This window comes from Nocardia terrae (genome assembly GCF_009760405.1).
Lineage (GTDB): Bacteria > Actinomycetota > Actinomycetes > Mycobacteriales > Mycobacteriaceae > Nocardia > Nocardia terrae.
In genome coordinates this window covers 170,066-226,572 of record NZ_WRPP01000003.1, presented here as the reverse complement: position 1 = coordinate 226,572, position 56,507 = coordinate 170,066, and the positions used below count along the sequence as shown (strand labels likewise).

Below are 56,507 nucleotides of genomic sequence, written 5' to 3'. Positions count from 1 at the left end.
GCCCCAGAAAGGGGAGCACTTCGGTCTCGAACTCGTGGTAGCGGTCGCGATGGATGCTGTGGCCGGAGCTGAAGGTGCGGACCGTGCAGTCGGCCAGGCTCGCCTGCATTTGCTCGAGCTTCGCCGGATCCACCATGCCGCCCGGACCGCCGCGCAGGAACAGGGTGGGCGCGGTGATGTCGGACAGGCCCTCCCACCATTCGGGGTACGGCTTGCGGAACTGCTCGAGCGCCGTGCCCGTCATGGACCGGTCGAAGGCCAGCACCGCGCGGGGATGGCGGATCAGGCTGGTGGTGGCGTGCCACAGCTCGGGCACCGACGGCAGGCGCCGCGTGAAGGTCATCTGCTCGTCACCCGAGCGCAGGGGTAGTGGTTGCTCTTCGATCACCAAGCGCCGCACCAGTTCCGGGCGCTGCATGGCCAGCCAGGAGATGGCGTATCCGCCCAGCGAGTGTCCGACCAGATCCACGGTCGCGAGTTCGAGCCGCTCGCACAGGCGCAGGATGTCGGCCCCGAATTCCGGGAAGAGGTAGGAGTCGGTGTGTTCGCTGCGGCCGTGGCCGCGCAGGTCCGGGATGATCACCCGCCGCCCGCGTTTCACCAGTTGCGCCGCGAACCGGTCCCAGGTGTGGCCATCCCCGCCCATGCCGTGCACCAGGATCACCGGCGTGTCGCTGTAGAGATGCCCGCCGGTCGCCCCCGAATCCCGGTAGGCGATCGTCACGTCGTCCAGCGAAACCCTGGTGATTGCTGACTCCACGAAGATCCAGGGTACGGATCGACCGTGGCGGGGGCCCGTGGTTTGTGCTCCTCGTCATATAGGAGTGACCGATTCAGTTGCCTATTCATTCATGTAACGAATGACCGCGAAACAAGGGTTGTACTGGGGTGATGCGCAGCAGATCGGGCTGTGAAATAGATCACTTTCACATTGTGGAGAATCGGTCATAGGTCCCGGTAGCGTCTTCGTCGATTCAACATTGCTTTTTTCTGTCGGGGAAATATGGTTCTCAATGCTGCCGCCCCCGCGGTCGATCTCGAGGAACCGAGCCCGCCGCGGCCACCCTTCGCTACGGTCTGGGTTCTTCTGCTCGCCGCACTCAGCGGGGCATTCCTGGCCATTCCGACGCTGCGCTACAACTACTTCGGGGACGAACTGTACTTCGTCGCGGCCGGCGCGCACCGCAGTCTGACCTACGCCGATCAAGGCGTACTCATCCCGCTCATCGCGCACCTGGCCGATTCCATCGCGCCGGGATCCGCGCCGCTGCTGCGATTACCCGCCGTGCTGATGATGATGGGCGCGGTCGTGATCAGCGCCGCGGTCGCCCACGAGTTGGGTGGCTCCCGCACGGCGCAACTGGTCGCGGCCCTCGCCTACGGGGTCTCCCCGCTGGCCGCCACCCAGGCCGTGCAGCTGAGCACCTTCTCCTTCGACGCCACCCTGCAGGCCGCCATCATCTGGCTGATGATCCGGTGGATCCGCACCCGCGAGGACCGGCTGCTCATCGCGCTCGGCATCGTCGCGGCCATCGATCTGCAGGTCAAATGGTTCATCCCCACGATCCTGCTCTGCCTGGCCGGCGGCGTGCTGGTCGCCGGACCGCGAGAAGTGTTGTGGCGCCGCGCCCTGTGGCAGAGCGTCGCCATCTTCGCGGTCTCGGCCCTGCCCGCCCTGTGGTGGCAGAACGAGCACGGGTGGCCGGCACTGGCCATGAGCAAGGTGATCGGCGCCGAACAGGACGCGGCCGGCGGCGGACCGCTCTGGTGCATGCCGCAGATGATCGGATTGTGCGGCCTGCTCGGCGGATTGCTCGCCGGATGGGCGTTCTGGTGCCTGGCGACGCAGCGCTGGCTGCGGCCCTACCTGTTCATGCTCGTCGCCTCGGCGCTGCTGGTGATCGTCGTGCTCGTCGGGCACGGACGGCCTTACTACACAGCGGGATTCCTGCCGGTGCTGTTCGGCATCGGCGCGGCCTCGCTGCCGTACTCGGTGAACGACCGCGGCGGGCGACTGCTGCGCATGGTCGCTGGTCCGGTCGTGGTGCTGTCACTGGCCATCATCGCCATCCTGCTGGTCACCCTGCCGCAGCCGCCCTCCCGCGCGCACGGCGCCATTCGCGACCAGGCCGGATTCTCCACGCGGACCATGGTTTACGGTTCCTCGGGCTGGTCGGAGCTGACCGCGAAGGTCGCCGACGCCTACCGGGAACTGCCGGAGGCGCAGCGGCCGAAGGTGATCGTCGCCCAGAACTATTGGCAGGCGGCCGCGTTGCAGAACTTCGGGCGCGACTACGACCTGCCGCCGGTGTACAGCCCCAATCGCGGGTTCGGGTACTTCGGGCCGCCGCCGTCGGACAGCGGGCCGGTCCTCTATGTCGGCCTCGACAGCGCCGAGTCCACGCTGCAGCGGCAGTTCGCCTCGGTCACCGTGCTGTCACACCTGAACGTGCCGAACGGGTTTCCCGGCGTGAACAACGATATCTCGATCTCGATCTGCCGCGGGCCCGTGCATCCCTGGGCCGAACTCTGGCCGGACATGATGGATCTGCGTCTGCCGCTGGGTATCTGAGTCACTCGTAGAGGCCCTCCACATGCCAGGCGTCGTTGTAGCCGAGCAGTAGCAGGGCGCGCAGGCGGCGGACGTCCTCGGCGTGGATCTGCACCTGGGCGCGGGCGGCGAAACCCCGTGAGAACCGATGCGCCCACCAGTGGTCGTCCAGCGGCCAGGGCCCGGCCCAGCCGGTGAGCCGCCACGAACTGCTACCCCAGTGCAGCAGTGCCGGATCCGCGGTGAACAGGCCGCGGTCGGTCACCCAGATCGGGGTACCGTCGGCGGCTTCCAGCCGGATCTTCGGATGATGGGTGAGCACCAGCGCGGGCGCGGGCTCGGGCAGTCGGCCCGGCCAGGGCTGCGCCGGATCGGCGGCGGGTACGGGTTCGTCGCCGAGAGTCACCATGGTGATCCGCTCCTCCGGACCGCGGCCGCCGCTGAGCACGCCCACGCGCACGGAATCGCCGCCCAGCAGGCTCTGCACCCGGATCAGGGCGCGGCGGGCCCGCTCCTCGTCCTCGCCGACACCGCCCCACAGGCCGAGCTGTAGCGCGCCGGACGAGACGACCTCGACGGGTTCCAAGCGCAGCAAGGTGATGGCGGCGTTCGGGCCGGAGTCCCAGTCCTCGGCAGTCGGCGAGTCCGTCTCGGGCGCAGTGGTATTCGCGGTCCCGCAGGCCTGCGCGTTCCGGTACGCCCGGCCGCGGTCGAGGGCGCGGCGGGTGAGCCAGCCGTCGAGCTGCCAGCGGATGCGGTCGGCGGTGCTGTCCGGGGTGAGGGGTTCGGCGCAGCGCCAGATGCGGGAAAGCCGGTCGCCCGCTTCGGTTTCGGCGTGGATGACCAGGCGGGTGCAGGCCACGGCGGCGGCGGCGAGCTTGGTGTGCAGTTCGGTGGCGAGCAGGCGGCCGACGAAGGCGGCCATGTCGACCCGCTCGATCGGGGGATCGCAGCGGTGCTCGACGGTCAGGTCGGCGGCGGGCAGGCGGGCCGCGGGCGGGCGCTCCGGGACCGCGCGGGCACAGCGGTGCGCGATGATCGCGTCCGCGCCGAAACGGGAGGACACCTCGGCGGGGGTGAGCGCCGCGAAGTCGCCGATGCGGCGCAGGCCGAGCCGGTGCAGCAGATCCACCAGCTCGGCGCGCTGCGGCGCGGCCAGCACCGGCTCCAGCGCCAGCGCCGAAACCGGCATGGGCGCAAGGAATTCCGCGCCCTTGCCGGGCGGGACCAAGGTGGCGCGCCGCGCCGCGAAGACCGCGGTGGACAGTTCGTCAGCGATCCCGATCTGGCATTCCACGCCCACCGCCGCCACCGCGTCGACCAGCCGCTCGGCGGCCGCCTCCTCGGACCCGAAGAACCGCGCCGCCCCGCGTGCCGACAACGCCAACATCCCCGGACGCAGCACCTCCACCCCCGGCACGGTCGCGTCCACGGCCGTCACCACGGGCTCGAACAAACGCGCGTCGCGATCCGGATCGTCCTGCGCCACCAGCAGATCCGGGCATCGCCCCTGCGCCTCCCGCTTGCGCAGCCCGCGCCGGATGCCCTCGGCCCGCGCCACCGCCGTGCACGCGATCACCCGATTGTTCGCGATGACCGCCACCGCCCGCGTGACTTCGGCCCGCGCTTCGGCGGCGGCCGCGACCGCGGGCCAATCCGGGCACCACACCACCAGCACCCGCCGCGCCTTCACCGCCGAGCACCCCCGTCATCGCGGCGCCACGCACTCTCGTCATCTGAGCGCGGCCACGCACCCCCGTCATCCCGGCATGCTTCAGGCGGGGATTCAAACCAGCTGTGCTCCAACTGGTTCAGGTGGATTCCGGCCAAAGGCGCGCCGGAACAAGGAAAGGGCTCCGCTGCGTCGAGCGCGGTGAGGCTAGCCCGCGACACGATGTCCGCCAGCGTGCTGGGGCACTCTGAGTGCGCGGGAAATCCGTTGCACCGCAGGCGGTATCGCCTGGCCGGACGCGGTCGGGGCGGCCGGCGGGTCAGGACGCGGCATGACGGGCCGGTCGCAAGGGTTGGACGGCGGCGGTGGGCCGGTCGGGGTCGGAGATCCATTCGACGCGGCCGTCGGTGGGGCTGAGGGCCAGGTGGCCGGAGCGGGGTTGGGCGGAGCGGCCGCGGACGGAGACGTCGAGGCGGACGGTGCGCAGGCGGCCGCAGCCGCGGCCGAGGCCGCTGTAGCCCGCGACCCGGGTGTCGATGTGCAGGGCCGAGCCCGACCAGGAGCCGTTGGTGACCATCAGGGTGGAGTTCTTGCCGCGGGCGCGGGCGGCCAGCACGCGGGTGCGGGACATGGGGACCGAGAGTCCGTTGAGGCCGAGGACCACCAGGTCCAAACCATCCAGCAATACCGAGGCAACCTCGAGCGGGTCGGGTCCCGGATCGGAGACCACGGCCAGCCGGTCGAGCCGGGCGCCCATTTCCACGGCGGCCAGCAGACCCAGCCGCGGCAGCCCGACCACGGCGGCATGCCCGCCCGCGCTGGTCACGGCGGCCAGCAATCCGGCGATCAGGGACCCGGCGCCGTTGTAGACCACCACCGACCCCTTGACCAATCCACCGTCGGGCAGCAGGTTTTCGAGCGCGGCCGGGACCGGCAGCGCCTCCCGCCGCGGTCCCCCGGTCACCGGCACCTGCGCCGACGCCTCCGCGCCCCGCGCCGGTACGGCCGCCATCCGCCGCCGCAGCTCCGCCAACTGCTCCCGCTTGGCCTCCGCAGCCGAACCCATCTATCGACCACCTCCTCGAGATCCGGCACCGACTCAGCTACCTGACATAATCGAAAGTATGTTCGATCACTGCACAGTAGAACTCGAGTAGCAGGACGCGTCAAGAGCCGTGTGTCCGCGCCCACCGGTCAGCCGTCGAGGGGGAACACCTCGGTTTCGCCGTCGTGGGTCACCTCGATGCTGCTGCCCGCCGGGATTTCCGCGGTGCGCAGGACCTCGCGGATCACCTCGACCGCCCTGCGCCAATCGTCGATCACGATCAGCGGGAGATCGTCGACCCAGGTGCCGTCCGATCGGCCCAGGCGGGCGGGTCCGTTCTTGGTGGATCCCACCCCGGCGGCCCGCAGGGCGGCATTGAGGTGCGGTTTCAGGTCCGAGGCCGGGCCTTCGCGCGGGGCTTCGGCGGAGGCGACGGGCAGGGACACGTGAGCGTGGAACCGCTGGGGTGGCGGGGGCGCGTCGCCGGAACGATTGTGCGGCAGGGTGTGCGGTTCGAGGCCGAGGAGGAGCTCGGTCATGATCAGGGCACGGAGTTCCCCGGCATCGGGGTCCAGTGCTTCCAGGACCGAATCCGCGTCGCAGCCCGCGGTGTGCAGCGCGGTGTGCAGCGCCGCCCGGTGCGCCGCGGTCGGGTCGGCCGCGAAGGTCTCGGCGGCCGCCTCGACCTCGGGGCGGGTCGACCAGGGCTCCTCGAGCATCGACGCGCAGTAGGACCGCGCCAGATCGAGCGCGGCATCCAATGCGGCGAAAGGGAATTCGTCGTTGTCCGGATACCGCATCGAATACAGTTCGCCGTCCAGGTAGTTCGGGTCACCCCGGTAGGGATTGTCCGCCGGCTCGACGTAATCGGGATACCACCAACCGGTTTCGTCGTCCCGGAACCAGTCCGCGCCCCAGGGCCGGATATCGGCGTGCGAGGAATAGGCGCGGCGTTGATAGGCGTCCAGGCCGGGCACGGCGTCGAAAGCCTCACGCAGCAGCGGGATCGCGATCCGCGCGTCGTCGTCGGTGCAGATCGGCGCGAAGCGGCCGAGCATGATCAGATGCGGACCGGGATAGGGCGCATCGGGATCGGCCAGCGCGGCGGCCCGGCAGATCAGGTCGACCTCGGACCAGCGCAGGGCGTGCGGATGCCAGCACGCCAGATCGTCCCAGCCCAGCTCGACGGGTCGCTCGGCATCCGGGTGGACCAGGCTCAGCGCCGCGCCGTAAGACCCCGCACCGACCCGGAATTCGTAACCCTCGCCCAGGTCGTACTCCGCCTCGAGCTCGTCGTACTCCTCCTCCCGGTCGTCGTCGTTGCCGGGCATCTCCTCGGCGGCCTCGTCGAGAAAGGACGCGGCCCACAACTCGGGTTGTGCGAGCAGGGGATTCGATTGGTCGACCTCGGTCATGCCGTGATCCTGCCAGGTTCGGCGCGCGAAAATCACGGGCGTTGTGCCCGGTGAGCTGGATAGCATCGGGGTGCGGCGCCGACGAGCGTGACGAACTCCGAGCCGCGGCGGTTGGTCACCGTGGAAACGACCGATCTGAGGCGGCCGGGCTTCGGCCGTGAAGGTGTGGTGGCACCGCGACATACCCGATCGCCCACACCTCCCGGGGATGACTACCAGGAGGTGAAATGCGATGGCACGCACCCTTTGTTCGGCTCTGCCCGAGGCCGATCCCGCCGAGCGGGTGACTCTCGAAGGCTGGATACACCGGCGACGCCAATTGGCCACCGTCGTATTCGTCGTGCTGCGGGACCGCTCCGGGCCGGCGCAGATCGTGGTGACGGATCCGGTTGTGCGAGAACAGGTCGCGGGGCTGCCCGAGGAGACGGTGGTGCGGGTGATCGGGAAGCCGATCGCCAATGCGAAGGCCCCGGGCGGGGTGGAGGTGGTCGAGCCGGAATTCCGGGCGTTGAGCGCGCCGGCCCTGCCGCTGCCGGTCGAACTGTGGCGTCCGGCCCTGAACTCCACGCTGCCCACCGTGCTCGACCACGCGGCGCTGACCTGGCGGCATCCCGCCCGGCAGGCGGTATGGAAGATCGCGGCGGCTTCGATGGCGGGGTTCCGGCGGCATCTGGACGCGGCCGGGTTCACCGAGGTGACGACGCCCAAGATCGTCGACGGTTCCACCGAGTCGGGCGCGAACGTGTTCGCGCTGGACTACTTCGGGGACACCGCCTACCTCGCGCAATCACCGCAGCTCTACAAGCAGATGCTCACCGGAGTGTTCGAGCGCGTGTACGAGGTGGGCCCGGTCTTCCGGGCCGAACCGCACGACACCACCCGGCATCTGTCCCAATACGTCTCGCTGGACGTGGAATTCGGATTCATCGACAGCCACCGGGATGTGCTCGCGGTGCTGCGGGACACGCTCGCCGCCATGGTCGACGGGGTTCGCGCCACCGCGGCCGGCGCGGTCGAAGGGCTGGGGCTCGCGTTGCCGACCGTGCCCGAGCGGATTCCGGTGATCCATTTCGCCGAGGCGCTCGAGCTGGCCGGCGCGGCGGCGGACGAACCCGACCTGGCCCCCGAACACGAACGGCTGCTGGGCAAGTGGGCGTTGGAGCGGTACGGGTCCGACTTCCTCGCCGTCGAGGGATATCCCGCCGTCAAGCGGCCCTTCTACACCCATCCGCAGCCCGGCGATCCACGCTGGACCAACTCCTTCGACCTGCTGTTCCGGGGACTGGAACTGGTCACCGGCGGCCAGCGGCTGCACGAGCACGCCGATTATCTGGCCGCCCTCACCGCGCGCGGCGACGACCCGGCTCGATACCCGGCGTATCTGGAGGCCATGAGCCACGGTATGCCGCCGCACGGCGGGTTCGCGATCGGGTTGGAGCGGTGGGTGTCCCGGCTGCTGGAGTCCGACAACATCAGGTGGGCAACCCTTTTCCCGCGCGATACCCGCCGATCGCGGCCGTGAGGGCGATGGTGAACAGGAGGGCGGACAAGGCCGCGAACCAGTCGCCGAAGCGGGCGTAGAGGGTTTCGGCGGTGGGCTGGGGGATGTCGGCGAGGACGGAGCGGGTGACGGTGATGTCGGTGTCGGCGGTGGCGAGGAGGCGGCCGTGGGCGTCGCTGGCTACGAGCTGGCCCAGTTGGGGGGCGCGGGCCACGCCGATACCGGACTCGACGCCGCGCAGGACGGCCATGCGGCTGTGCAGCCAGCGGTCCTCGCGGAAGTCCAGGGCCGGGACCAGGAGCAGGGTCGCGCCGCGGGCGCGGTTGGCGCGGACCAGGGCGGGGCGGTCGAGGTCGAAGCAGACGGCCAGGGACCAGGTGGTGCCGGGGACCTGCGTCCAGGAGGTGCCGGGGCGCAGGTCCGACTCCAGACCCGGGACCAGGTAGTGCTTTTCGTAGACGACGCCGGAGGGGTAGTCGATGGCGGCGTTCACGGTGGCGTCGCCGCGGGTGAGGAGCACGCCCGCGATGATGTGCACATTGCGGCGGGTCGCCAGCTCGGTGAGCGGGGCGGCCAGCGTGGGCAGGCTGGATTCGGTGGCGCGCCAGGACTTCTCGGGTAGCACGACGGCCTTCGCCCCGCGATCGGCGAGCCGATCCACCTCGGCCGCCACCCGGGTGATCATGTCCCGGCCGTCGGGCGAATCTACCGGGACATAGTCCTCGGGCTGCGAGACGGCGACCAGGCCCACCGGCACCGTGGCACCCGGGGAATTCGACAACTGCCAGAAGCCGTACCCGAATGCCGCGATCACCGTTATGAGTCCGGCTGCCGCGCAGCGGATTCGAGTGCGGGTCGGCGTCGCGGTGTCGAACAGCGCCGCGAGGGCCACCGGTATCAGCATGATGAGAAATGAGAGACCCAGCCACCCCGTCAGCGCCGCGACCTGGATCATCGGCAGCACCTCCGACTGGGTGTAGGCCAGGCTCCACCACGCCCCGAACGGACCGCCCACGGAGATCAGATACTCCATGACGACCCAGCCCGAGGGCAGGGTGAGGATCGCCGCGCCGGGGCGGCCGGAGCGGATCAACGCCCGGGTCAACAGGATCAGACCGGCGTAGACCGCCGCGGTTCCCGTCAACAGGATGATCGACGACAGGGGCGGCTGCTCGACGGTGGCGAGGAAGTAGCGCAGGTAGGGGATCGCGCCGACGAACCAGGACACGAAAGCGGCGGCGAAGGCCGTCCGGGCGGAGACCCGGGTGGCGATCAGCAGTACGGGAAGCGGTGCGAGAGCGGCGAGTACGGGCCAGGGATGCATGCCGGTGCCGAACTTCCACAGCAGCGCGGAGACGGCCGTCGCGGCGGCCGCCGGGAGGGCGTTCGCGGGCCGGAAAGTCCGCGGGGGGCTTTCGGCGCGGGTTTTGATTGTCACCCCATCGATGCTGGTCCGGGTGGTCCGCGCGCACATCGCCGACGAGAGCGAAGCGCGCCTCGCTCCCGCGAGCGAGCTCAGCCGTCGCGGCCCGGCACGACCAGCCCGGCCTCGTAGGCGAACACCACGGCCTGCACGCGATCCCGCAGGCTCAGCTTCGAGAGCACGGCGCTCACATGGGTTTTCACCGTGTGCTCGGTGACCGTCAATGCCCGCGCGATCTCGGCGTTGGACTGCCCGCGCGCCAATTCCCGCAGGGTGAGGCGCTCGCGATCGGTCAACTCCGACAGGCGATTCGCCAACTCCGGCCGCACCCACCCATGCCCGGAGAGCTGCTCGATGACCCGCCGGGTGACCGCGGGGGCCAGCAGCGCCTCACCTGCGGCGACCACGCGCACCGCGGCGACGAGCTCCTCACGCCTGGCGTCCTTCAACAGGAATCCACTGGCCCCGGCACGCAAGGCGGCATAGACGTACTCGTCCGCGTCGAACATGGTCAGCACCAGCACCTTCGCATCGGTGCGCGCACAGATGCGCGCGGTGGCCTCTACACCGTCCAGCCGTGGCATCCGGATATCCATCACCACCACATCCGGGGCCAGCTCTTCGGCCTTCGCGACGGCGTCGAGCCCGTCGGCGGCCTCACCCACCACGGTGATGTCGGGCTCCGCCGACAGGATCAGGGCGAACCCGCTCCGGAACAGGTCCTGATCATCGACGACGAGCACGCGCACGGCTCAATCCTCCCGGGTGAGAGGTAGTTCGGCACGAACGGTGAAACCGGATGCGGAGCGACCCGCGAACAGCTGTCCGCCACAGGCTTCCACGCGTGCGCGCAGACCGGTCAGACCCGATCCGGAGCGGGCAGATGCCGCCGAGGAACTCCGGAGTGGACCTATCGCGGCGGTGCGCGGGAAGCTTCCGGCGGTCACGGCCGCGTCGTCGCCCACGGGGATGCCGTCGTCACCGATCCGCACGGTGAGCCGGTCCTGCGCCCAGTCCAGCACCACCTCCACCTGCCCGGCCCGCGCGTGCTCGAGGGTGTTCGCCAGCGCCTGCTGCACCACCCGATACGCGGTCACGTCCACCTCGCCGGGTACCGTTGCGCGCCTGCCACTCTCGACCAACTCCGCACTCAGCCCGCCGAGCCGCACGCCCGCCACCAGATCCGGGATGGCCGCGATGCCCGGCTGATGCCGCGCCTGTGCCGACCCGTCGCGCAATACCGCGAGACTGTGCCGCAGATCGCGCACCGCCACCCGGCCTGTATCCGCGATACCCGCGAAGACCGCGTCCGCGCGACCGGGGGCACTGCGTGTCAGCAGCGGCCCGGTTTCGGCCTGCACGATCATCGAACCCAGTGCGTGCGTGACGATGTCGTGCACGTCCCGCGCGATCCGAACCCGCTCCCGCGCCACCGCCGCCCCGCGTTCCTCCTCCAGCCGCCGCGCCCGCTCCCGCAACAACTCGATCTGCACGTGCCGCGCCCGCACCCCCGTGCCCAGCGTCCAGGCGGTCGAAAACGACAGCGCCGCATAGGCATAGGCCTCGGCCGGTTCATCGGGCAGCGCCAGCGACATCAGGATCCCGGCCACCCCCACCCCGACGGCCACCCACCGCGCCCTCGAATCGCAGTAAGCCGCAATCGTGTACGCGCACACCACGGTTCCATACGGCAACGCGGGCAGCGCGTGCGCGCACGCCAGGACGGTGATCGCGGTACCGACCACCGCCCCGATCACCAACGGCGCCCGCCGCCGCCACAGCAATGGCACCGACGCCACCAACCCCGCGCCGACCACCCACCACGGTCGCCCCTCGCCGACCTCCGGCGCGACCGTCGCGACCGTCACCAGCACCGTGACAACGGCATCGACCACCCACCCGGGCACCGAGCCCACCAACCAGGGCACCCGGCGGCGAAACCCCGTTTCCGCCGGGCCTCCCGCGACGACTTGACTGTCCATGGTCCAACGAGTCTGCCCCGTCCCGACCCCGGTCCGCCTCCCGCGCGAGGATGATCCCCGCCTCATACCCGAGAGCGAGCTCCCGTACCGACGCTCCAGCCCGGCACGCGGAAAGGTACCGCACCACAGCACGATCCGACCGCCACTGGGGCCCCGGCGCGAGGACGGTCCCCGGTCCGCCGTGACCGAGTCGACTGCCGGTCCGCGCAGCACCCCGCCACCTCACCTCATCGGCGACGATCAGGCACCGGGGTACGGGTCTTCTCGGCGTGCTGCGTTCGAAAACGCATGCTCATGGGGTGTTGGTTACCAGTAGGTGCCGGGGACGAGGCGGGCGGCTCGGCGGAGGACGGTGCCGGTGGCGCGGACGGCCGGGGGAACGGGGCGGCGACGGCGGTGGGGGACAGGGACTTCCGCGTCGATGGGTTCCGGCTCGGGGACGGCTTCGCCCTTGGCGGCGGGGGAGTCGGGGAGGGCGCGGTAATAGCGGTGGAGGACTCGTTCCTTGATGGCGGGCGCGAAGAGCTGGCCGTATTCGGCGAGGGTGCCGACGGGGACGTCGATGCGGCGGGGGCGCTCGGTGAGGGCGCGGACGATGAGGGCGGCGGCCCATTCGGGGGATTGGGTGCCGGCGCCCTGGTCGCCGCTGGGGGTGATCATGGGGGTGCGGACCAGCGGCATGTGGATGGTGGTGAAAGTGATGTTGCTGGAGAGCATTTCGGCGGCGGTCACCTCGGCGAACTTGTCGAGGGCGGCCTTGCTGGCCAGGTAGGCGGCGAAGCGCGGGGTGGCGACCTGGACGCCGGCGCTCGAAATGTTCACGATGTGACCGTCTTTGCGCTCGCGCATCTGGGGGAGCAGGCCCAGGGTCATGCGCACCGCGCCGAAGTAGTTGACGGCCATGGTGCGCTCGAAGTCGTGCATGCGGTCGGTGGAGCGGTGCACGGCGCGGCGGATGGAGCGCCCCGCATTGTTGACCAGCATGTCGACGTGGCCGTGGGTGTCGAGAATGGTCTTCAGGGTCTTGTCGACGGAGTCCTGATCGGTGACATCGCACTGGTAGCCGAAGGCGGTGCCGCCCGCGGCATTGATCTCGTCCACCACGGTGGACAACTCGTCGGCGCGGCGGGCCAGCAGGATGACGACCGCACCCTTCTTGGCGACCTCGAACGCGGCCGAGCGGCCGATGCCGGAGGACGCGCCCGTGATGACGACATGCTTGCCGGTCAGATCGCGCCGAGCGCGTCGTCGGGCCAGGTAACCGGTGCTTTTATCGGCCGAGAGATCCGTCATCGCTGCTCCCTTGCATGTGGAATTGCCTCGAACTTACTCCAGAGTCAGTTAGCGCGCCACGACCGTTTGGCGTGCCGCTGTAGAGACCACTCGGTTTCGAATGTATGTTCGATACTCGAGACCGGTCGGATTGGCAGGGAGGTGGGTCGTGGGCTGGCACAACGGCCCGCCGTCGTGGGCGGAAATGGAACGGGTGCTGTCCGGGCGACCCGATCCGGCGCGCAAACAGCTCGACGGTGACGGAGGCGACAGTCCGGCCTGGTCACGCAAGCGGGACAAATACGAGGCGGGAGAGCTCGGGCGGGTCGAGCGGCCCACGGTGCCGTACGCCGAGTTGCACACGCATTCGGCTTACAGCTTCCTCGACGGGGCCAGTCAGCCCGAAGAGCTCGTGGAAGAGGCCGTGCGGCTGGGATTGGAAGCGCTCGCGCTCACCGACCACGACGGCTTCTACGGGGTGGTGCGCTTCTCGGAAGCGGCCAAGGAATGGGGCATGCCGACCATCTTCGGAGCCGAGCTGTCCATCGGCACCAGGGCCCGCGCCGGAGCGCACCTGGTGCCGCGCGGTCGGCGACGCGGCCGTGAAAACGATTCCGCCGCACTGAATTCCGAGCCCCGCACCGGAACCCCCGATCCGGCCGGACCGCATCTGCTGGTGCTGGCGCGCGGGCAGGAGGGCTACCGCCGGCTCTCGCGGGAGATGGCCGCCGCGCACATGGCGGCGGGGGAGAAGGGCATCCTGCGCTACGACCTGGACCGGCTCACCGAGGCCGCGGGCGGGCACTGGCACATTCTCACCGGCTGCCGGAAAGGCGCTGTGCGGCAGGCGCTCCAGCAGGGCGACGCGGCGGCCGAGGCGGCCCTGCGCGACCTGGTGGAACGCTTCGGCCGCGAGCACGTGAGCGTGGAACTCACCCACCACGGGATTCCCGAGGACGACGAGCGCAATGCCCGTCTCATCGAACTCGCCGACAAGGTCGGGTTGCCCGTCCTGGCCACCACCGGAGCGCATTTCGCCGCACCGCCGCAGCGGCGCCGGGCCATGGCGCTGGCCGCCATCCGGGCCAGATCCAGCCTCGACGACATGGCGGGCTGGCTGGCCCCCACCGGCGGCGCGCACCTGCGCTCCGGCGACGAGATGGCCCGGCTGTTCGCGGCCTGCCCGCGGGCGGTGGCGAATGCCGTTGCGCTGGGCCGGGAATGCGCGTTCGACCTGAGCCTGATCGCACCGCAGCTGCCGCCCTTCGACGTGCCGGACGGGCACGACGAGAACTCGTGGCTGCGCGAGCTCACCTTCGCGGGCGCGGCCCGGCGCTACGGCTCCTATGCCGGGAACGAGGCCGCCTACCAGCAGCTGGAACACGAGCTGAAGGTCATCGCCGAACTGAATTTCCCGGGCTACTTCCTGGTCGTGCACGACATCGTCAGCTTCTGCCACGACAACGACATCCTGTGTCAGGGAAGGGGTTCGGCGGCCAATTCGGCGGTCTGCTACGCCATCGGCATCACCAATGTCGACCCGGTCGAGAACCAGCTGCTGTTCGAACGGTTCCTGTCGCCGGAGCGCGACGGGCCGCCCGACATCGACGTGGACATCGAATCGGATCGACGCGAAGAGGCGATCCAGCACGTCTACGCCAAATACGGGCGCGAGTACGCGGCGCAGGTGGCCAATGTGATCACCTATCGCGGCCGGTCCGCGGTCCGGGATGCCGCACGCGCGCTGGGCTTCTCGACCGGGCAGCAGGACGCCTGGAGCAAGCAGGTGAGCCGGTGGACGGGCGTGGCACAGGAACAGCACACCGAGATCCCGGACGATGTGCTCGCGCTCGCCGGCGAATTGGAGGGCCTGCCGAGGCATCTGGGCATCCACTCCGGCGGCATGGTGATCTGCGACCGGCCCATCGCCGACGTGTGCCCGACCGAATGGGCGCGCATGGCCGACCGCAGCGTGCTGCAGTGGGACAAGGACGACTGTGCCGCGGCGGGTCTGGTGAAATTCGACCTGCTCGGGCTCGGCATGCTCTCGGCGCTGCACTACATGATCGACCTGGTGGCCGAGCACAAGGGCCAGACCATCGAACTGCATCAGCTGGACCTGAGCGACCCGGCCGTCTACGACATGCTGTGCCGCGCCGACTCCGTGGGCGTCTTCCAGGTGGAATCCCGTGCGCAGATGGCGACTCTGCCGCGATTGAAGCCGCGTGACTTCTACGACCTGGTGGTCGAGGTCGCGCTCATCCGGCCCGGACCCATTCAGGGCGGATCGGTGCACCCCTATATCCGGCGGCGCAATGGGAAGGAAAAGGTCGTCTACGACCATCCGGCACTGGAGAATTCGCTGAAACGCACCCTCGGCATCCCGCTGTTCCAGGAGCAGCTCATGCAGATGGCCGTGGACATCGCCGGATTCACCGCCGCCGAGTCCGATCAGCTGCGCCGGGCCATGGGATCCAAACGTTCGTCGGAGAAGATGGAGCGGCTGCGGGCCCGCTTCTACCAGGGCATGAAAGACCTGCACGGCATCACCGGCGAGGTGGCCGACCGCATCTACGAGAAGGTGTACGCCTTCGCGAATTTCGGCTTCCCGGAAAGCCATTCGCAGAGCTTCGCCTCGCTGGTGTTCTATTCGGCCTGGTTCAAGCTGTATCACCCGGCGGCCTTCTGCGCGGGCCTGCTGCGCGCCCAGCCGATGGGGTTCTACTCGCCGCAGTCCCTGGTCGCCGACGCGCGCCGGCACGGGGTGGCGGTGCACGGGCCCGACATCAATCACAGCCTGGCCGAGGCGACGCTGGAAGCGAAGGGCATGGACATCCGCATGGGGCTGGCCGCGGTCCGCCACATCGGCACCGACCTGGCCGAACAGATCGTGGCCGCCCGCGAGGCCGGGCCCTACACCTCGTTCCTGGACCTCACCGGACGCGTGGAATTGAGTGTGCCGCAAGCGGAAGCGCTGGCCACCGCCGGTGCGCTGGGCAGCCTCGGCCAGACCCGCCGCGCGGCGCTGTGGGCGGCGGGCGCGGCCGCCGGGGAACGACCCGATCGGCTGCCCGGCACCGGCGCGGCCACCGCCGCACCCGCCCTGCCCGGCATGAGCGCGCTGGAACTGGCCGCCGCCGACGTGTGGGCCACCGGCGTCTCACCCGGCAGCTATCCGACCGAATTCCTGCGCGAACGCCTCGACGCGCTCGGTGTCGTCCCCGCCGCCCGCCTGCTCGACATTCGCGACGGGGCAAGGATTCTCGTCGGCGGCGCGGTCACCCACCGGCAGCGCCCGGCCACCGCGGGCGGGGTCACCTTCCTCAATCTGGAAGACGAGACCGGCATGGTGAACGTGGTCTGCTCGGTCGGCCTGTGGGCCCGCTACCGCCGCCTCGCCACCACCGCGCCCGCCCTGCTCATCCGCGGCCGCGTACAGAACGCCGAGGGGGCGGTGACGATTGTCGCCGAGCATCTGCAGCGCATGGACCTGCGCATCGAGGGCCGCTCCCGCGACTTCCGCTGACCATCGCGCGGACAACGTATTTCGGTTGCCGCCGCCGCCGCCGATACCGGTACAGTTCGGCCCGAGGAACGAACACGGGGGTGGGGATTTGCTGCAGCGGGGCGATGTCGTCGCCGGGTACACCATCGAACGGCTGCTGGGGCGGGGTGGCATGAGCGCTGTCTACCTGGCGCGCCACCCGCGGTTGCCGCGCTGGACGGCGCTGAAGCTGCTCGGCCCGGAGATGTTCGCCGACAGCGAGATTCGCGGTCGCTTCGAACGCGAGGCCGAGGCGGTGTCACGGCTCGAGCATCCGAACATCGTCGCGGTGCACGACCGCGGTCTCGAACGGGGTGCGCCGTGGATCGCCATGCAATACGTCGACGGACCCGATGCCGAATCGGCGACCCTGCCGCCCGCGGTCGCCGTGCAGGTGGTGGCCCAGATCGCCGCCGCGCTCGACCACGCCCACGCTCGCGGTGTGCTGCACCGGGATGTGAAGCCCGCCAACATCCTGCTGGAACGCGGCCCGCGTGTCCGGGCGCTGCTCACCGACTTCGGCATCGCCCAACTCCACGACGCCGCCACCCGCCTCACCCGCACCGGCACCTTCACCGCCACCCTCGCCTATGCCGCCCCCGAACAACTCGTCGGGCACCCCCTCGACCACCGCACCGACCAATACTCCCTGGCCTGTACGCTGTTCCACTTCCTCACCGGCGCGCCCCCCTTCCCCATCGACAACCCGGCCGCCCTCATCCAGGCCACCCTCCGCACCGCCCCGCCGTCACTGCGCATCCGCCGTCCCGGCCTGCCCCCGGCGCTCGATACGGTTTTCGCCACCGCCCTGGCCAAAACCCAGGCCCAGCGCTACCCCTCCTGCGTCGCCTTCGCCCAGGCCGCGCACCGCGCCCTGACCGCCCCGGTCCCCGGCGCCTCGCCCGCCCGCGCGCCGCGCCACCCGGCTCCGGCGCCCTCGAATACGCGTAGTGCGCCACCGGTTTCCGGTGGCCCGGGCGCCCCCGGAGACGTGGTCGCACCGAGTCGGGACTGGACGGCCCGGGGCGCGAAGGGGCGGAGCACGCCGGGCGCGGGACCGCGCCCGCGCTGGTACTGGGCAGCCTGGGGCCGCCGGAGAAGGACCACCCGCAGGTGAGATCCCTGCGAACGTCGAGATCGCGACTCCTCGTCACTTCGGCATGCGCTCGGATCCGCACTGTCGCCGGAGGTTCCGGCCACAACGCGCCGGAACGGCAGGGGATGAGCAGTACAGCAGTGGCGGGTCTCCTTCGAAGCGAACGCGGGCGCGCCCGGTACTTCGGGTGAAGTACCGGGCGCGCCAAGGGTTTCCGTCAGGGCCGCAACCGTGTCGCGGAGCGGTCAGAAGTCGCCGCCGCCCCCGGAGTCGCCACCGCCGCCGAAGTCCCCGCCACCGCCGAAGTCCCCGCCGCCCCCGAAATCGCCTCCGCCGCCGCCGAAGTCGTAATCACCGCCTCCGCCGCCCCACTGCTGCTGGCCGGGGTCGTAGCCGCCACCGGATTCCGGGGGCGGGTTGTAGTCGTTGCGGTCGCGTTCTTCGTCGCGTCCTTCCATGCGGCCGAGTTCGTAGCCGAGCAGGCCGCCGCCGACGGCACCGCCGACCGCGCCGAGACCGGCCGCGGCGCCGGGGCTCATGCCCGGACGGCCGGGCGGCGGGCCGTAGCCCGGACCGCCGAAGCCGGGACCGCCGGGATAGCCGCCACCGAAACCGCCCGCGGGACCGCCGAACTGCGCGGGCGGAGGCGGCGGGTTACGGCGACGGCGCATGAAGGCGACCACGGCCGCGATGATGCCGCCGATGATCACGATCGGGCACAGCAGGCCCAGCCAGCCCCACCCGCTGCTCTTGGACGCCGGCTTGGCCGCCGGGGCGGGGGCCGGGTTGCCGGCCTTGGTCGGCGCGCCCTGCTCACTCGAGACCTTCAGCGCGCCCAGCGCCGCGATCGTCGCACCGGTGTAATCGCCGGTGCCGTAGGCGCTCTTGAACGCCGCACCCGCGGAGCTGGTGTCCTTGATGTGCGAATTCGTGCCGGTGCGGATCGTGAAGAAGTGCGACTTGGTATTGATGGCCAGCACCACGTCGCTCTGACCCGACACCTTGCTCTGGGTCTCCTGATCGAACTTGCCGCGATCGTCGGAGAATTTCTCGGTGGTGAAGATGTGCACCGGATCCGACAGCTGATTGGCGGCATTGGTCACCTTGGCGACATCGAGCACCTTCGAGGCGTCGTCGACGGTGACCGGTCCGGCCGCGGCCGTACCCGTCGCCAGCAGGATCACCCCCGCCACGGCCGCGAGTAGCAATACGAGACGCTTGATCATCTGTCTTTCCTTCCCTGGTGGCCACTCCCCGCCACCGGTGGCATCGCACATCCTCTGCGTTTGCGACACTACGGCTTCAACGCCACGATCGCTTACCCAGTTCCAGCAGAGGAGTTCCGCGTGCCCACAGTGGTCCGGGCGACCATCAAACCCGGCAGCAAGAAAGGCCCTCTGGTCGAGATCCTCGAAGACGGGGCATTGCAGCTGTATGTGCGCGCGCCCGCGGTCGAGGGCAAAGCCAACAAGGCGGCGATCGAACTGCTCGCCTCCCACTTCGGGGTACCCAAATCGTCGGTGCGCCTGACCGGTGGACAGACCTCCCGTTTCAAGCGCTTCGAGATCGACGACTAGACCGCCCCCGGGAAACCCAGCTGCCGCCAGGCCTCGTACACCGCGACGGCGGCGGCATTGGACAGGTTCATGGACCGGCGGTCCGGCAGCATGGGGATGCGCAGCTGCTCGGTGACGCGGGAATCGGTGAGCACCTCATCGGGTAGCCCGGTCGGTTCGGGACCGAAGAGCAGGACATCGCCCTTGCGATAGGCGATATCGGTGTTGTGCCGGGTGGCGGTCGCGCTGAAGGCGAAGACCCGCTCCGGCCGAATGGAATCCCATGCGGCGGCGAGGTTCCGGTGCGCGGTGACAACGGCCAGGTCGTGGTAGTCCAACCCGGCCCGGCGTAGCTTCGGCTCGGATAGGTCGAAGCCGAGCGGTTCGATCAGGTGCAGCTCACAGCCGGTACCGGCCGCCAGCCGAATGGCATTGCCGGTGTTGGGCGGGATCCTGGGTTCGAAGAACACGAGATGGAACACGGGATCCAGCATTGCAGAGGGCCGGTTAAGCTCGTGCGGTGAGTCCAGCCCATGCCGCACCCGAGAGTCGCAGTGCTCGTGCGGGGGAGTTCGTGCGCGAGAATCTGCCCATGCTGCTGGTGGCGGCGGTGCTGGTGGTGGCCGTGGTCTTCCTGGCCTGGGATCGCTGGCGGCGCGGGACGTTCTTCTTCGGCGGGGCGACACTGCTGGCCGCGGCGCTGCGGCTGGTGCTGCCGGCCGATCGAGCGGGGCTGCTCGCGGTGCGCGGCAAGGCTTTCGATGTCGCGTGGCTGACGGTGCTGGGCGGCGCGATCATCGTGCTGGCCGCGACCATCAGCAGCCTCGGTGTCACTTAGACCGCACCGAGGTCGGGGCCGCGACCGGAGTCGCGGCACTGAATCGTGATCAGGTGGCCGTCGGCGAACCGGCGGCCCGGGGTTTGCTAGACCGAGGTGATGCGGCGACCGAGCTCTCGGCGTAGCACTTCCTGGTCCGGGAGTCTGTGTAGGACGCGAAGTATGGCCGGGCGGAGTTCACGCTGCTCGTCCTCGGAGAGCAGATCGACGAGATCGCGGAGATCCATGTCATCGAATGCGGCGGTCATGTCTGACAGATTACGGCCGCCGGGCCCCGCGCACACGTATTCCACGCGACCGGTTACGGAGGCGTCATCCCCGCGAAACCGGAAGCGCGTCAGGACAATTCGCGCGAAACAACCACGATACGCGCGGTAACGAGCCACCGCTGAGGCAGCGGTGGTGCAGCGATTCGGCAGTGTTGATTCAGCGGCCGGTGAGCCGCTGTGCCCGGGCCAGATCCATCGTTTCGAGCACGAGCTTGCCGACCGCGTCGAACTCGGTCAGGAAGCCGTCGTGGCCGTCCTTGGAGTGGATGATCTCGAGCCCCTTGGAACCGGGCAGCAGATCCGCCAGCTCCTGCTGGGTGCGCAACGGGTAGAGCCGGTCCGAGTCCACGCCGCCGACCACACACGGCACCGGCGTCGAGGCCAGCGCCGCCGCCACGCCACCGCGTCCGCGACCCACGTCATAGCGGTTCATGGCCTCGGTGAGCAGCACGTAGGTGGCCGGATCGAAACGCGCGATCAGCTTGTCGGCCTGGTACTCCAGGTAGCTCTGGACCGCGTAGCGCCCGCCCGCCCGCGGATCCTCGTCGCCCTGGGCGTGATTCTCGAAGCGGTGGTCGAGTTCGGCCTCGGTGCGGTAGGTCAGGTGCGCGATGCGCCGGGCGATGCCCATGCCGGCCACGGGCGAGCGTCCGGTGCCGTGGTAGTTGCCGCCCTGCCAGTCCGGGTCGGAGGTGATGGCGGCCTGCTGGGTGGTCTGGGTACCGATCTGGTCGGCGGTGGCGCGCGCGCCGACCGCCAGCACCAGCGCCGCGCCGACCCGTTCGGGCCGGCCGATCATCCACTCCAGCACCCGCATGCCGCCCATGGAACCGCCGACCGCGGCGGCCAGCCGGTCGATGCCGAGCAGGTCGAACAGCTGGGCCTCGGCGGTCACCTGGTCGCGGATGGAGATCTCGGGAAACCGTGCGCCCCAGGGCTTTCCGTCCGGGGCCAGCGAGGCCGGCCCGGTACTGCCCTTGCAGCCGCCCAGCACATTGGTGGCGATGACACACCATTCGCGGGTGTCCATCGGCGCGCCGGGGCCGACGATGCCGTCCCACCAGCCGGGCTGGTTGTGGTGCACGTCGGCGGGGCCCACCACATGCGAGTCACCGGTCAGCGCGTGCTCCACGAGCACCACGTTGTCCGCGTTCGCCGAAAGTTCGCCCCACCGTTGCACGGCCAGCGTCACATCGGGGATGACGGCTCCGGACTCGAGCTCCACATCCCCGATGGCGATGGTCGCGAGCGTCCCGTCCGGCGGCGGCAGCAAGGCCTCGGCCGCATGACGGGACGTTCTCGATTCGATGTTCACGGTCAACTTGCCGCCGCCGTCAGTCCGGCGCGCAGATCCGCCAGGATGTCGCCGATGCCCTCGATACCGACGGCCAAACGCACCAGACCAGGCGTGACACCCGAAGCCAACTGCTCGGCGGGGGTCAGCTGGGAGTGCGTGGTGGAGGCCGGGTGGATGACGAGCGAGCGCACATCCCCGATGTTAGCGACATGGCTGTGCAGCACCAGCGCCTCCACGAACTTCTTGCCGGCGTCCACGCCGCCCGCCAGCTCGAAGGAGACGATGGCCCCGACACCCTTCGGCGCCAATTGTTTGCCACGCTCGAACCACGGCGAGCTGGGAAGCCCTGCGTAGTAGACCTTCTCGACGCCGGGCTGCCCGGCCAGGAACTCCGCGACCGCCTGCGCGTTGGCCACGTGCCGCTCGACCCGCAGGCTCAGCGTCTCGATGCCCTGCGCGATGAGGAACGCGTTGAACGGCGACACCGCCGCACCCAGGTCGCGCAGCAACTGCACGCGGGCCTTGAGCGCGTAGGCGGGCGCGCCGAGATCGGCGAAGACCGCGCCGTGGTAGCTGGGGTCCGGGGTGGTGAAGCCGGGGAAGCGGGAATCGCCCGCGGCGTTCTTCACCGTCCAGTCGAAATTGCCGCCGTCGACGATCACGCCCGCGACCGCGGAACCGTGCCCGCCCAGATACTTGGTGGCCGAGTGCACGACGATGTCCGCGCCCAGCTTCAGCGGCTGGATCAGGTAGGGCGTCGCGACGGTGTTGTCCACGATCAGCGGCACGCCCGCGGCGTGCGCGACCTCGGCGATGCCGGGGATGTCGAGGACCGAGCTGCTCGGATTGGCGACGGTCTCACCGTAGAACGCCTTGGTGTTGGGCCGCACGGCCGCGCGCCACTGCTCGAGATCGTCCGGATCCTCGACGAAGCTGACCTCGATGCCCAGCTTGGGCAGCGAATAGTGCAGCAGGTTGTAGGTGCCGCCGTAGAGGTGCGGGCTGGCCACGATGTGGTCGCCGGCCTCGGCGAGGTTCAGGATCGCGTAGGTCTCCGCCGCCTGCCCGGAGGCCAGCAGCAGCGCGGCCACACCGCCCTCCAGGGCGGCGATGCGCTGTTCCACCGCGTCCTGGGTGGGGTTCATGATGCGGGTGTAGATATTGCCCGGCTCGGCGAGCCCGAACAGCGCGGCGGCGTGATCGGTGTCGCGGAAGGCGTAGGACGTGGTCTGGTAGATGGGCAGTGCGCGGGCTCCGGTGGCCGAATCGGGGGCCTGACCGGCATGAATCTGCTTGGTCTCGAAGGACCAGGCGGCCGGATCGAGGGTGCCGTCAGCCGCAACGGCCGCGGACGCGGTCGAGTCACTCATGTGTTCTGCTCCAAAACAAGGTCGCCGAATGGCGGAAGTTTGACAGTTATCGAGAAGCGAATGGGCTTCGACAACAACACATTTCGGTAGACCTCCTGATTGCGCTTGCGTTCGTCCTTCGAACGCCCGGTCTGCACCCGGAAGCACCCCACCGCAGCTGGAGGGTTGCCGATCAGCAAGCCGGGGCCTTGACGCTGATGCTCTTGACCTGTTGCGCGATTCTAGCGGGCGGATGCGACCGTTTCGGAAGTGGGGCTTGCCACAGTCGGAGCCGCGCAGGTCCGCACGAATTCGTGATAGGCGGCGATCACGGCGTCGGCCATGCCGCGCGCGGACCCGAGGATCTGGTCGGAGACGACACCGGACTCGGTCGACGATTCGGCACCCGCGCGCATGATGGCGTGGAAGGTGCCGAGCAGCAAGCGAACTCGCACGTCATTGGTGGTGGTGCCGAGCCGCTCGGCCAGTACCTGCGCGGTTTGTTCGGTCTTGTTCTCGGCCGCGTCGAAGCTGCAGGCCCGCACCGGGGCCGAGGCGGCGATGATGCGCTGCATTTGCTGGAACCACCGGAAGGGCAGCGGTTCGTCACGTTCGATGACCCGGTCCACGACGGCCAGGAAGCTGTCCAGCAGTGCCTTCAGTTCGTTCCCGGTGTCGGGCTGTTCGCGCAGCGCCTCCGCGTGCGCCCGCGCCCAATCGGTGATCGGGGCGATGACGATGTCTTCCTTGCTGTCGAAATACCGGTTCACCGTGCGCGGCGAGACGTCGGCGGCATCGGCGATCTGCTCCACCGTGGTGCTGTCGAAGCCCTGCTCATCGCACAGTCGCAGGGCGATGTCGATGATGCGCGCGCGGGTCTGTTCCTTCTTGCGTTCGCGCAGCCCGGGGCGGTGACGCGAGATCACACCGGTGTGACTTGACAACTCGGACATGACTCCAGTCTACGGCCTTAACGGTCCGACCTGTCCCATTATGACAACTGTCGCAGTCAGACATTTTTCTCTTGACGCCAATTGTCGGTGTGGGCCAGTATGGTTGAAGCAGTCTTCGAACTCCCTAGGAGAGGCTCATGACCGTAGCGACGGACGCTCTCGGTGCAGACGAAAAAGCAAGTCCCGCAAAAGATTCCAGGCGTTGGTGGGCGCTGGGCGTGATCGCCATGGCGCAGCTGATGGTGGTCCTGGACGCCACGATCGTCACCATTGCCATGCCGTTCGCGCAGCAGGATCTGCACATCAGCGACGGCGACAAGCAGTGGATCTTCACCGCTTACACCCTGATCTTCGGTGGTCTGCTGCTGCTCGGCGGCCGGCTCGCCGACTACCTGGGCCGCCGGCGGATCCTCATGGTCGGCCTGGTCGGCTTCGCCGCGGCCTCCGCGCTCGCCGGTCTCGCGCAGAACGCGACCGAACTGTTCGCGGGCCGCGCGCTGCAGGGCGCGTTCGGCGCGCTGCTGGCACCGGCCGCCCTGTCACTCGTCTCGGTGACCTTCACCGAAGCCAAGGAACGCGCTCGCGCCTTCGGCGTGTTCGCCGGTGTGTCCGCGGCCGGTGCGGCGCTGGGTCTCATCGCCGGTGGCGCGCTGGTCGAATACGCGAACTGGCGCTGGTCGCTGCTGGTCAACACGCCGGTGGCACTACTGGCGCTGGTCGGCGCGTTCGCCTTCGTGATCAAGGACATCCCCGCGCCCCGTACCGGCGGTTACGACCTGCCCGGCGCGGTCACCGTCACCCTCGGCCTGATCTCCATCGTCTACGGCTTCAGCCGCGCGGCCTCCGACGGCTGGACGGCCTCGACCACGCTCGCGTTGTTCGTGGTGGGTGTGGCGCTGCTGGCCGCCTTCGTGGCCATCGAACGCCGGACCGCGAATCCGCTGCTGCCGCTGCGTATTCCGGGTGAGATCAACCGCGGCGGGTCGTATCTGATCGCGCTGCTGGTGCCGATCGCCATGTTCGCCATGTTCTTGAACCTGAGCTTCTACCTGCAGATCGTGGAGCACTACTCGGCGCTGAAGACGGGGGTGGCGTTCCTGCCCTTCCCGGCCGGCATCGTGGTGTCGGCGGGCATCGCCTCGGCGGTGCTGCCCAAGATCGGCCCGCGCCCGCTCATGCTGGCCGGTTCGGTGCTGGGCGCGGCGGGCCTGCTGTGGCTGTCGCGGCTGGAGTTCGGCCAGAGCTACGCCAGTGCGCTGCTGCCGGCCATGATCCTGATCGCGCTCGGCATGGGTTTCCTGTTCGTCTCGATGCAGACCACCGCGCTGCATCAGGTCGAGGCGGAGGACTCGGGCGTGGCCAGCGCCTTGCTGAATGCCGCGCAGCAGGTGGGCGGTTCCATCGGCACCGCATTGCTGACCACCATTTCGGTGCAGGTGGCCGAACGGTATGTGCGCAATAACGGGGCCATCGACCATGTGATGCAGCGGGCCGCGATCCATTCCTACGACATCGCGTTCCTGATCGGCGCGGGCTTCTTCCTGCTCTGCATTCCGATCGCGGCATTCATGGTCCGGGACAAGCCGGAGAACCTGCTCGAGGGCGACGAGCACGCCGTGGCGGTAGCCATCTGATCGGCCCGCCGGTGGCCGTCTGACCGGCGAAAAGAATATATTCGAGGGCCGCGCGACAGGGGTTGCCGCGGCCCTCGAATTTTCGCATGCTGGGAAGTGCGGAAAGTCACCCGTAAAGCTACTTATCGGTAACCGCACTGAATTCCCGCACAGCGGGGGCCGGGCGCGCGGTGAGATCGATAGCAGCAGTACGCTTGTCTTGCTTGACGCCACAGCGTACGTGGACTTGGCACCACAGGTCCCGTGCCGAGCGCCATGCGTATACGTTGTCTGTTGAACAGCTGGGGTCCGCTACAAGCGGTGCTCACCGGCCGTGCAATGGGAGCACCACCTTCCTAGGAGGACACGAAGATCCATGTCCAAGATCAAGGTTGAAGGGACTGTCGTCGAGCTCGATGGCGACGAGATGACTCGGATCATCTGGCAGTTCATCAAGGACAAGCTGATCAACCCGTATCTCGATGTGAACCTCGAGTACTACGACCTCGGCATCGAGTACCGCGACAAGACCGATGATCAGGTGACCATCGACGCCGCCAACGCCATCAAGAAGCACGGCGTGGGCGTGAAGTGCGCGACGATCACCCCCGACGAGGCGCGAGTCGAGGAATTCGGGCTGAAGAAGATGTGGCGGTCGCCGAACGGCACCATCCGCAACATCCTCGGCGGCACGATCTTCCGCGCGCCGATCATCATCTCGAACGTGCCGCGTCTGGTTCCGGGCTGGACCAAGCCGATCATCATCGGCCGCCACGCCTTCGGTGACCAGTACCGTGCCACCGATTTCAAGGTGCACCAGGCGGGCACGGTCACCCTGACCTTCACGCCCGAGGACGGCTCCGAGCCGATCCAGCACGAGGTCGTCCGCATGCCCGAAGAGGGCGGCGTGATCATGGGCATGTACAACTTCCAGGAGTCCATCCGGGACTTCGCGCGGGCCTCGCTGAACTACGGCCTGCAGCAGAACTACCCGGTGTACATGTCGACCAAGAACACCATCCTCAAGGCCTACGACGGCATGTTCAAGGACACCTTCCAGGAGGTGTACGAGACCGAGTTCAAGGACGAGTTCGACGCGGCCGGTCTCACCTATGAGCACCGCCTCATCGACGACATGGTCGCCTCCGCGCTCAAGTGGGAGGGCGGCTACGTCTGGGCCTGCAAGAACTACGACGGCGACGTGCAGTCCGACACCGTGGCGCAGGGCTTCGGCTCGCTGGGTCTGATGACCTCCGTGCTGCTCACCCCGGACGGCCGCACCTGTGAGGCCGAGGCGGCGCACGGCACCGTGACCCGCCACTACCGCCAGCACCAGGCGGGCAAGCCCACCTCCACCAACCCGATCGCCTCGATCTTCGCGTGGACGCGTGGCCTGGCCCACCGCGGCAAGCTGGACAACACGCCCGAGGTGATCGGCTTCGCGCAGACCCTCGAGGACGTGGTCATCAAGACGGTCGAGTCCGGTCAGATGACCAAGGACCTCGCCCTGCTGGTCGGCGGCGACCAGGGCTACCTGACCACCGAGGAGTTCCTCGGCGTGCTGGACGCCAACCTCGCGCGCGAGCTGCGCTAGCGAGGGCGCAAACCCACTCTTGGGATTCTCAGGGGCAAGCCCCTGAAACCCCAGGGCGGAGAGGAACTCCCGGGATTTCGAGGGAGGCTTCAAAGCCCGCAGGAGAAGGGTGCTCTCGGGATTCGAGGGCATGAAGTACTGAACGCGCCGTCAAACGTGAACAGCGCTTTGCGGTGATTGATGGGGGCCGGGACCACAGTCCCGGCCAGAACATCACACCGCGCCACAACGGGCACCTGCCCCCACCGGAACCGGTGGGTGGGCGGGTGCCCGAACTGTTTCCGGGGGGCAACTCGCGGGCCGGGGATGGATGCGGCGAGTCATGAAAATGTCATGGGTCCTCGGGTGGGATGGGTCGGGTGGGTGTGCCACGGTGGTCGGTGGTGCTCGACGCTGAAGGAGGACGGATGTCGGCAATTGGGGATGATCTGCGGCGCGTGGTGCGCGGGCCGGTCGTCGCGGCGGGAGAGGACGGGTTCGACGCGGCTCGGCGGGCCTGGAACCTGGCTGTGGAGCAGCGGGTTTCGGCGGTCGTCGAGGTCGCGGACACCGAGGACGCCGCGGCCGTGGTGCGGTATGCGGGGCGGGCCGGGCTGGCGGTGAGCACGCGGGCCACCGGGCACACGCCGACGGCGGCCGCGGATGGGACCGTGCTGGTGACGACCGGGGCGATGAACGGCGTCGAGATCGATCCCGAGGCCCGGCTCGCACGGGTGCAGGCCGGGGCGCGCTGGGGTGACGTCGTCACCGAATCGGCGCGGCACGGTCTGGTCGGGGCCGTGGGGAGTTCGCCGGTGGTCGGGGTGACCGGGTACACCCTCGGCGGTGGCGTGGGGTGGTTCGCGCGCAGCCACGGGCAGGCGGCCAACCTGGTGCGGGCGCTGGATGTGGTGACCGGGGACGGGAATCGGGTTCGGGTGAACGCGGATTCGGAGCCGGAGCTGTTCTGGGCGTTGCGCGGCGGCGGGGGTGACTATGCGCTGGTGACCGCGCTGGAATTCGAATTGTTCGACGCCGGTGCGCTTTTCGGCGGGCGTGTGCTGTGGCCCGCGGAACGGGCCGAGGCGGTGATGGCCGCGTTCCGCGAGGCGACGGCGGAGGCGGCCGAGGGATTGAGCATCTGGCTGACGCTCATCCAATTCCCGCCGTTCCCCACGGTTCCCGAGTTTCTGCGCGGGCAGTCCATGGTGGCCGTCGACGTTCTCGCCCAGGGCGACGTGACCGGCCCGCTGCGACGGTTCGACGAGATTCCGGGCGCGGTGCTCGATACCCGCCGCGGGCTGGATCCCACCGGGATCGGCGGCATCTGCATGGAGCCGGAGGATCCCAGCCCGGCCCGGGTGCGCGGTGAGCTGCTCACCGAATTCACCACCGCGGTAGGCGATTCCCTGCTCGCGACGGCAGCGCGGAACGGCTCGGTGTACCCGCTGGCCCTGGTGCAGGTGCGGCATCTCGGCGGTGCGCTGACCCGGCCGCCCGCGGATGCCGGTGTGGCGGGCGGCATTTCGGAGCCGTACCTGCTGTCCCTGCTCGGACCCGCGCCGTCGCCCCAGCATGCGGCGGCCGTGCTGGAGCGTCGCGCGGAGATCGCCACGGAGTTGTCCATCTACACGTCGGGCCGTAAGCCGTTCACCTATTTGGACTCCGGCGATACCCCGGCCGATGCCTTCGCACCGGCCACCTTGGATCGGCTGCGGGATATCAAGCGCCGCAACGATCCTCAGGAGATATTCCGAAGCAACTTCCCGGTGGCCGAGCCGCTGACCGAGCTGGATCGCGCTGTGCTCGACGCTCCGGCCTGATCCGCGGGATATTCCGGCCCGCACCGGCGTGAGCAGACTCACGGTCTCCTCGGGATGCGGGAATGCCCGGGGCCGTGTTGGGCTATTGCATGGCGAATTCCGCACCGGGCTTGGACGCGACCCTCGACGACCTCGAGGCGTCGGCGGCCGCCGTGCCGGACCGGCGCTGGCCGGTGGCCGCGATACTGGCCCTCGCCCTCGGCGGGTTCGGCATCGGCACCACCGAGTTCGTGACCATGGGCCTGCTGCCGGATATCGCGACGGCCATGAAGGTCTCCGAACCGACCGCCGGTCACATCGTCTCGGCCTACGCCCTGGGCGTGGTGGTCGGCGCGCCGGTGATCGCCGCGCTGTGCGCGCGAGTGCCGCGCAAGCGACTGCTGATGATCCTGATGGCGGCGTTCGCGCTCGGCAACGCGGCCAGCGTGGTCGCGCCCACGTTCGCGACGCTGACCGTGGCGCGCTTCGTCTCGGGTCTGCCGCACGGCGCGTACTTCGGCGTGGCCTCGCTGGCGGCGGCCTCGCTCGCCCCGGTGGGGCAGCGGGCCAAGGCGGTCGCGGCGGTTATGCTGGGCCTGAGCGCCGCCAATGTTGTCGGCGTTCCCGCAGCTACCTGGCTGGGCCAGAATCTCGGCTGGCGGGACGCCTTCATCGTGGTCGCCGTGATCGGGGCCGCCACCGTCGCGGCGATCGCCCGTTTCGTGCCGGAGCTGCACGGGGTCCGAATGACCGATCCCCGAACCGAATTGACCGCCCTGCGCCGCCCGCAGGTGCTGCTGACGCTGCTGGTCGGCGCGGTCGGCTTCGGCGGCATGTTCGCCGTCTACACCTACATCACCACCACCCTCACCGACGTCGCCGGACTGCAGGTCGGCCTGGTTCCGTTGGTGCTCATGCTCTTCGGCCTGGGCATGATCGCGGGCAATATCATCGGCGGCGTCCTCGCCGATCGCGGCGTCGACCGCGCGGTCTTCGCGTCGATGCTGTCCATGGTGGTGATCCTCGCCGGTTTCGTTGCGGCGGCGCACAACCCGTATACCGCCGCGATCGGCGCGTTCCTGGTGGGCGCGTCGGGCGCATCCCTGGCACCCGCCCTGCAAACCCGCCTGATGGACGTCGCCCACGACGCCCAGACCCTCGCCGCCGCCCTCAACCACGCGGCCCTCAATATCGCCAACGCCTCCGGCGCCTGGCTGGGCGGCCTGGTGATCGCCGCCGGCCTCGGCTACACCGCCCCCGCCGCGGTCGGCGCCGGCCTGGCGGTCCTCGGCGTCGCGCTCTTCGCGGTGACCGTCCTCGCCGCGCGGCACCGGCCGCAGGGCTAGTGGGCGGTACCGGACAGTCGTCGCGCCCGCCGGAGCAGGCCCGGGTCGTGTGCGTTGACCAGGATCAGATCGGGATCGGCGGTGCGCGCCAGTTCGGCGAGCCGGTGATGGTTGGCCTCAACCATTTTCCGGTCCCGCGCGACGAAGCGTTCCATGGCGGTCAGAGCCCTGGGCGTGGCGCCGGGGCCGCCGATCTGAGCGTGGTGGTAGAAGGCATCTCCGGCATGGAGGACCCAGCGGCCACCGGTATCGACGGCTATGGCGGCGTGTCCGCGTGAGTGCCCGGGCAGGTCGATCAGCATGAATCCCGGTGCCACATCGGTGAGTTCGATGGCCGCGGCGAATCCGCGCCAGGCGTCGCCCGCGCCGGGAGTGTGTTCGACGAATATCGGCTCGTGTGCGCGTTGGCCGGACAGGTACCTGCCCCGTTCGGCGAGCCCGTGCGGGTGGCGGGCCGCGGCGTGTTCGGCGGCGGTGAGATGCACTCGGGCCCAGGGGAAATCGGCCAGTCTGCCGGTGTGGTCGGCATCGAGGTGGGTGAGCACGATGTGGCGGACATCGCCGGGGTCGTAGCCGAGTCGCCGGACCTGGGTGATGGCGGCCTCGGCGGGGTCGAAGGCCGGGCGTACGTAGAACCGCGCGGGACCGAATCGGGCGGCGGGGTCCACGGCGTCCCGCAAGCCGAGTCCACTGTCGACCAGGACCAGACAGTCCGGGGTCTCGACCAGCAGGACATGGCAGACGAGCCCGCCGGGAGTGGCCCAGGGACGCATGGTTCCGCAGTTCAGATGGTGGATCTTCACCGGGTGAGCCGCGGATCCGGTCGGCCGCCGGTCATGGCGAGCGCCCCGGCGACGGCCCGTCCGAGGGTGAGCAGGTCGGCGGGGTTCTTCTTGTCCAGTCCGCCCAGGAGCTGGCGGAGGATGGTGAGCTGGTCGAAGTAGATGCGTTCGGTGATCAGGTTCTCGTCGGCGTCGAAGACGAAGTAGGCGGTCATCCGGGTGCGGTGGGCCGAGCCGGTGGGCGGGATCCTGCCGAGGGGTCCGCGGTGGGTTCCGGTCAGCCAGAACTCGACGATCACGGCGTCGTGCGCGTGCCGGATGGCGATGATCTCGTGATCCTGGTCGGGGAACGCGACTCGGGTGTCGTGGTAGTACCCGCGCACCTCGTCGTCTCCGTCGTGAACGGTCATCGAGGCGATGAGCTCGTAGTGCGGGTGCGGGAAGGTCGACAGCGTGGCGTCCCAGTCCTGGCGCACCTCGTCGTGGAAGTGGTCCAGGACAAGCGCTTCCCGGGCGCGGAGAACGTCTTCGGGCGGCAGGGTGAATCGGGACATGGACGGACTCCTTGATCCACGGCGTGGGTTTATTGCTCGAAGTTATACCCACGGTGTGGATTTATACAAGGGTGTCCGGCATGATGGGCCGTATGACCACGCCCATCCGTCGCGGCCGCCCGCCCAAAGGCGAAAGTCGGCTCTCCCGTGAGGCGATCGTGCGGGCCACCCTGCAAGCCATCGCCGCCGACGGCATCGCCGCGATCAGCATGCGCACTGTCGGCCGGGCGCTCGGAGTGGATGCCAAGAGTCTCTACAACCACGTCGACGGCAAGGACGGACTGCTCGATGCCGTCACCGAATATCTCTTGGGCGCAATCGATCTACCGGCTCGATCCGGTGACTTCCGAGCCGATCTGCTGGGCATCGCCCGGGCTTTCCGCGCCCGCGCCCTGGCCCATCCCGAGGTGGCCGCTCTCGTCCTGACACGTCAACTCGCCTCCTTCGAGGCCCTCGCCCCCATCGAGGCGGTGCTGACCATCCTGCGCGACGCCGGTTGCGCCCCAGCGGAATCCGTCCACCTCCTGCGCGCCTTCCTGGCCACCCTGATCGGTACCCTGCTGCGCGAGGTGAACGCCGGCCCGACCTACGGGACCGCCGATATCGACGCCATCGCCCACCGCCGCTCCGTCCTCGAATCCAGCGGACTCCCCGCGGTCGCCGCCGCCGCTCCCCACCTGGCCCGGTTCGACCGCGACACCGAATTCGACTTCGCCATGACCCTGGCCCTCGACGCGCTCACCGCGCGCCTGCAACGGCGGCCGGGGCCGCCACCGGCGACTGGTGGCGACCCCGGACTCGTGCGCGCCTAGTTGGCGAGCAGTCCCTTGGCGACGTGGGTCACCTGGATCTCGTTGCTGCCCGCGTAGATCATGAGCGACTTGGCGTCGCGGGCCAGCTGTTCCACGTGGTATTCGGACATGTAGCCGTTGCCGCCGAAGAGCTGGACGGCGTCCATGGCGACCTCGGTGGCGATCTCGGAGCAGTACAGCTTCATGGCCGACGCCTCGGCCAGGGTGGGCGGCTTGCCCGCGCGCGAGCGTTCCAGCGCGTTGAACACCATGTTCTGCACGTTGATCCGCGCCACCTCCATCTTGGCGAGCTTGAGCTGCACCAGCTGGAAGCGGCCGATCTCCTGACCCCACAGCTTGCGGGTCTTGGCGTAATCCACACAGAGCCGGTGGCATTCGTTGACGATGCCCAGCGCCATGAAGGCCACCCCGATGCGTTCGGCGGTGAAACTCGAACGGGCGCTTTCACGTCCGTCGCCGCCCTCGTGCTGTTCGGTCTCGCCGAGCAGCCGGTCGCGGCCCAATCGCACATTGTCGAAGAACAATTCGCCGGTGGGAGAGGCGTGCAGGCCCATCTTCTTGAACGGCTTGCCCTGGGTGAAGCCTTCCATGCCCTTGTCGAGCACGAAGGTCAGCACCTTGCGGTCGCGCTTGTCGACGCCGTCGCCCTCGTCGAGCTTGGCGTAGACGACCAGCGTGTCGGCATACGGGCCGTTGGTGATGAAGGTCTTCTGGCCGTTGAGGATGTAGTCCTCGCCGTCGCGGCGGACGTAGGTCTTCATCCCGCCGAAGGCGTCCGAGCCCGAATCCGGTTCGGTGATCGCCCATGCCGCGACCTTCTTCATGGTCACGATGTCGGCCAGCCAGCGTTCCTTCTGCGCCAGCGTGCCGCGCGAGAGGATGGTCGTGGCCCCGAGGCCGATGCTCACCCCCATGGCGGTGACCAGGCCCATGCACACCCCGGACAGTTCGCTGACCAGCACCGCCATCAGCGATTCCTGGCCGGAGAACGGGCCGCCGTCACCGGCGGACTTCGTCTTCTTCTCCGGCAGCGGCTCGCCCGCGGCGATGGCCTCCTCCCGCTTGCGTTGCCTGGCAAGCAGTTTGGCGACCGTCTCCGCGCCGAGCGCGTCGATGCCGAACTCGGTGAACAGCTTCCGGATGATCGGGTAGGGCAGCATCTCACCGCTGTCGAGGGCGTCCAGATGGGGGCGCACCTCCTTGTCGATGAAGCTCCGCACCGCGCCGCGGATCAGCTCGTCGGTCTCGGACCATTCGAACATCGTTGTCCGCCTTTCTGATTACGGCAGCCGGCCGGCGATATCGTCGATGGACCACGGGCCTTCGGTCTCGATGGTCTTCACGTCGTGCCACCCCGCCAGTTCGGAGATCGCGCCGCCCTGCACCGCGAACACCTTGCCGGTGATCGGGCACTTCTCCGTGGCAAGATACGCCACCAGCGGGGAGATATTGGCCGGACTGAAGGCATCGAACTCGCCTTCCTCCAGGCCGGCCTGCTGCGCGGCCATCATCTCGCCCATGCCCGGCGTGGCCAGGGTGAGCCGGGTGCGGGCGATGGGCGCGATGGCGTTCACGCGCACGCCGTAGCGGGCCAGCTCGTCGGCGGCCACCAGGGTGAGCGCGGCGATGGCGGCCTTGGCCGCGCCGTAATTCGCCTGTCCGGCATTGGGAACCGTGGTGCCCGAGGCCGACGCGGTATTGATCACCGCGGCCACCGGCTGATTCCCGGCCTTGGACTGGTCCTTCCAGTACGCGGCCGCGTGCCGCAGCACCGCCGCGTGCCCCTTGAGGTGCACGGCGATGACCGCGTCCCACTGGTTCTCGTCCATGCCCGCGATGAACGCGTCGCGCAGGATGCCCGCGTTGTTCACCACGACGTCGAGGCGTCCGAACTCCGAAACCGCCTGATCCACCAGGTTTTTCGCGCCCTGCCAGTCGGCCACGCTGTCGGTGTTCGCGATCGCCCGCCCCCCTGCGGCGATGATCTCGTTCACCACCTCGTGCGCGGGTCCGGTGTCCGTGCCCTCACCGGCATTGCTGCCGCCGAGGTCGTTGACCACGACCGCCGCGCCCTCCCGGGCGAACAGCAGCGCGTGCTCGCGGCCGATCCCCCGACCGGCCCCGGTGATAATGGCGACCCGTCCGTCGAGTGCACCCATGAATGTCTCCTAGTTGTCGGAAATTTCGGCGAGGCCGTCGCTCAGTACGGTGTCGTCACCGCGAACAGTGCGGAAGGCATAGGTGGTGACCCCGTCGGCGTTGCCGACCTTCCAGATCTGGGTCTCGAGGTCGTCGCCGGGGAACACCATCTTGGAGAAGCGCACCGCATACCGTTGCAGCCGAGCCACATCCGAGCCCGCCACCTGGCCGAGCACACCCCACGAGGACATCGCCATCGTGCACAGCCCGTGCGCGATGATGCCGGGCAGTCCGGCGTCCTTGGCGACCTGGTCGTCGAGGTGCAGCGGCACCGGGTCGCCCGAGGCGGGGGAGTACCGGTACGTCTGGTCGGCGTCGACGTGCGCGGACGCCGTCGCCAGCGGCTCCCGCTCCAGCAGCGCCGGATCGAACCGGTGCGCCGGGGCGCGGTCACCGACCTGCTCGCCCGCGTCGACATTGCGGAAGAACGCGGTCAGGTACTGCTCGTTGACGAGTTCACCGTCCTCGGAACGACATTCGATGAGGATGGTGATGGTCGAGCCGTTGTCCTTGCCCTCGTAGCCGATGGCCTTGGCCCGGGAGGCCAGCTTGTCGCCGGGCCGGATGGGCCGGTGGAAGTGGAAGTCCTGCTCCCCGTGGACGACCCGCCCGAAGATGTCCATCGGGGCCACGCCGATCACCGGCACCATCATGGCGTCGAAGACCGGCACGATGGCGAAGATCGGCGGTGCGACATTGCCTTTCACGTGCGCGGGGATGGGGTCGTTGGTGGCCGCCGCGTAGGCGGCGATGCGCTCGCGAGTGACCTCGAACGGTTCCTCGTCGGACCAGGTGCCCAATCCGGACTTGTCGAACTCGACTGCTGTCGAGGCCATGTCAGACCGCCGTGGCGAGAGCGTCGAGCGCGGCGAGAGTTTTGTCCAGTTGAGTGAGGCCATCCTTCTCCACCGCCTTACCCAGTGCCCCCTTGATCAGCGCACCCTCGAAATCGCCGGACACCGAGAACCTGCTGCCCTCGCCCTCGGCGAGGATGTCGAAGGAGAACTGCACCTTCACACCGGCCATGCCGGTGCCGCTGAGCACCAACCGGTTCGGAGTCTCGACGCTCTCGACCACCCACTCGATCTTGTTGGCCATGCCCAGCATCATGATCTTGGCGGTCAGCTTCGCGCCCGGTGCGAGCACGGCGGGCGGCTCCTCCATCCAGCGCTCGTGGATGGAGAACCACTTGTCCCAGGTCTGCGGGTCGGAGACGACCGCCCACAAGCCGTCAGGGGTCGCGTTGAGGTCTTTGGAAGCTTCGATGTGTCCCATTTGATTACCTCTTGTAATTCCCGCGATCCCGGCGTCGCCGGGATCGCGGATCGGGGTGGAAGGGGGAGGGTGGTCAGCGGTCGGCGCGCTGGTAGGCGGTCACGACGGCCGCGCCGCCGAGCCCGATGTTGTGCTGCAGGGCGGCGGTGACGTTGTCGACCTGCCGCTTGTCGGCGGTGCCGCGCAGCTGCCAGGTGAGCTCGCTGCACTGCGCCAAACCCGTTGCGCCCAAAGGGTGTCCCTTGGAGATGAGACCGCCGGAGGGGTTCACGACCCACTTGCCGCCGTAGGTGGTGGCGCCGGAGTCGATGAGGTGTCCCGCCTCGCCCTCCTTCGCCAGTCCGAGCGCCTCGTAGAGCAGCAGCTCGTTGGCGGAGAAGCAGTCGTGCAGCTCGATGACCTGGAAGTCCTCGGGGCCGAGTCCGGCCTGCGCGTACACCTTCTCCGCGGCTTGGACATTCATGTCGTAGCCGATGAGGTTCTTGGCGCTGCCGTCGAAGGTGGACTGGAAGTCGGTGGTCATGGCCTGGCCGACGATCTCCACCGCCTGCCTCGACAGGTCGTGGCGGTCCACGAACTCCTCGGAGGCGAGGACGACCGCGCCGGAGCCGTCGGAGGTGGGCGAGCACTGCAGCTTGGTGAGCGGGTCGTAGATCATGCGCGAGCCCAGGATGTCGTCGAGTGAATACTCGTCCTGGAACTGTGAATACGGGTTGTTCACCGAGTGCTTGTGGTTCTTGTACCCGATCTTGGCGAAGTGCTCGGCGGTGGTGCCGTACTTCTTCATGTGCTCGCGTCCGGCCGCGCCGAACATCCACGGGGCCACCGGGAACAGCACCTCGGAGATCTCCGCGAGCGCCATGATGTGGCGCGCCATGGGCTGTTCGCGGTCGTCCCAGGTGGAGCCGAGCGAGCCGGGCTGCATCTTCTCGAAACCCAGCGCCAGCGTGCAGTCGGCCAGCCCGCCCCGAATCGACTGTGCCGCAAGGTAGAGCGCGGTCGAGCCGGTCGAGCAGTTGTTGTTGACATTGACCACCGGGATGCCGGTCAAGCCGAGTTCGTAGACGGCGCGCTGGCCGGAGGTGGACTCACCGTAGACGTAGCCGACGTAAGCCTGCTCGATCTCGCGATAGTCGATCCCGGCATCAGCGAGGGCCTTGGTCCCCGATTCCCGGGCCATGTCCGGGTAGTCCCAGGCACTGCCGTCTTCGTTCTTGCGCCGCCCCGGCTTCTCGAACTTCGTCATGCCGACGCCGACGACAAAAACGCGGTTCGCGGAGCGACCCGATGCGGGGTGGGGGTGGGGCGACGGGTGGGCCTTGTTCGTCATCGAACTCCTCACATAGGGGTGCAGAAACAAACATACAAAGCTGTATGTAAGTCGGCAAGAGGGTGCGAGGAATCCCGGCAGGAGTTACAAGATCAAGAGGTCAGCTTGGTGCAGCGGCACATACAGCCGCGCCGGTATCAGTCGTTGACGTGGAGGTTCGGCATGCCCGCGTCGGCAGCCAGGCGTAGCTGCGCGGATGCTCGCAGCCAGCGGCGGTGGGCGCGCTCGGGGTCGGGAGAGATGAAGTTGGTCATCAGGATTCCGCGCAGGGTGTCCATGGCGGTGTACGCGAAGTCGCGAACATTCTTGCGGTACAGCTCGTTCGGCACCAGCTGCGCCACCGCGAGCAGGACCGCGTTGTTCACGAACGGCTCGACCTTCGCCACCTCGGCGGCCAGCGTCGTATCCGTCCGGCTGGCCACCCACAGCTCCAGGGCCGCGATGAACAGCGGGCCCTGATGCAGCTCCCAGAGGAATTCCAGCGCGGTGCCCAGCGGATCATCGCCCGCGCGTACGCGATTGAGCTCCTTCATGGCCGCCTCGGTGCGCCGCTGCGCCAGATGGCTCACCGCCGCCACCACCAGATCGGTCTTGGAGCCGAAATGGTGCACCTGCGCACCCCTGGTTACCCCCGCGCGCTCGGCGACCCGCGGCGTGGTGGTCCCGGCGTACCCGTACTCGACGAGGCATTCGATGGTGGCGTCCAGCAGTCGCGTGCGCGTCTCGCTGCTGCGCTGCTCCTGGGTGCGACGCGGCTGTTTCGAGACGGCTGGGCTGGTCATACCGGGATCTTACACTTACATACAACTGTGTATGTTCGCGCCCGGATTGCGGACCGGACCTCGGCCCGGTCGTCAATCGCGAAGTGGTTCGGGCTCGGATTCGCGGCCCGAAGAATGGACTCGGGGTTCGGCGCCTCCGGGAAAAGCGGCAGTGCGGGCCGAGGTGTACTCGGCTTGGACCTTGTAGTACCGGTCGTCGGGACCGTAGGCGGTGTAGAAGGTGAAGGCGCGCGAGCCGGTTCCCGCATAGGGTGCGCCGGAGACGAATCGGTCCAGCACCGGATCGAGATGCTTCGGGAAGGTCTCGGCATCGAAGCGTGCGGGCAGGCAGATGCGTCGCATCCGCGGCGAAGTCCAGGAGAAGGTGCGGTACAGGTTGAATGTCTGTGCGAGCAGCGCCAATTCGGTGTCGGTGGCCGCGACGAAGTCCAGATCCGCCAGCATCGTGCCGATCTCGGCGGCGGTGAGAGTGCCCGGGGTGAAGACCCGGGAGTAGAGATTCATGGTCCGGCTGGCGAAATCCAAGGCCATGATGCCGATCTGGCCGCCGTAGCGGTTCAGGTGTGCCGCATGGTCGCGCGCCGCCTGCGGAATACCGGGAAATTCGAGTACCCGATCCACCTCGAGGAGTTCCGGGAACATGAGCCAGATCTTCTCGACTCCGGTGGTGACCCCGACGTCGACGCCGTACAGCGCGGGCACGGCCGCGGGAACCTCGACCAGCAACTCCTCCATCGGATGCCCGGTGAACTCGAGCAGCCCGGACTTGCGCAGCGGCGTGACCGGATCGGCGCCCGGACCCGAATTCATCAACCGGACGTTCACCTGCCGCCGCGCCGGTGGATGCGTGGTCGTGCGGACCCCGAGTACCGAAGTGGTCCACAGCGGTTCGAGTTCCTCGAGCACCGGATCCACCACCGCCGGGTCGTACCCGACCTCGGCGAGACGCGCGAACTCGCGCAGGTCCCGCCGAATCCGATCGAGCGTCACCACGCCGGGCGTGTCCACGGTCAGGGCTTGCGGCCGAGGGCGGCCGAGATGAGCTGTTCCCACACGCTCAGCTCGTGGTGGTCGCCGCCGATGCGGGAGACGCCCTCGGCGGTGGGCTCGGGACGCCACAGGGAGCAGGGGACCAGGCCGGGTTCGAGGATCTCCAGATCGCCGAAGAGCGACAGGATTTCCTCGTCGGTGCGCCAGCGGCCGCGGCCGAAGGTGGATTGGAGCTTCGCCTCGGCGGTGCGGGTCTCCTCGTTGAAGCCGGAGCGGAAGTGTGAGATGTAGATCATGCTGCCGGAAGGGATCTGGTCGGCCCAGTAGCGGACCACCTGCTCGGGCTTCTCGTCATTGTTGAGGTGATGCAGGATGGCGCTGAAGATGACGGCCACCGGCCGGGTGAAGTCGATGAGGCGCTCGACCTCCGGGTGGTGGCGGATGGCCTCGGAATCGCGCAGATCGGCCTGGATCACCGTGGTGAACTCGTCGACCTCCAGCAGCGCGCGGCCGTGGGCCAGCACGATCGGGTCGTTGTCGACGTAGACGACGTGCGGGTTGGTGAGGTGGCGCTGCGCGACCTGGTGCACATTGTCGGCGGTGGGCAGGCCGCTGCCGATGTCGATGAACTGGTCGACGCCCGCGCGGGCGATCTCGCCGACGGCGCGGACGAGGCAATTGCGGTTGGCGAAGGCGATATCCACCGACCCCGGCAGGTCCTTGATGAAGAAGTCCCCGACCTCGCGGTCGACGGCGTAGTTGTCCTTGCCGCCCAGGAGATAGTCGTACACGCGGGCAATGCTCGGCTTCTCCGACTGCGATTGATCCGTCATCTTCTTTCCCCTGTCCGAGGGACTCCGTTGTGTCAGTAATCCTATGTAAGGGAACGTCTTCCGGCGCGCTGTTCGCGGTAACGCCCGGTATGCCGGGAACCGGGAGTGATTCGGAGCGGCGCGGGGATCCGGATGACCCGTCCGGTGTGCCGGATATTTGCCATTAGCGAGTCCGTGCGAGGATCCAGACATGACCTCGCTGGTGGATCTGCTCCCTTCCGAAGCGATCGATCTGCATGGTCACGCCGACGACTGGCGTGCGGCCCTTCGCGCCGCCGGTGATTTGCTGGTAGCTACGGGCGTGACCACTCCCGAGTACACCGCGGAGATGATCGGCAATGTCGAGGAGAACGGGCCCTACATTGTCATCGCTCCTGGATTCGCCTTCGCCCACGCCCGGCCGTCACCCGCGGTGAACCGGACGGGCATGTCGTGGGTGCGGCTCGACAAGCCGGTCGACTTCGGCAGCCCCAACGATCCCGTCGACCTGGTGGTCGGGCTGGCCGCCGCCGACTCGGGGGTGCACACCGACGCCATGGCCGCGCTCGCCAAGGTGCTGCTGGAGCCGGGCGCGGAGCAACTCCTGCGCACGGTGGAGACGCCGCGTCAGCTGCGGGCGCTGCTGCTGGACGAGGCGGCGATCGCGGGCGGTTCGACCGGAAAGGCCACCGCCGCAAAGGCCGTCGCCGCGCCCGCCGCCGGCAAGCCCCACTCCGGACCGATGAAGATCCTCACCGTCTGCGGCAACGGCGTCGGCACCAGCCTGTTCCTGAAGAGCACCCTGGAGTCGGTGCTCGACCGCTGGCACTGGACGCCCTACCTCACCGTCGAGGCCACCGACACCATCTCCGCCAAGGGCAAGGCGTCCGAGGCGGTGGCCGTGCTCACCTCCGGGGAGATCGCCAAAACCCTTGGCGACCTGGGTATTCCGGTTCGAGTGATCGAAAACTTCACCAGCGCCGCCGAAGTCGATCGGGCGATGCGCGAACTCTTCGACGTCTAGGAAGGCGCGCAGATGAATGTCGTTCTGGCCATCGCCCAATTCGTCGTCAACGAAATCCTCAGCCAGCCCGCCTATCTGATCGGCATCATCACCGCCGTCGGCCTGATCGCGCTGCGCAAGCCGGCGGGGCAGGTGGCGGGCAGCGCCATCAAGGCGACCCTCGGCTTCCTGCTCATCGGCGCGGGCGCGGGCCTGGTGGTGGAATCGCTGAAACCGCTGGGCACCATGATCCAGGGCGCGCTCGGCGCGCACGGCGTCATCCCCACCAACGAGGCCATCGTGGCCATCGCACAGCAGGAATACGGCGCGCGGGTGACCTGGCTGATGATCCTCGGCTTCGGAATCAGCCTGGTGCTGGCCAGGTTCACGCCGCTGCGCTACGTCTTCCTGACCGGGCACCACATGCTGTTCATGGCCACCCTGCTGACCATGGTGCTGGCGGTGGCGGGGCTGTCCACACCGGTCGTCGTGGTCGCGGGCGGCATCCTGCTGGGCATCGTCATGGTGTCGTTCCCGGCGCTGGCGCAGTCTTGGACGCGGCGGGTGACCGGCGGCGACGAGGTGGCCATCGGGCATTTCGGCACCGCGGGCTATATCGCGGCGGGCGCGACCGGTCAGCTGGTCGGCAAGCGCAGCCGCAGCACCGAGGAGATGGATCTGCCGGAAGGGCTGCGCTTCCTGCGGGATTCGATGGTGGCGACCGCGCTGTCGATGGTGCTGCTGTACCTGGCGCTGGCGCTGGCCTACCTGGCGCGGGTCGGGCAGGACACGGCCTTCCGGGCCTTCGACGGCGGCGCCACCAATATCGGCAACTATCTGATGAAAGGCGTCGGACAGGGCCTCGCGTTCGGAATCGCCGTGGCCGTCATCCTCTTCGGTGTCCGCACCATCCTCGGCGAGCTGGTGCCCGCGTTCCAGGGCATCGCGGAAAAGGTTGTGCCGGGTGCGATTCCGGCGCTGGACGCCCCGATCGTCTTCCCCTACGCCCAGAACGCCGTGCTGCTCGGCTTCCTCAGCAGCTTCGTCGGCGGACTCGTCAGCCTGGGCCTGCTGAGCTGGATCTTCGACCCGATCTTCGGCTGGGCGCTGGTGCTGCCGGGCCTGGTGCCGCACTTCTTCACCGGCGGCGCGGCGGGCGTGTACGGCAATGCCACCGGCGGCCGTCGCGGCGCGGTGCTCGGCGCGTTCGTCAACGGCTGCCTCATCACCTTCCTGCCCGCGATCCTGCTGCAGGTGCTGGGGCCCTTCGGCTCGGAGAACACCACCTTCGGCGACGCCGACTTCGGCTGGTTCGGCACGGCCATCGGCACCGCGGCCAAGCTCGGCGGCTGGGGCGCGGTCGTCGCCTCGCTGGCCATCGGCGTGGTGATCCTGTCGATCGCGATCCTGGTGCAGACCAAAGTCGTTGCCGCCGGCTGGGATCCGGGCGCGGCCCGCGACCGCGCCCTCGGCATCACCCGCACCGAGGCGGTCACCGAAGCCGCGGCGCGCCCGGACACGAGGGAATTCCCCAAGATTCCGGTCCCGTCCGGAGCCCCTACCCCGCCGCCTCCGCTCACCTGAGGCTTTCCATGGGAGAAGAGGGAGCGTTGTTCACACGCCCCTGTTCGCCTCAGGGGTTTCGGGGGCTAGCCCCTGAGAGCTACGAGAGTTGTTCACACCGCTCGCAGGCGGGTGCGGGAGGCGTAGACGTGTTCGGCGATCAAGGTCGCGATGCGGTCGGGGGCCTCCAGCATCGGCACGTGGCCGACATCGTGCACCAGGATGCGGTCCGCGGATTCCGGGAGTTCCTCCAGGAAGCGGCGGGCGTAGGCCCGGTTCGGGATGACCCGGTCGTGCTCGCACATGAGCAGGCGTACGGGCGTTCTCATCGTGGACAGGTCCTCGAGCGCCGGGAAGCGCAGACCGCTGACCAGCATCGGCAGCATGGCCGTGCAGTGCATGGCCGACGAGATCGCCGCTTCGATGCCGTGCCGCGGCACCGCGGAGATGTTCTTGCTGAGCACCATCGCGACCGCCTGGCGGGCCAGGCCGCTGAAGGCGATCGACCGCGGCAGCCGTTTGCCGATCTCCACGAACGGCACCAGCGACAAGAACTTCAATCCCACGCGAAGCTGCAGCATGGAGGGTGTTTGCCAGCCTCCGGCCGGGGCGATAGCGGTGAGGGTGCGGGCCCGGCCGCGGCGCGCCAGTTCGAAGCCGACCCAGCCGCCGAGCGAATTGCCCGCGATATGGCAGGTGCGCCAGCCCATCTCGTCGAGCTGGTCTTCGATCCGGTCGGCAAGGGCACTGATATCGAGATACCAGCCGTCGAAATCCGGTCCGCCCCAATGCCCGGCGAAGGCCGGAGCGAACACTTCGCAATGGCCCGCCATCCGTTGCGCGACCTGCTCCCAGCAATGCGGGGACATCATGAATCCGTGCAACAGGAGCAGTGGTTCACCGGAGCCGGTGTGGAGCGCGCGGATGGGCGCGGGCGGGGCGGTGGGCTTGGTGGTGCCTGACGTCATCGTCGTCACCCCTTCCTGGACCTCGATGTCCGTGAAGAGAGTCGGTAAGCCGCATTGTACGGTCGTGAAGTGGCGAAAATCATCAGTACGTGCAACGTGAACGGAGTGCGTGCCGCGTCGGGCAAGGGACTGCTCGAGTGGCTGGCCGCTACCGAGGCCGATATCGTCTGCCTGCAGGAGACTCGGGCGACCGATGAGCAAACGCGTAGCGCGCTAGCGCCCGCGCTGGACGCCGGCTGGTTCCTCAGCCATGCCGAGCCCGGCCTCAAGGGCCGGGCGGGCGTGGCCATCCTGTCCCGGAAAGAACCCGACGCCGTGCGCGTCGGCGTCGGCCTGCTCGCGGACGGAACCTGGACTCCCGTCGAGGAATTCGCCACCCTGGGCCGCTATATCGAGGCCGACTTCGACGACCTCACCATCGCCAGTGTCTATGTCCACACCGGCGAGGCCGACACCCCGATGCAGGACGAGAAGTACCGCTTCCTCGATGCCATCGGCGCGCGCATGCTCGCCCACCCCGGCGAGTTCGTGATCATGGGCGACTGGAATATCGGCCACACCGAACTCGACATCAAGAACTGGAAGGGCAACGTCAAGAACGCGGGCTTCCTGCCGGACGAACGCGCCTGGGTGTCGTCGATGATCGCGGCGGGCTACCGCGATGTGGTGCGTGACCTGCACCCCGGTGTGCCCGGCCCGTACTCCTGGCACTCCTACCGCGGCCGCGCCTTCGACAATGACGCCGGTTGGCGCATCGACTATCAGCTGGCCCGCGGCGATATCGCGGCCCGCGCCAAGCAGGCGGTCGTGGAGAAGGCCGCCACCTACGCCGAGCGCTGGTCCGACCACGCGCCGGTGACGGTGCAGTACCGATGACCCTGTCCAAGAAGACCCGCGCCTGGCTGACGCTGGGCGCGGCGGTGCTGGTGCTGCTCATCGCTTTCGTCGCCACCAAAGCCAACGACCATCGGGACGGCAACAGCGCCAAGGCCGTTGCCACCTCCTCGGTCAAGGTCACCGCGAAGCCCGGACCCGGCGGGGCGGCGCAGCAGTCCGCGCCGCCGTCGAAGGTGGCCGGGGTGCCCGACCAGGCCTACAAGACGCTGGTCGAGATCGATGCCGGGCGCTGGCCGGGGTCGGCCAATTCGCCGGGCACGCACGGCGGCGACACCTGGAACAATCGCGATGGCAGCCTGCCGCGCAAGGATTCGTCGGGCAAGGCCATCAGCTATCAGGAATGGGACGTGAATCCCAAGCAGCCCGGGCAGACCCGCGATGCCGAGCGCATCATCACCGGAAGCGACGGGTCCGCGTATTACACGGGCGACCACTACAAAACCTTCACGAGGATGCGCTGAGATGACCGAGCCGATGCCGCTGTCGCAGTTCCTCTCCGCCCCGGCCGACGATGTCACCCAGCGCCGGGCCGACGTCCCGGTGCTGGGTGTGCTGCCCATCGGCGCGGCCGAATTCTCCGGCGTCCGTTACCGGATTCCGGAGGGCTATCTCTCCCGCGAGGTGCGCGGGCGCAAGATGCGTACGGTCGCCGAGCTTTTCGACGAGTTCGCGGCCGCGTTCCAATTCCCCTACTACTTCGGGGAGAACAAGGACGCCTTCGACGAATGCCTGCGGGACCTCGATGAATTCGTCGAGGCGGCAATGGGTTACGTGGTGGTCGTGCGCAATGCGGCGCTCATGCTCGATCGGGAGCCGGGGGAGCGGGCCTGGTTCGCCGAGGCCATGACCGATGCCGCGGCGAGCTGGGACAAGCGCGGCATCCCCTTCCGGGTGGTGTTGCAGGACGCCACCCCGCCCGGATTGCCGGTCGTACCCCTCACTTTGGACCCCGAAACGCGGAAGATGTGATTCACCGGAGTTTCTCCAGCAGTTAACCTGCGGTCGAACCAACATGTCACAGACACTGCAAAGGTCTCGCTATGCGTAAACGAAGCAGGGCGGCCGCCGCGTTCGCCGCGTTGGTCGCGCTGAGCGCCTCCGCGTGCTCGTCGTCGTCCGACAAGGCCGGTGCGGATGCCGACACCACGACCCCGATCAAGCACGTGGTGGTGATCTTCCAGGAGAACGTCTCCTTCGATCACTACTTCGGCACCTACCCGAACGCGGCCAACACCGACGGCACCAAGTTCACCGCCGCGGCGAACACGCCGAAGGTGGACGGCCTCACGCCGGACCTGCTCACCAAGAACCCGAACAAGGCCCAGCCCGTGCGCCTCGGCGGCCCGGATCAGCAGATCACCTGCGACCAGGACCACGAGTACAAGGACGAGCAGCTCGCCCTCAACGGCGGCAAGATGGACCAGTTCGTCGAGCACACCAACGTGTCGGAGGGCAAGTCCTGCAAGCCGCCGACCTACGGCCCGCAGGGCCTGGTGATGGGCTACTACGACGGCAATTCGGTGACCGCGATGTGGAACTACGCGCAGCACTACGCCATGAGCGACAACTCGTGGACCAGCACGTTCGGCCCGTCCGCGGTCGGTGCGCTGAACCTGGTCGCGGGCCAGACCCACGGTGTGACAAAGCAGTTCATGCCCGCGGGCAAGCCGTTCCCGTCCGACAACGTGGTCGACAACACCCTGATCAACGACGCGCAGCCGTATGGCGACGACTGCTCCGACCGTGACCAGGTGCAGATGAGCGGCCAGAACATCGGTGACCTGCTGAACAAGAAGAACATCAGCTGGGGCTGGTTCGAGGGCGGTTTCAAGCCGACCGACACCAAGGACGGCAAGGCTGTCTGCGGCGCCACCCACAATGTCGGAGTCGCGCTCGGTGGCACCGGCAAGACCGGTGACAAGGCGTGGTCGACCAAGGGCGACTACATCCCGCACCACGAGCCGTTCCAGTACTACCCGTCGACGGCCAACCCGCACCACCTGCCGCCGACCTCGGTCGACAAGATCGGTCACGACGATCAGGCCAATCACCAGTACGACCTGAGCGACTTCTGGGCCGCCGCGGACAAGGGCAACATGCCCGCCGTCAGCTACCTCAAGGCCGCGGGCTACCAGGACGGCCACGCCGCCTACTCGGACCCGCTGGACGAGCAGCAGTTCCTCGTGGAGACCATGAACCACCTGCAGAAACTGCCGGAGTGGAAGGACACCGCGGTCGTCATCGCCTACGACGACTCCGACGGCTGGTACGACCACGTGGCCCCGAAGCTGGTCATGAACTCCGCCTCCGAGCAGGACGGCTACAGCGGTCCCGGCGCCTGCGGTGACGCCAAGGCGAATCCGGCCAAGTACCAGGGTCGTTGCGGCTACGGCCAGCGCGTGCCGCTGCTGGTCGTCTCGCCCTACGCCAAGGCCAACTTCGTCGACCACGGCGTGACCGATCAGGCTTCGGTGCTGAAGTTCATCGAGGACAACTGGAAGACCGGCCGTATCGGCGACGACTCCTTCGACGAGAAGGCCGGCACCCTGGACGCCATGTTCGACTTCAAGGCGACCGCGCAGCCCGCGCTGCAGCTCGACCCGAAGACCGGCGCCGCGAGCTGATTCCGTTTCACGAGCCGCCCGGCCTTTCTTCGGAAAGGCCGGGCGGTTTTGTATTTGAGAGAGGCCGCTTACCCCTATAGTCGGCGACAGTGTGTCAAGTGAGTGGGGTAGGCGTTGATCGATCGTCGAAAAGTGTTGCGGGACGCGGCGATTCTCATCGCGGCGGGCGCCGCGGCGGCCTGCGCGGCACCGCGGGCGGCGGTGCGGACCGCGGCCTCGGGGACCATCGCCTGGGAGCATCCGGTCGACGGCGGCATCCGGGGAGTGCGGTACGGGACCGGCACGGTCATGGTCGAAACCGACGCGGGGCTGACCGGGTTGGAAGGCAGAACCGGGCGCGAACTGTGGCGGCTGCCGATCGCGACCCCGGGAATCGGCCGTCGGTCCTGCACCTGGGACCACGCCTTCGTGGTCTGCGGGACCGAACCCGACGCACCCGTGCAGCGCGCCGTGGCGGTGGATTCGGTGTCGGGGGAACGGAAGTGGGTCTTCGACGCACCCGAGGGCGTCACCCTCGCCGGTGTGTTCGGAGTCCGGGACGGGGTGCTGTACGCGGTCGCGTCCGGTCCCGGCAACGGCACGCGGGAAGCGTGGGCCGTGGACACGCGGACCAGAACCGTGCGATGGCAGGTGCCCTGCGACGCGGAGGGACTGTACGTTCCCGACGCCGGATCGCTCGTCTACAGCCAGAGTCCCGGCAGCGGCGGCGATCTCACGGCCCTCGATGCCGGGACCGGCGCCACCGTCTGGTCCCGCGCCGGTGATTCGAGCGTGTCCGCCACCACCATCGAATCCGGACTGGTCGGCGGAGCCGTGCTGGCCACCGACGGAGCGCACGTCATCTCCGGCCTGGACCCGAACACCGGTGCGGCCCTGTGGAACACGCCCGCCCTGAGCTATCCGGCCGACACCCTGTTCGGCGCGGGCGACACCTACTACCTGTGTGACGGCTCGAAGCTGCACGCCATGCGCCCCGGCGGGGACGTCGCGCCGCTGTGGAGTCTCACCGTGTCCGACCGGGACAAAGAGTTCAAAGCGGGCGGTTATGCGGTGACCGGTGCGGTCTACCTACTGGCCGCCGGAGCCCTGCGCGCCATCGACCCGCACACCAGCAAGGTCCGCTGGATGCGGGCGATTCCGGACGTGGACGGCGCCACGGTGCCCTTCGCCGTGGGCGACACCCACTGCTATGTCGAATCCGGTGACGGCGCCGCGCTGCTCGCCGTGGAACGCTGAGACGCCCCGATCTCCCGGGCCAGATCCTCGCCCAGCAGCACGAAGACGTCGGTGGTGGCGTCGATGAGTTCGTCGCGGGTCATGGGCAGGTCGCCCTGCAGCCACGCGGTGAGGGTCTGCACCAGTCCGCCGACCAGATAGGTTGCGCGGAAACCGATCACGGGGCTCGGCTCGGCCTCGGTGAGGCCGTAGAAGTCGATGCCCTCGGCGGCAACGAGATTCGCGAAGGCCTTGATGGTATGGGTTGTGCGGGTGCGTAGTTCGGGGGTGGCTGAGCTGATCAGCAGGGCGACCCGGGCCTTGCGGGGATCCTCGGTGAGGACGCCGATGCCGGCGGTGATGGCGGCGTGGGCCTTGGTCCGCGGGTCGTCGGCGGCGGTGGTGACGGCCGCGAGCAGCGCGGCGGCCAGTTCCTCGGCGATGGTGTCGAACAGCGCCGACAGCACGGCGTCGCGGCCGTCGAAGTTCTCGTAGTAGTAGCGCTCGTTGAGGCTCGCGCCCGAGCACAGCGCGGAGACGGTGAGCTTGTCGATGCCCTGGGCACCGAGGATGTCGAGGGCGGCGTCGAGCAGGGCGGCGCGGCGCTGTGTGCGGCGCTCGTCGGCGGACACGCCGCCGTAGGTCCGTTGCCCGGTCACGAACCGATTCTGGCACGGCCGCGATTCTGGTAGTAGGTCTTGCCAGAATCCGCGATCTGGGGGACTCTGTTTCCAGATGCGGTGGTACGCGTCACATAACCCGGGAGGCAACGATGCCTGCACGCGCGGCCCGTTCTGGCTATTCGGCAGCTCAGAGCGGCTATTTCTCCGACGACTCGATGATCCGCCGGGTCATGCGCAAGCGCGCGGTCGGACTCACCTACGGCCAGCGGGCCCTGGTGATCGGGGCGGTGCATCCGCTGCTCTATGTCGGAACCGCCGAGAACACGCAGCATCGGACCACCCCCTACACCCGGCTCGCGCTCACCGGCCGGCTGTTCGAGGCCGTCTCCCTCGGCACCCGGGACGAGGCCGATCGCGCCCGGGCCTTCACCCGCAAGCGGCACGCCCCCGTCGACGGGGTGCTGCCCGAGAACGCGGGCGCGGCGAACCCGGCGGGCACCCACTACTCCGCCGACGACCCGCACCTGATGTTCATGACCATGGCCTTCACCTTCGACTCCGCCGAGGTCATGCACGATCTGCTGGTCCGCCGCCTCACCCCGACCGAACGCGAAGGGCTGTACCAGGATTACGTGCGCTGGGGCGAACTGTTCGGCATGCCGCGCAGCGCCGCGCCCTACACCTACCGCGAGTTCCGTGATTACTTCGACGGCTACCTGGCCTCGGACGAGCCCTTCCTCACCGACGAGGCCAGACTGGTCGGCTCGTATCTCATGGGCCAGCGCGTCGCCCACCCGCTCCCGATGCCCGTGCAGCAGGCCCTGACCGGCTTCTCCCTGCTGGTCCAGGGCAGCCTGCCCAAGCGCATCCGCGACATGTACGAGCTGCGCTGGGGCCTGCGCGAGGAGGCCGCCTACCGCGGCCTGGCCCGCGCCATCCGCACCGCCCACCTCTCCCCGCCGCTGGTCGGCAACCCGCTCGCGACCCCCATGACCGGCCCCAGCTACCCCCTCTACAAGCTGGTCACCCGCCGCGAACAACAGCTGGTCGGCTCCGGCCGCCCCAGCATGCCGGGCGTGGATCCGCTCAACTGGGTGGATCGCAATTCGGCCTAGCCGACATGCGAAGATCAGGGCATGTCGAGTCCTGAGCCGACCGCTGAGCGTAAGCAGCGGGTACTGTCCGGAATCCAGCCCACCAGCGATTCCTTCCACCTCGGCAACTACCTTGGCGCGCTGCAGTATTGGGTGGGTCTGCAGGAGGACTACGACGCCTTCTACTTCATCCCGGACCTGCACGCCATCACCGTGCCGCAGGACCCCAAGGAGCTGCGCAAGCGGACCCGGGTCTCGGCCGCCCAGCTGCTGGCTCTGGGCCTGGACCCCAAGAAGTCCACGCTGTTCGTGCAGTCCCAGGTGCCAGAGCACGCCGAGTTGGCGTGGGTGCTGAACTGCATCACCGGCTTCGGCGAGGCCAGCCGGATGACCCAGTTCAAGGACAAGTCGGTCAAGCAGGGCGCGGACAACGCGACCGTGGGCCTGTTCACCTACCCGGTGCTGATGGCCGCCGACATCCTGCTCTACCGCGCCCAGCTGGTGCCGGTCGGCGAGGACCAGCGTCAGCACCTGGAGCTGACCCGAAACCTGGCGCAGCGGTTCAACACTCGCTACAAGAAGACCTTCGTGGTGCCCGAGCCGCACATCGTGACCGGCACCGCCAAGATCTACGACCTGCAGGATCCGACCTCGAAGATGAGCAAGTCCGCCACCAGCGACGCCGGCCTGCTCAACCTGCTCGACGACCCCAAGGTCTCGGCCAAGAAGATCCGCTCCGCGGTCACCGACACCGAGCGCGAGATCCGCTACGACCCGGAGACCAAGGCGGGCGTCAGCAACCTGCTCGTCATCCTGAGCTCGCTCACCGGCACGCCGGTGGTCACGCTGGAACAGGACTACGTCGGCAAGGGCTACGGTGATTTGAAGTCCGACACCGCCGACGCGCTGGTCGAGTTCGTCACCCCGCTGCGGACGAAGGTGCAAGAATACATGTCTGACCAGGGTGAACTCGATCGTGTCCTCGCCGCCGGAGCCGAGCGGGCGCGGGAGGTCGCCGGGAAGACTCTCGCGCAGGTGTACGACCGGGTGGGCTTCCTCGCTCGCTGACCCGGTAGCCGCGCGTGACGAGCGTGCGGAGGTGGGTGGCGGTGTTCGGGAAGGTCGTCGGAAACGTCAAGGCCTGGATCGAAGGGCAGATCCAGCGCCGCCCCTGGCTGGATCATGTGGTGCGGGCCGGCGGGCGCTATCAGCGCCAGCGCGGTGACTACTACGCCGCGGGCATCACCTACTTCACCGTCCTGGCGCTGTTTCCGCTGCTGATGGTGGGTTTCGCGGTGGCGGGCTTCGTGCTGTCGCGAAACCCGCAGCTGCTCACCGAGATCCAGAACAAGATCGTGGAGAACATTCCGGGCTCGGCGGGCGGTCAGATCAACGATCTGATCCACCAGGCGGTGGAGTCGCGCGCGGGCGTGGGCACCATCGGTCTGGTCACCGGCCTGTACGCCGGGCTCGGCTGGATCGCCAACCTGCGCGCCGCGCTCACCGAGCAGTGGGACCAGCCGTTCAAGGAGCGGAACTGGTTCGTCACCAAGGGCTCCGACCTGCTGGCCATGATCGGGTTGTTCGTGGCCATCAATGTCTCGATCGGACTGTCCGTGGTGGCCTCCAGCGGCCTGATCACCACGGCGCTGAACCGCTTGCACGTCCACGAGACGACGTGGGCGAAGGTACTCCTCGCGGTCGCGGCACTGCTGCTGGCCATCCTGGCCAACTGGGCCGTGTTCGTGTGGATCATCGCGCGCATGCCGCGCTACCCGGTGACCTTCCGCAGCGCGGCGCGGGCGGCGCTGATCGCGGCGATCATCTTCGAGGTCTTCAAACAGCTGGCCTCGATCCTGCTGAAATCGGTGATCAACGGTCCCGCCGGCGCGGTCTTCGGGCCCATCATCGGCCTGATGGTCTTCAGCTACTTCACCGCCCGCATCATTCTCTTCGCCACCGCCTGGGCCGCGACCGCCTCGGAAAACGAAGTCCCCGCGGATATTCCGCCCCCGGCCCCGGCCGTCATCCGGCCGCGCTCGACCATGGCCGAATTCTCGGCGGGCACCGGCGCGGCCCTGTTCGGTGCGGGAGCCCTTGCGGCGACGGCGCTTTCGCTGTTGCGCCGCCGCCGATAGCAGGTCAGCGGCGACGGCTCAGGCGGCGCGCACCCAGCAGCAGCGCCACCACCAGGATCACGCCGCCGACCATGAGGGTGGTCCGCAGGCTGTCGTTCTTCGACGCCGGACTCGAATCCGCCGAGGGCTCCGCGTCCGTGCTCGCCGCCGGCGGACTGGCCAGTGCCACAGACGAAGTGGGCGTCTTGGCCGACTCGTCCGGCATGGTCCCGACGCTCGCACCGGCGGGCAGCGCGAAGGCGTAGTCGAGCAGCTTGGCCGCCTGCTCCCACGGCCGGAACGGTCGCACGTCCGCCTTCAGCAGCGTCACCACATACCGATGCCCGTTGCGCGCGGCGGCCGCCACGAAGGTCTGCCGGGCGTCGTCGGTGTAGCCGGTCTTACCGCCGATCGCGCCGTCGTACTCGTAGAGCAGGTGGTTGTCGTTGGCGATGGGGAAGCCCGGATGATCCTTGTCGTCGGGGTTCTTCGGATCCGCCGGGAAGCCGGGGAAGTCCACCTGCTCGGTGTGGATGAGCTCCGCGAACAGCGGCAGCGTCATGGCGTGCCGGAACAGCAGCGCCAGATCGTAGGCCGAGATGCTCATGCCAGGACCATCCAGCCCGGACGGGGTGGCGGCACGAGTGTCCAACGCCTGCAACTTCTTCGCGAGCGCGTTCATCTTCGCGACCGTGGCGTCCATCCCGCCCAGCTGGGTCGCGATGGCGTGCGCGGCGTCGTTTCCGGAAGCCATGATCAGTGCCTGGAACAGTTGCTTGTTGGTGTACTGCCCGCCCGCTCCGATCCCGACCCTGGTCCCGTCGGCATTGGCGTCGTCCTGGGTGCCGATCACCGTCTTGTTCAGGTCCAGCGCCGGGATCGCGACCGACGCCAGCAGCACCTTGATGGTGGAGGCCGGTCGATACCGCCCGTGTGGATCCTTGGCGGCGATCACCTTTCCGGTATCGAGATCGGCCACCTCCCACGCGGTGGCCGAAATCCCCTCCGGTAGCGCACCGGCGCCCGACGGGAGAATCACCCCGCAGCCGCCCAACTGCTTGCCCCCGACCGGCGAATCCGGAATCGGCAGGGCCGCCGGGGCGGTGGTCCCTGGCTCGGGCACCTCGGAGGTGTCGATGGGCGGGGGCGGCGCGGTCTTGTTCGGGCAGCTGTCGGTATTGGGCGTCGTGAACGGCGTTGTCGTCGTGGACGGTTGGGCCGTCGCCGTACTCGACAGCGGTCCGAAGGCCGCACCGGAGAATGCGGCCAGGCTCGCCGCCATCGCCGCGGCGGCGAATAGGGTGTACCTGCGGTTACTCATCGCGCCCGACTCTAACGCCGACCCGTCGCCCCGGCGCGGGATGACCCGCAGAGCGGTTGCGGTCGTGTCGTGGCGCATCGGAGATGTGGTGCCGCGAACGCGAAGGAACCCCGATCGTGTGAGACGAGGGATCGGGGCCCGGGGTGGCAAACGCGTTGGGGGAGTCGCTAGTTCGCGGAGTGCTGCACCGGGCAGCCGTGCGCCAGCGGGCCGAGCAGCTTGTTGTTGTCGTAGAAGTGCTCGAGTTCGAGGATGCGCAGGTCCTCGGAGACCTTGGCGATGGTGATGCCGGTCATCTCGATCAGTTCGCCGGTGGGCTGGTGGCCCTTGTACTCACCCTCGTAGCGGCCCCAGTGGCGCCACTTGAAGGTGACGGTCGGCGGGCCGGCCAGCACCTCGAGCACCTCCCAGAAGAAGCCGCCCGGGAACGCGGTGTGGAAGATCTTGTGCGAGGACTCGAAGTTCTCGCCCTCCACGTCGTAGAAGGGGTTCTCGCCGATCAGGATGTTGTAGGACCCGATGCGCGCGAACTCCTCGGCGTCCTGCCACTGGCCGCCGTTCACCCGGCCGCGGTAGTGCTCGGCCACGAGCGAGACCCATTTGGCCGGATCCTTCTTGTGCGAGACCTCCATCTCGAAGACCTTCACGAGCTCTTCGACGATGTGCTCCAAGGAATCCGGCGCGTGCTGGGTGGTGCGCTCGACCGGAATCACTTCCTTGCTCAGGTGGTAGTCGGGCGCGCCCTCGCGCCAGTCCTCCGGCGCGGCGGCGGCTATCACGGCGTCGCGGCCCTGCAGGTGCAAGGGCGTCTCGACGGATTCGGTTGCTTGCTCGGTCATTTCGTGCCTCACGTGTCCAGACCCGTTGGGGGGTCGCAGATCTCAAAACGGACCGGATGACCGTAACAGTCCGGGGACTTCATGTCGCAGCAAGCATCGGCGTCCATGACACGACAAGAATTGACAGTCTCTCCAAAATGAGAGACTCTCTCATTATCGAGAACCTCTCAAATGATTGGACCTGTCATGAAAGCTCAGGGAGTGCGCCGCTGGCTGGCGCTGGGAGCCCTGGCCGTGGCCATGCTGACCATCGGACTCGACGTCACCGTGCTCACCGTCGCGCTGCCCACCCTCGCGGTCGACCTGCACGCCGATACCTCCGCGCTGCAGTGGTTCAGCAGCGCCTACACCCTGGCCCTGGCCGCCTTCATGCTCCCGGCGGGAGCCCTCGGCGACCGGTACGGCCGCAAGAAGTTCCTGCTCGCGGCGCTGCTGCTGTTCGGCGTGGCCTCCGCGGCGTGTGCCTTTGCCACCTCCTCGGGGGAGCTGATCGCGGCCCGTACCGTGCTCGGTGCGGCCGCCGCGGTCATGATTCCGCTCTCCATGGCGGTACTGCCCACCCTCTTCCCGGGCAAGGACGAGCAGCAGCGCGCGCTCACCATCTGGGTCACCTCGACCGCCATCGGACTGCCCCTGGGGCCGATCGTGGGTGGCTGGCTGTTGCAGAACTACTGGTGGGGCTCGGTGTTCCTGCTCAATGTGCCGCTGGTGATCGTCGGTGCGCTTGCGGTGGCCCTGCTGGTGCCGGAATCCAAGAGCGAGAACGTCTTCCGCATCGATCTTCCCGGTGCGTTGCTGGCTGCGGCCGGAATGCTCGGCATCACTTACGGTTTCATTCGCTGCGGACAGCAGGGCTGGGGCGACGCTCTCGCGTGGACCGCGATCGTCGCGGGCGCTGTACTGGGCGGGGTGTTCGTACTCTGGCAGCGCCGCGCCGCGCATCCGCTGGTCGACCTCGGCCTGTTCGGTGAGTCCGGATTCCTTTGGGGCACAGTCTTCATGGTGCTCGCGAACTTCGCGATGTTCGGCCTGTTCTTCACCATGCCGCAGTACTTCCAGGCGGTGCTCGGCGCCGATGCCCTGGGCAGCGGCCTGCGGCTGCTCCCTCTCATCGGCGGACTCCTCATCGGCACCCGGTTGGTCGACAAGCTGTTGCCGAAGTTCGGTGCGCGGGTGGCGCTGGTGGCCGGATTCGTCCTGCTCGGGGTGGGTATCGGTATGGGGGCCGTGATCACCGTGGGCACCGGTTACGGATTCGTGGCCGGATCGCTGGTGGTGATCGGCGCCGGAATGGGATTCGTCCTCCCGTCGGCCATGGGGGCCGCCATGGGGGACCTCACCGCCGAGCGGGCGGGCTCCGGATCGGCGCTGCTGCAAGCACTCCGGCAGGCGGGCGGCACCATTGGCGTCGCCATCCTGGGCACCGTCCTGTCCACGCAGTACCGCTCGAGCCTCGGCGAGCTGAACCGCGCACCCGTCTCCGACGGCGTGAACGCCGGTGTCGGCGCGGCCCGCAAGCTCGGTGACCCGGCCCTGCTGGCCCACGTGCAGAGCGCCTTCGTGGACGGCATGAGCGCCATGCTGTGGGTCTGCACCGGCATCTGCGCGGTCGCCGCGGTGCTGGCGGTCCTCGTCATCCGTGGCAAGGGACCTGTCGTGGCCGCCGATCTCGATGCGGGACAATCGGTCCATGTCGGCTGAGATCGCCTCCGAGACGCCTCCGGCCCCGGTGAAGACCGCGGCCGGAGGCGGTCTGCGCGAACGCAAGAAGGAACGCACCCGCCGCACCATTCGGATGGAGGCGTTCCGGCTGTTCCGGGAGCAGGGCTACACCGAGACCACGGTCGAGCAGATCGCCGCGGCCGCCGACATCTCGCCCAGCACGTTCTTCCGCTACTTCCCGTCCAAGGAACAGGTCGCGATGGCCGACGACCTGGACCCGTTCATGATCGCGTCGTTCGAGTCCCAGCCCGCGGAACTGTCGGTGCTGGCGGCCTTCAAGAAGTCCACCGTGGAGTCGTTCGCCGCCCTCAGCCCCGAGGACCGGGAGTTCGAGAAGCAGCGGGTGGAGCTGTTGTCCACGGTGCCGGAGCTGCGCGGCGCGGTGGCGCGGGAATTGGAGCGCAGCAACGAGATGATCGCGGAGCTCGTCGCGCGCCGAACCGGGCGCTCGCCCGGCGATTTCGAGGTGCGCATCTTCGCCGGGGCGCTGAGCGGAGCGATGCTGAGCTTCATCGACCGCGAAACCTTCGGCCCGGACCAGATCGTCCGGGTCCTCGAGTTCCTCGAAGCCGGCATGCCCCTCTGACGATCGGATCAGGGTGTGGCTTCATCGCTTTCGTGTTTCGGCGCGAGCGGCAGGACCACACTCGTCGGCCACGGAAAGGTCCGCACGGTCACGGCGGCGTACGCGTTGGCCGGGGGCCGGGTGCGGGACCGGGTGAGCAGCCGCCGGATCTCGGCATCGGTGGGCGGCTCTTCCCCTCGATACCAGTCCTCGACCTCCTCGAGCATGTCCGGTGCGGCCAGGCACACGATCCTGTCCGGAACCCCGGCGAGCGCGTCGAGCGCCGGACGGGCGGCGACGGGCGTGGCCAGCACGACCCGAAC

At 68.6% G+C, this 56,507-nt stretch carries 52 protein-coding genes and 1 riboswitch (2 of these 53 running past the window's edge); of the genes, 23 read left to right on the top strand and 29 right to left on the bottom strand.

Annotation, left to right across the window (positions count from 1 at the left end; all coding sequences use genetic code 11):
* Nucleotides 1-760, bottom strand: the 5' portion of a protein-coding gene (locus GPX89_RS16495; protein WP_328601909.1) for an alpha/beta fold hydrolase. Its footprint begins 5 nt before the window's first position; only the first 760 of its 765 coding nucleotides appear in the window; it begins with the start codon at nucleotides 758-760; its stop codon lies off the left edge, out of view.
* A 243-nt stretch (nucleotides 761-1,003) separates the two neighbouring features.
* Between GPX89_RS16495 and GPX89_RS16490 the strand changes: the two genes are divergently transcribed.
* Entirely contained in the window at nucleotides 1,004-2,572 is a 1,569-nt protein-coding gene (locus GPX89_RS16490; RefSeq protein ID WP_157388460.1) for an ArnT family glycosyltransferase, read from the top strand.
* A 1-nt stretch (nucleotide 2,573) separates the two neighbouring features.
* Here the strand turns inward: GPX89_RS16490 and GPX89_RS16485 are convergent, their stop codons facing one another.
* The 3 genes from GPX89_RS16485 to GPX89_RS16475 all read right to left on the bottom strand — a co-directional run bounded on the left by GPX89_RS16485 (nucleotide 2,574) and on the right by GPX89_RS16475 (nucleotide 6,683).
* Nucleotides 2,574-4,244 carry a DNA polymerase Y family protein gene (locus tag GPX89_RS16485; RefSeq protein ID WP_328601908.1) on the bottom strand — a complete coding sequence of 557 codons (1,671 nt, stop codon included), beginning with the start codon at nucleotides 4,242-4,244 and terminating at the stop codon, nucleotides 2,574-2,576.
* A gap of 298 nt (nucleotides 4,245-4,542) precedes the next feature.
* Nucleotides 4,543-5,289 (bottom strand): hypothetical protein, encoded by a 747-nt coding sequence (locus tag GPX89_RS16480; protein WP_157388459.1) that lies wholly within the window; start codon nucleotides 5,287-5,289, stop codon nucleotides 4,543-4,545.
* A 128-nt stretch (nucleotides 5,290-5,417) separates the two neighbouring features.
* On the bottom strand, nucleotides 5,418-6,683 hold the full coding sequence (locus GPX89_RS16475) for a hypothetical protein (RefSeq protein ID WP_157388458.1): 1,266 nt from the start codon (nucleotides 6,681-6,683) through the stop codon (nucleotides 5,418-5,420).
* A gap of 232 nt (nucleotides 6,684-6,915) precedes the next feature.
* Here GPX89_RS16475 and aspS point away from each other — a divergent pair, with 232 nt between their 5' ends.
* Nucleotides 6,916-8,205 carry an aspartate--tRNA(Asn) ligase gene (aspS, locus tag GPX89_RS16470; RefSeq protein WP_157388457.1) on the top strand — a complete coding sequence of 430 codons (1,290 nt, stop codon included), beginning with the start codon at nucleotides 6,916-6,918 and terminating at the stop codon, nucleotides 8,203-8,205.
* Here the strand turns inward: aspS and GPX89_RS16465 are convergent.
* The 4 genes from GPX89_RS16465 to GPX89_RS16450 form a co-directional block, all read right to left on the bottom strand.
* Nucleotides 8,156-9,622, bottom strand: a complete 1,467-nt coding sequence (locus GPX89_RS16465) for a nitrilase-related carbon-nitrogen hydrolase (protein ID WP_157388456.1) — start codon at nucleotides 9,620-9,622, stop codon at nucleotides 8,156-8,158. The two genes, aspS and GPX89_RS16465, sit on opposite strands and share 50 nt — an antisense overlap.
* 77 nt (nucleotides 9,623-9,699) lie before the next feature.
* Complete coding sequence (locus GPX89_RS16460; protein ID WP_328601907.1) at nucleotides 9,700-10,356, bottom strand: response regulator transcription factor; 657 nt, start codon at nucleotides 10,354-10,356, stop codon at nucleotides 9,700-9,702.
* Nucleotides 10,357-10,359: 3 nt separating this feature from the next.
* Nucleotides 10,360-11,589 carry a sensor histidine kinase gene (locus tag GPX89_RS16455; protein ID WP_157388455.1) on the bottom strand — a complete coding sequence of 410 codons (1,230 nt, stop codon included), beginning with the start codon at nucleotides 11,587-11,589 and terminating at the stop codon, nucleotides 10,360-10,362.
* A 306-nt stretch (nucleotides 11,590-11,895) separates the two neighbouring features.
* Entirely contained in the window at nucleotides 11,896-12,882 is a 987-nt protein-coding gene (locus tag GPX89_RS16450; protein ID WP_157388454.1) for an SDR family NAD(P)-dependent oxidoreductase, read from the bottom strand.
* A 148-nt stretch (nucleotides 12,883-13,030) separates the two neighbouring features.
* Between GPX89_RS16450 and GPX89_RS16445 the strand changes: the two genes are divergently transcribed.
* Nucleotides 13,031-16,387, top strand: a complete 3,357-nt coding sequence (locus GPX89_RS16445) for an error-prone DNA polymerase (protein ID WP_328601906.1) — start codon at nucleotides 13,031-13,033, stop codon at nucleotides 16,385-16,387.
* An 88-nt stretch (nucleotides 16,388-16,475) separates the two neighbouring features.
* Nucleotides 16,476-17,522: a serine/threonine-protein kinase gene (locus GPX89_RS16440; protein ID WP_157388453.1), complete on the top strand. Its 1,047-nt coding sequence runs from the start codon at nucleotides 16,476-16,478 to the stop codon at nucleotides 17,520-17,522.
* A gap of 224 nt (nucleotides 17,523-17,746) precedes the next feature.
* Here the strand turns inward: GPX89_RS16440 and GPX89_RS16435 are convergent, their stop codons facing one another.
* The gene (locus GPX89_RS16435; RefSeq protein ID WP_157388452.1) at nucleotides 17,747-18,727 is read right to left on the bottom strand and encodes a hypothetical protein; all 981 of its coding nucleotides are present in this window, start codon (nucleotides 18,725-18,727) and stop codon (nucleotides 17,747-17,749) included.
* Between the two features lie 120 nt (nucleotides 18,728-18,847).
* On the opposite strand from GPX89_RS16435, the gene GPX89_RS44620 reads away from it, so the two are divergent.
* Nucleotides 18,848-19,078: a DUF167 domain-containing protein gene (locus GPX89_RS44620; RefSeq protein WP_328601905.1), complete on the top strand. Its 231-nt coding sequence runs from the start codon at nucleotides 18,848-18,850 to the stop codon at nucleotides 19,076-19,078.
* On the opposite strand, the gene GPX89_RS16425 is transcribed toward GPX89_RS44620, so the two are convergent.
* Nucleotides 19,075-19,539, bottom strand: coding sequence for a tRNA (cytidine(34)-2'-O)-methyltransferase (locus GPX89_RS16425; protein ID WP_328601904.1), 465 nt, complete (start codon nucleotides 19,537-19,539; stop codon nucleotides 19,075-19,077). The genes GPX89_RS44620 and GPX89_RS16425 overlap by 4 nt on opposite strands.
* Before the next feature lie 38 nt (nucleotides 19,540-19,577).
* On the opposite strand from GPX89_RS16425, the gene GPX89_RS16420 reads away from it, so the two are divergent.
* Complete coding sequence (locus tag GPX89_RS16420) at nucleotides 19,578-19,895, top strand: DUF3017 domain-containing protein (RefSeq protein ID WP_407939400.1); 318 nt, start codon at nucleotides 19,578-19,580, stop codon at nucleotides 19,893-19,895.
* An 86-nt stretch (nucleotides 19,896-19,981) separates the two neighbouring features.
* On the opposite strand, the gene GPX89_RS43860 is transcribed toward GPX89_RS16420, so the two are convergent.
* The 4 genes from GPX89_RS43860 to GPX89_RS16405 form a co-directional block, all read right to left on the bottom strand.
* Nucleotides 19,982-20,143, bottom strand: coding sequence for a hypothetical protein (locus tag GPX89_RS43860; RefSeq protein WP_167659831.1), 162 nt, complete (start codon nucleotides 20,141-20,143; stop codon nucleotides 19,982-19,984).
* A 178-nt stretch (nucleotides 20,144-20,321) separates the two neighbouring features.
* Nucleotides 20,322-21,485 (bottom strand): homoserine O-acetyltransferase MetX, encoded by a 1,164-nt coding sequence (gene metX / locus GPX89_RS16415; RefSeq protein WP_157388449.1) that lies wholly within the window; start codon nucleotides 21,483-21,485, stop codon nucleotides 20,322-20,324.
* Nucleotides 21,482-22,831, bottom strand: a complete 1,350-nt coding sequence (locus GPX89_RS16410) for a bifunctional o-acetylhomoserine/o-acetylserine sulfhydrylase (protein WP_157388448.1) — start codon at nucleotides 22,829-22,831, stop codon at nucleotides 21,482-21,484. Before GPX89_RS16410 ends, metX begins: the two co-directional genes overlap by 4 nt.
* A 96-nt stretch (nucleotides 22,832-22,927) precedes the next feature.
* A riboswitch (SAM riboswitch) is annotated at nucleotides 22,928-23,040 on the bottom strand.
* 12 nt (nucleotides 23,041-23,052) lie between these two features.
* Complete coding sequence (locus tag GPX89_RS16405) at nucleotides 23,053-23,763, bottom strand: TetR/AcrR family transcriptional regulator (RefSeq protein ID WP_157388447.1); 711 nt, start codon at nucleotides 23,761-23,763, stop codon at nucleotides 23,053-23,055.
* A 137-nt stretch (nucleotides 23,764-23,900) separates the two neighbouring features.
* On the opposite strand from GPX89_RS16405, the gene GPX89_RS16400 reads away from it, so the two are divergent.
* From GPX89_RS16400 to GPX89_RS16385, 4 genes are all read left to right on the top strand, one after another.
* The gene (locus GPX89_RS16400; protein ID WP_157388446.1) at nucleotides 23,901-25,397 is read left to right on the top strand and encodes an MFS transporter; all 1,497 of its coding nucleotides are present in this window, start codon (nucleotides 23,901-23,903) and stop codon (nucleotides 25,395-25,397) included.
* Nucleotides 25,398-25,752: 355 nt separating this feature from the next.
* Nucleotides 25,753-26,970 carry an NADP-dependent isocitrate dehydrogenase gene (locus tag GPX89_RS16395; protein ID WP_157388445.1) on the top strand — a complete coding sequence of 406 codons (1,218 nt, stop codon included), beginning with the start codon at nucleotides 25,753-25,755 and terminating at the stop codon, nucleotides 26,968-26,970.
* 407 nt (nucleotides 26,971-27,377) lie between these two features.
* Entirely contained in the window at nucleotides 27,378-28,772 is a 1,395-nt protein-coding gene (locus GPX89_RS16390; protein WP_157388444.1) for an FAD-binding oxidoreductase, read from the top strand.
* Between the two features lie 110 nt (nucleotides 28,773-28,882).
* Nucleotides 28,883-30,097, top strand: coding sequence for an MFS transporter (locus GPX89_RS16385; RefSeq protein ID WP_407939419.1), 1,215 nt, complete (start codon nucleotides 28,883-28,885; stop codon nucleotides 30,095-30,097).
* Here GPX89_RS16385 and GPX89_RS16380 read toward each other — a convergent pair.
* Nucleotides 30,094-30,900: an MBL fold metallo-hydrolase gene (locus GPX89_RS16380; protein WP_328601903.1), complete on the bottom strand. Its 807-nt coding sequence runs from the start codon at nucleotides 30,898-30,900 to the stop codon at nucleotides 30,094-30,096. The two genes, GPX89_RS16385 and GPX89_RS16380, sit on opposite strands and share 4 nt — an antisense overlap.
* Nucleotides 30,897-31,433, bottom strand: coding sequence for an ester cyclase (locus GPX89_RS16375; protein WP_157388442.1), 537 nt, complete (start codon nucleotides 31,431-31,433; stop codon nucleotides 30,897-30,899). The genes GPX89_RS16380 and GPX89_RS16375 overlap by 4 nt, the downstream gene beginning before the upstream one ends.
* A 92-nt stretch (nucleotides 31,434-31,525) precedes the next feature.
* Between GPX89_RS16375 and GPX89_RS16370 the strand changes: the two genes are divergently transcribed.
* Complete coding sequence (locus GPX89_RS16370) at nucleotides 31,526-32,245, top strand: TetR/AcrR family transcriptional regulator (RefSeq protein ID WP_157388441.1); 720 nt, start codon at nucleotides 31,526-31,528, stop codon at nucleotides 32,243-32,245.
* Here GPX89_RS16370 and GPX89_RS16365 read toward each other — a convergent pair.
* From GPX89_RS16365 to GPX89_RS16330, 8 genes are all read right to left on the bottom strand, one after another.
* Nucleotides 32,242-33,507 carry an acyl-CoA dehydrogenase family protein gene (locus GPX89_RS16365; RefSeq protein WP_157388440.1) on the bottom strand — a complete coding sequence of 422 codons (1,266 nt, stop codon included), beginning with the start codon at nucleotides 33,505-33,507 and terminating at the stop codon, nucleotides 32,242-32,244. The two genes, GPX89_RS16370 and GPX89_RS16365, sit on opposite strands and share 4 nt — an antisense overlap.
* 18 nt (nucleotides 33,508-33,525) lie before the next feature.
* Entirely contained in the window at nucleotides 33,526-34,404 is an 879-nt protein-coding gene (locus GPX89_RS16360; protein WP_157388439.1) for an SDR family oxidoreductase, read from the bottom strand.
* 9 nt (nucleotides 34,405-34,413) lie between these two features.
* Nucleotides 34,414-35,280, bottom strand: a complete 867-nt coding sequence (locus GPX89_RS16355) for a MaoC/PaaZ C-terminal domain-containing protein (protein WP_157388438.1) — start codon at nucleotides 35,278-35,280, stop codon at nucleotides 34,414-34,416.
* Between the two features lies 1 nt (nucleotide 35,281).
* The gene (locus tag GPX89_RS16350; RefSeq protein WP_157388437.1) at nucleotides 35,282-35,719 is read right to left on the bottom strand and encodes a type II toxin-antitoxin system Rv0910 family toxin; all 438 of its coding nucleotides are present in this window, start codon (nucleotides 35,717-35,719) and stop codon (nucleotides 35,282-35,284) included.
* Nucleotides 35,720-35,792: 73 nt separating this feature from the next.
* Nucleotides 35,793-37,049 carry a lipid-transfer protein gene (locus GPX89_RS16345; RefSeq protein ID WP_157388436.1) on the bottom strand — a complete coding sequence of 419 codons (1,257 nt, stop codon included), beginning with the start codon at nucleotides 37,047-37,049 and terminating at the stop codon, nucleotides 35,793-35,795.
* Between the two features lie 137 nt (nucleotides 37,050-37,186).
* A complete protein-coding gene (locus GPX89_RS16340; protein ID WP_157388435.1) occupies nucleotides 37,187-37,831 on the bottom strand; it encodes a TetR/AcrR family transcriptional regulator in 645 nt (214 codons plus the stop codon).
* 72 nt (nucleotides 37,832-37,903) lie between these two features.
* On the bottom strand, nucleotides 37,904-38,884 hold the full coding sequence (locus GPX89_RS16335) for an aromatic prenyltransferase (protein WP_157388434.1): 981 nt from the start codon (nucleotides 38,882-38,884) through the stop codon (nucleotides 37,904-37,906).
* Entirely contained in the window at nucleotides 38,842-39,654 is an 813-nt protein-coding gene (locus GPX89_RS16330; RefSeq protein ID WP_157388433.1) for an SAM-dependent methyltransferase, read from the bottom strand. Before GPX89_RS16330 ends, GPX89_RS16335 begins: the two co-directional genes overlap by 43 nt.
* A gap of 190 nt (nucleotides 39,655-39,844) precedes the next feature.
* On the opposite strand from GPX89_RS16330, the gene GPX89_RS16325 reads away from it, so the two are divergent.
* Both GPX89_RS16325 and GPX89_RS16320 read left to right on the top strand, forming a co-directional pair.
* A complete protein-coding gene (locus GPX89_RS16325; RefSeq protein ID WP_157388432.1) occupies nucleotides 39,845-40,657 on the top strand; it encodes a PTS sugar transporter subunit IIA in 813 nt (270 codons plus the stop codon).
* A gap of 12 nt (nucleotides 40,658-40,669) precedes the next feature.
* Nucleotides 40,670-42,220 carry a PTS ascorbate transporter subunit IIC gene (locus GPX89_RS16320; RefSeq protein WP_157388431.1) on the top strand — a complete coding sequence of 517 codons (1,551 nt, stop codon included), beginning with the start codon at nucleotides 40,670-40,672 and terminating at the stop codon, nucleotides 42,218-42,220.
* Nucleotides 42,221-42,312: 92 nt separating this feature from the next.
* On the opposite strand, the gene GPX89_RS16315 is transcribed toward GPX89_RS16320, so the two are convergent.
* Nucleotides 42,313-43,167, bottom strand: coding sequence for an alpha/beta fold hydrolase (locus tag GPX89_RS16315; RefSeq protein ID WP_157388430.1), 855 nt, complete (start codon nucleotides 43,165-43,167; stop codon nucleotides 42,313-42,315).
* A gap of 69 nt (nucleotides 43,168-43,236) precedes the next feature.
* Here GPX89_RS16315 and GPX89_RS16310 point away from each other — a divergent pair, with 69 nt between their 5' ends.
* From GPX89_RS16310 to GPX89_RS16290, 5 genes are all read left to right on the top strand, one after another.
* The gene (locus tag GPX89_RS16310; protein WP_328601902.1) at nucleotides 43,237-44,043 is read left to right on the top strand and encodes an exodeoxyribonuclease III; all 807 of its coding nucleotides are present in this window, start codon (nucleotides 43,237-43,239) and stop codon (nucleotides 44,041-44,043) included.
* Complete coding sequence (locus GPX89_RS16305) at nucleotides 44,040-44,525, top strand: ribonuclease domain-containing protein (protein WP_157388428.1); 486 nt, start codon at nucleotides 44,040-44,042, stop codon at nucleotides 44,523-44,525. Before GPX89_RS16310 ends, GPX89_RS16305 begins: the two co-directional genes overlap by 4 nt.
* A 1-nt stretch (nucleotide 44,526) precedes the next feature.
* Nucleotides 44,527-45,033: a barstar family protein gene (locus tag GPX89_RS16300; protein ID WP_157388427.1), complete on the top strand. Its 507-nt coding sequence runs from the start codon at nucleotides 44,527-44,529 to the stop codon at nucleotides 45,031-45,033.
* A gap of 71 nt (nucleotides 45,034-45,104) precedes the next feature.
* Nucleotides 45,105-46,688 (top strand): phospholipase C, encoded by a 1,584-nt coding sequence (locus GPX89_RS16295; RefSeq protein ID WP_157388426.1) that lies wholly within the window; start codon nucleotides 45,105-45,107, stop codon nucleotides 46,686-46,688.
* Between the two features lie 132 nt (nucleotides 46,689-46,820).
* On the top strand, nucleotides 46,821-47,924 hold the full coding sequence (locus GPX89_RS16290) for an outer membrane protein assembly factor BamB family protein (protein WP_157388425.1): 1,104 nt from the start codon (nucleotides 46,821-46,823) through the stop codon (nucleotides 47,922-47,924).
* On the opposite strand, the gene GPX89_RS16285 is transcribed toward GPX89_RS16290, so the two are convergent.
* The gene (locus GPX89_RS16285; RefSeq protein ID WP_328601901.1) at nucleotides 47,876-48,562 is read right to left on the bottom strand and encodes a TetR/AcrR family transcriptional regulator; all 687 of its coding nucleotides are present in this window, start codon (nucleotides 48,560-48,562) and stop codon (nucleotides 47,876-47,878) included. The two genes, GPX89_RS16290 and GPX89_RS16285, sit on opposite strands and share 49 nt — an antisense overlap.
* A 113-nt stretch (nucleotides 48,563-48,675) precedes the next feature.
* On the opposite strand from GPX89_RS16285, the gene GPX89_RS16280 reads away from it, so the two are divergent.
* The 3 genes from GPX89_RS16280 to yhjD are packed head-to-tail and all read left to right on the top strand — an operon-like array spanning nucleotide 48,676 to nucleotide 51,758.
* Entirely contained in the window at nucleotides 48,676-49,641 is a 966-nt protein-coding gene (locus tag GPX89_RS16280) for an oxygenase MpaB family protein (RefSeq protein WP_157388424.1), read from the top strand.
* Between the two features lie 21 nt (nucleotides 49,642-49,662).
* The gene (gene trpS, locus GPX89_RS16275; protein ID WP_157388423.1) at nucleotides 49,663-50,688 is read left to right on the top strand and encodes a tryptophan--tRNA ligase; all 1,026 of its coding nucleotides are present in this window, start codon (nucleotides 49,663-49,665) and stop codon (nucleotides 50,686-50,688) included.
* 41 nt (nucleotides 50,689-50,729) lie between these two features.
* Entirely contained in the window at nucleotides 50,730-51,758 is a 1,029-nt protein-coding gene (gene yhjD, locus GPX89_RS16270) for an inner membrane protein YhjD (RefSeq protein WP_328601900.1), read from the top strand.
* A gap of 4 nt (nucleotides 51,759-51,762) precedes the next feature.
* Here yhjD and GPX89_RS16265 read toward each other — a convergent pair whose 3' ends face one another.
* Nucleotides 51,763-53,058 (bottom strand): D-alanyl-D-alanine carboxypeptidase family protein, encoded by a 1,296-nt coding sequence (locus tag GPX89_RS16265; protein ID WP_157388422.1) that lies wholly within the window; start codon nucleotides 53,056-53,058, stop codon nucleotides 51,763-51,765.
* A gap of 167 nt (nucleotides 53,059-53,225) precedes the next feature.
* A complete protein-coding gene (locus tag GPX89_RS16260) occupies nucleotides 53,226-53,897 on the bottom strand; it encodes a nuclear transport factor 2 family protein (RefSeq protein ID WP_157388421.1) in 672 nt (223 codons plus the stop codon).
* A gap of 186 nt (nucleotides 53,898-54,083) precedes the next feature.
* Between GPX89_RS16260 and GPX89_RS16255 the strand changes: the two genes are divergently transcribed.
* The gene (locus GPX89_RS16255; RefSeq protein ID WP_157388420.1) at nucleotides 54,084-55,598 is read left to right on the top strand and encodes an MFS transporter; all 1,515 of its coding nucleotides are present in this window, start codon (nucleotides 54,084-54,086) and stop codon (nucleotides 55,596-55,598) included.
* The gene (locus tag GPX89_RS16250) at nucleotides 55,588-56,205 is read left to right on the top strand and encodes an acyl-CoA-like ligand-binding transcription factor (protein ID WP_235947454.1); all 618 of its coding nucleotides are present in this window, start codon (nucleotides 55,588-55,590) and stop codon (nucleotides 56,203-56,205) included. Before GPX89_RS16255 ends, GPX89_RS16250 begins: the two co-directional genes overlap by 11 nt.
* 8 nt (nucleotides 56,206-56,213) lie before the next feature.
* Here the strand turns inward: GPX89_RS16250 and GPX89_RS16245 are convergent, their stop codons facing one another.
* Nucleotides 56,214-56,507 carry the final stretch of a phosphoribosyltransferase family protein gene (locus GPX89_RS16245; protein WP_157388418.1) on the bottom strand. The gene runs 315 nt beyond the window's last position, so the window shows 294 of its 609 coding nt (coding positions 316-609); the start codon falls outside the window, past its right edge; its stop codon occupies nucleotides 56,214-56,216.

Bases quoted from the DNA above. Each gene is read 5' to 3' on its own strand.
- GPX89_RS16490 (WP_157388460.1), top strand. From the start codon at position 1,004: ATGGTTCTCAATGCTGCCGCCCCCGCGGTCGATCTCGAGGAACCGAGC.
- GPX89_RS16480 (WP_157388459.1), bottom strand. From the start codon at position 5,289: ATGGGTTCGGCTGCGGAGGCCAAGCGGGAGCAGTTGGCGGAGCTGCGG.
- GPX89_RS16475 (WP_157388458.1), bottom strand. From the start codon at position 6,683: ATGACCGAGGTCGACCAATCGAATCCCCTGCTCGCACAACCCGAGTTG.
- aspS (WP_157388457.1), top strand. From the start codon at position 6,916: ATGGCACGCACCCTTTGTTCGGCTCTGCCCGAGGCCGATCCCGCCGAG.
- GPX89_RS16455 (WP_157388455.1), bottom strand. From the start codon at position 11,589: ATGGACAGTCAAGTCGTCGCGGGAGGCCCGGCGGAAACGGGGTTTCGC.
- GPX89_RS16450 (WP_157388454.1), bottom strand. From the start codon at position 12,882: ATGACGGATCTCTCGGCCGATAAAAGCACCGGTTACCTGGCCCGACGA.
- GPX89_RS16435 (WP_157388452.1), bottom strand. From the start codon at position 18,727: ATGATCAAGCGTCTCGTATTGCTACTCGCGGCCGTGGCGGGGGTGATC.
- GPX89_RS43860 (WP_167659831.1), bottom strand. From the start codon at position 20,143: ATGACCGCCGCATTCGATGACATGGATCTCCGCGATCTCGTCGATCTG.
- GPX89_RS16410 (WP_157388448.1), bottom strand. From the start codon at position 22,831: ATGAGTGACTCGACCGCGTCCGCGGCCGTTGCGGCTGACGGCACCCTC.
- GPX89_RS16405 (WP_157388447.1), bottom strand. From the start codon at position 23,763: ATGTCCGAGTTGTCAAGTCACACCGGTGTGATCTCGCGTCACCGCCCC.
- GPX89_RS16400 (WP_157388446.1), top strand. From the start codon at position 23,901: ATGACCGTAGCGACGGACGCTCTCGGTGCAGACGAAAAAGCAAGTCCC.
- GPX89_RS16395 (WP_157388445.1), top strand. From the start codon at position 25,753: ATGTCCAAGATCAAGGTTGAAGGGACTGTCGTCGAGCTCGATGGCGAC.
- GPX89_RS16390 (WP_157388444.1), top strand. From the start codon at position 27,378: ATGTCGGCAATTGGGGATGATCTGCGGCGCGTGGTGCGCGGGCCGGTC.
- GPX89_RS16375 (WP_157388442.1), bottom strand. From the start codon at position 31,433: ATGTCCCGATTCACCCTGCCGCCCGAAGACGTTCTCCGCGCCCGGGAA.
- GPX89_RS16370 (WP_157388441.1), top strand. From the start codon at position 31,526: ATGACCACGCCCATCCGTCGCGGCCGCCCGCCCAAAGGCGAAAGTCGG.
- GPX89_RS16365 (WP_157388440.1), bottom strand. From the start codon at position 33,507: ATGTTCGAATGGTCCGAGACCGACGAGCTGATCCGCGGCGCGGTGCGG.
- GPX89_RS16360 (WP_157388439.1), bottom strand. From the start codon at position 34,404: ATGGGTGCACTCGACGGACGGGTCGCCATTATCACCGGGGCCGGTCGG.
- GPX89_RS16355 (WP_157388438.1), bottom strand. From the start codon at position 35,280: ATGGCCTCGACAGCAGTCGAGTTCGACAAGTCCGGATTGGGCACCTGG.
- GPX89_RS16350 (WP_157388437.1), bottom strand. From the start codon at position 35,719: ATGGGACACATCGAAGCTTCCAAAGACCTCAACGCGACCCCTGACGGC.
- GPX89_RS16345 (WP_157388436.1), bottom strand. From the start codon at position 37,049: ATGACGAACAAGGCCCACCCGTCGCCCCACCCCCACCCCGCATCGGGT.
- GPX89_RS16340 (WP_157388435.1), bottom strand. From the start codon at position 37,831: ATGACCAGCCCAGCCGTCTCGAAACAGCCGCGTCGCACCCAGGAGCAG.
- GPX89_RS16330 (WP_157388433.1), bottom strand. From the start codon at position 39,654: ATGACGGATCAATCGCAGTCGGAGAAGCCGAGCATTGCCCGCGTGTAC.
- GPX89_RS16325 (WP_157388432.1), top strand. From the start codon at position 39,845: ATGACCTCGCTGGTGGATCTGCTCCCTTCCGAAGCGATCGATCTGCAT.
- GPX89_RS16320 (WP_157388431.1), top strand. From the start codon at position 40,670: ATGAATGTCGTTCTGGCCATCGCCCAATTCGTCGTCAACGAAATCCTC.
- GPX89_RS16315 (WP_157388430.1), bottom strand. From the start codon at position 43,167: ATGACGTCAGGCACCACCAAGCCCACCGCCCCGCCCGCGCCCATCCGC.
- GPX89_RS16305 (WP_157388428.1), top strand. From the start codon at position 44,040: ATGACCCTGTCCAAGAAGACCCGCGCCTGGCTGACGCTGGGCGCGGCG.
- GPX89_RS16300 (WP_157388427.1), top strand. From the start codon at position 44,527: ATGACCGAGCCGATGCCGCTGTCGCAGTTCCTCTCCGCCCCGGCCGAC.
- GPX89_RS16295 (WP_157388426.1), top strand. From the start codon at position 45,105: ATGCGTAAACGAAGCAGGGCGGCCGCCGCGTTCGCCGCGTTGGTCGCG.
- GPX89_RS16280 (WP_157388424.1), top strand. From the start codon at position 48,676: ATGCCTGCACGCGCGGCCCGTTCTGGCTATTCGGCAGCTCAGAGCGGC.
- trpS (WP_157388423.1), top strand. From the start codon at position 49,663: ATGTCGAGTCCTGAGCCGACCGCTGAGCGTAAGCAGCGGGTACTGTCC.
- GPX89_RS16265 (WP_157388422.1), bottom strand. From the start codon at position 53,058: ATGAGTAACCGCAGGTACACCCTATTCGCCGCCGCGGCGATGGCGGCG.
- GPX89_RS16260 (WP_157388421.1), bottom strand. From the start codon at position 53,897: ATGACCGAGCAAGCAACCGAATCCGTCGAGACGCCCTTGCACCTGCAG.
- GPX89_RS16255 (WP_157388420.1), top strand. From the start codon at position 54,084: ATGAAAGCTCAGGGAGTGCGCCGCTGGCTGGCGCTGGGAGCCCTGGCC.
- GPX89_RS16250 (WP_235947454.1), top strand. From the start codon at position 55,588: ATGTCGGCTGAGATCGCCTCCGAGACGCCTCCGGCCCCGGTGAAGACC.